This window comes from Klebsiella sp. C239, assembly GCF_048822715.1.
Taxonomy (GTDB): domain Bacteria; phylum Pseudomonadota; class Gammaproteobacteria; order Enterobacterales; family Enterobacteriaceae; genus Klebsiella; species Klebsiella quasipneumoniae.
This window is the reverse complement of record NZ_JBMEZK010000001.1, coordinates 225,660-283,330: the sequence shown is the minus strand read 5'-3', so window position 1 is coordinate 283,330 and position 57,671 is coordinate 225,660. Positions and strand designations below refer to the sequence as shown.

Genomic DNA, 57,671 nt, shown 5'->3' with positions numbered 1-57,671 from the left:
ATGCCATACAGCGGAGTACGCAGCTCATGGCTGACGGTGGCAAGGAACATCGATTTCGACTGGCTGGCCTGCTCCGCCGCCTGGGCCATCTCCTGCAGCGACTCTTCCATCTTCACGCGGGCGGAAACGTCCACCAGCACGCAAATCGCCACGTTTTCGTTGCGATAGCGCGAGTGGACAAAGCTAATCTGCAGGTTGGTATGGTTGCTGGTCAGCACATCGACAAAGTTGACCTGCTGGCCGCAGATGATCTGCGTCAGCCGCTGGCGGTCCTCATGGGTCAGCATGTTCAGATAGTTGTGCGCCAGCTCGTTACTGAGAATGTTGGTCCCGTCGAGGGTGCGCAGAATACAGATCCCCACCGGGGCGGAGGCCACGATTTTGCGGTTGAACTGCTCATGCTCTTCCAGCCGCTGAGCGTCATTTTCCGCAGGGATAAAAATGCGCCGCTCATACATCCGCGCCAGCGCAAACAGCATCGCGCCGCTGAGGATATTGAGAACGATGGCGTTGATGATCAGCATACGGATCCGCTCCAGCACCTGGTCTACCGAGACGGAATAGACGATGCTCAGGGATGACGGCGCGAGGCTTTTCTTCAGCACCAGCTCGCGGAAACCCGCGCTGTAGCCAAACCACATCCGCTCCTGCATCCATTTCGCTTCGCTCTGGATTTTGCTTTCCGCGCCGGCCAGGGAGATCAGCGGCTGGCCGTTATCGTCGAAGATAGTCACGCTCATCGGCAGGCTGCCCGGCGTAAAGAAGCTTTCCATGCGGATGGTCTGCTCAACGCCGAGCATCGCCTGCAGGCGATTGGCCATATAGATCGGCGTCAGGGCGTAAAAATAGCCCACCCCGGGGCGCATGCCCTGGCTTATCCAGAACAGGTTGTTGCCGCGCTCGTTTTGCGGCGCATTGCGGTATTGCTCAATGCGTTGATGCAGGACTTTCAGCGCCTGATCGCGCTCAATCGGCACGTCACGCAGGCCAAAGTTGGCCATACAGAGATTATCGCTGCCGATGAGAAAGATACGGTTAAGGTCGTAGGCGGCGGTAAAATTATCCCGCCAGTAGCGCATGAACCACGCCAGCGATTGGAGCGAATTACGCCAGGCGCTACTCATCGCGCTGCAGTCGGAGTCAGGATACAGGGGTTCAAAGCTGGGGATCGCAATATCGCCGCTTTGCCCTTGCGCTACCGCATCCCCTGCCGACAGCCGGTTACCGGCGACGTACTTCAGCTCTTTAATCACATCCGCTGTACGCTGAATGTAGCGCTGGGCCTGATCGGCGTTGAGATTGAGCTCCTGATGGATCTCGGCTTCCCGCTCGTGCAGCGCGTTGACGATATAAAACACAGAGACAAACGCAATCAGCAGCCACAGCAATACCGCCAGCGCTCTGAACAGATAACGGGAAACCTTCAGGGTTGTGTGAAAAGAGGCAAGATATTTCAATGTGGCGATGCTCGGCCGTCAGGGACTCAACAGAATGGGGTTAAAGTAGCGGTAAAGCGGCTTTGCCGCAATGTTAATGCAAAAAGGGCCGGGAGAATACCCGGCCCTTTCAGAACATTTACCTGGGACGATTACTCTTCGTCTTCGGCGATGTCGTCATCGGTATCCGCTTCCGGGGCGATATCGTCATCGCCTTCCGCCGCGCTACCGTCGATGGCGTCCAGTTCTTCGTCGTCTACCGGCTCAGCGACGCGCTGCAGCCCCACCACGTTTTCATCTTCCGCGGTGCGGATGAGGATCACGCCCTGGGTGTTACGGCCCACGATGCTCACTTCGGAAACGCGGGTACGCACCAGCGTCCCGGCGTCGGTGATCATCATGATCTGATCGCAATCATCCACCTGTACGGCGCCGACCACGGAACCGTTACGCTCGGTGACTTTGATCGAGATAACGCCCTGGGTGGCACGCGACTTGGTCGGATACTCAGCCGCGGCGGTACGTTTACCGTAACCGTTTTGCGTCACCGTCAGGATCGCGCCTTCGCCGCGCGGAATAATCAGCGAGACGACGCTGTCGTTTTCCGCCAGCTTAATGCCGCGTACGCCGGTGGCGGTACGGCCCATGGCGCGAACGGCATCCTCTTTGAAGCGCACGACCTTGCCGGCCGCGGAGAACAGCATCACTTCGTCCTGACCAGAGGTCAGATCGACGCCGATCAGCTCATCGCCTTCGTTCAGGTTCACCGCGATAATGCCGGCGGAACGCGGACGACTGAACTCGGTCAGCGCGGTTTTCTTCACGGTACCGCTGGCGGTGGCCATAAAGACGTTGACGCCCTCTTCATACTCGCGGACCGGCAGGATAGCGGTGATACGCTCATCGGCTTCCAGCGGCAGCAGGTTGACGATCGGACGACCGCGCGCGCCGCGGCTGGCCTCCGGCAGCTGATAGACCTTCATCCAGTACAGACGACCGCGGCTTGAGAAGCAGAGGATGGTGTCATGGGTGTTGGCCACCAGCAGGCGGTCAATAAAGTCTTCTTCTTTAATGCGCGCTGCCGATTTGCCTTTACCACCACGACGCTGTGCTTCGTAGTCGGTCAGCGGCTGATACTTCACATAGCCCTGATGCGACAGGGTGACCACCACGTCTTCCTGGTTGATCAGATCTTCGATGTTGATATCAGCGCTGTTGGCGGTGATTTCGGTACGACGTTCGTCGCCGAACTGGTCGCGGATCAGCTCCAGCTCTTCGCGAATCACTTCCATCAGACGGTCGGCGCTGCCGAGGATGTGCAGCAGTTCCGCGATCTGCTCCAGCAGCTCTTTATATTCGTCGAGCAGTTTTTCATGCTCAAGGCCGGTCAGTTTCTGCAGACGCAGATCCAGAATCGCCTGGGCCTGCTGCTCGGTCAGGTAGTATTTACCCTCGCGCACGCCGAACTCGGGCTCCAGCCATTCCGGACGCGCGGCGTCATCACCGGCACGCTCCAGCATCGCCGCGACGTTACCGAGATCCCACGCCTGGGCAACCAGCGCTGCTTTCGCTTCAGCCGGGGTCGGCGCACGACGGATCAGTTCGATAATCGGGTCGATATTGGCCAGCGCCACGGCCAGCGCTTCGAGGATATGCGCGCGGTCACGGGCTTTACGCAGCTCGAAAATGGTGCGACGGGTCACAACTTCGCGGCGGTGGCGCACGAAGGCGGCGATGATGTCTTTCAGGTTCATGATCTTCGGCTGGCCATGGTGCAGCGCAACCATGTTGATGCCGAAGGAGACCTGCAGCTGGGTCTGGGAATAGAGGTTGTTGAGCACCACTTCCCCTACCGCGTCGCGCTTCACTTCAATCACGATGCGCATCCCGTCTTTATCAGACTCGTCACGCAGCGCGCTGATGCCTTCCACGCGTTTTTCTTTTACCAGCTCGGCGATTTTCTCAATCAGGCGCGCTTTGTTCACCTGATAGGGAATTTCATGCACGATGATGGTTTCGCGGCCGGATTTCGCGTCCACTTCCACTTCCGCGCGCGCGCGGATGTAGACTTTACCGCGACCGGTGCGGTAGGCCTCTTCAATGCCGCGACGGCCGTTGATAATGGCGGCGGTCGGGAAATCAGGGCCAGGAATATGCGCCATCAGCCCTTCAATGCTGATGTCTTCATCGTCGACATAGGCCAGACAGCCGTTGATCACTTCCGTCAGGTTATGCGGCGGTATGTTGGTGGCCATCCCGACGGCGATCCCGGAGGCGCCGTTTACCAGCAGGTTAGGAATTTTGGTCGGCATGACGTCCGGAATACGCTCCGTGCCGTCATAGTTGTCAACGAAATCGACCGTCTCTTTTTCAAGATCGGCCATCAGCTCATGAGCGATTTTCGCCAGACGAATTTCGGTATAACGCATCGCCGCGGCGGAGTCGCCGTCGATGGAACCAAAGTTACCCTGGCCGTCCACCAGCATGTAACGCAGCGAGAACGGCTGCGCCATACGCACGATGGTGTCGTATACCGCGGAGTCGCCGTGCGGGTGGTATTTACCGATTACGTCACCAACGACACGGGCTGATTTTTTATAGGCTTTGTTCCAGTCATTGCCCAATACGTTCATGGCGTAAAGTACGCGACGGTGTACCGGCTTCAGGCCATCTCGGACATCCGGCAGCGCACGGCCAACAATGACCGACATCGCATAATCCAGATAAGAGTTCTTAAGCTCTTCCTCAATGTTGACCGGTGTAATTTCTCTCGCAAGGTCGCTCATCTAACCGCTATCCCTCTACTGTATCCCGGATTCAAAGGTCGCAAATTATAACACAGCCGCGCTAAGAGAGGTAAAGCAATACGGTTTATTCATGGCGCGCTGCTGATATACTCGCAGGTCTGAACAGAAAAGGAGTAAAAGCGCCCATGAATGCCGAAAAAACGTCGGTAGCCCCTAACGTCGATCATGCTGAAATCGCCAAATTCGAAGCCGTCGCCTCGCGCTGGTGGGATCTGGAGGGCGAGTTCAAACCGCTCCACCGCATTAACCCCCTGCGGCTGGGCTATATCGCCGAACGCTCTGGCGGCCTGTTCGGTAAAAAAGTCCTCGATGTCGGCTGCGGCGGCGGCATCCTCGCCGAGAGCATGGCGCGCGAAGGCGCGACGGTCACCGGGCTGGACATGGGCGCCGAGCCGCTGCAGGTGGCGAAACTGCACGCCCTGGAGAGCGGAATTCAGGTGGAGTATGTTCAGGAAACGGTTGAAGAACGTGCCGCGAAGCATCCGCAGCAGTATGACGTCGTCACCTGCATGGAGATGCTGGAGCACGTCCCTGACCCACAGTCGGTCGTCCACGCCTGCGCGCGGCTGGTGAAGCCTGGCGGCCAGGTCTTCTTCTCCACCATCAACCGTAACGGTAAAGCGTGGCTGATGGCGGTGGTCGGCGCGGAATATGTCATGAAGATGGTGCCCAAAGGCACTCATGATGTGAAAAAGTTTATCAAGCCGGCCGAACTGCTGGGCTGGGTAGATCAGACTTCTCTGAAAGAGCAGCATATCATCGGCCTGCATTACAATCCGTTGACCAACACCTTCAAGTTGGCGCCGGGGGTTGATGTTAACTATATGTTGCATACCAGCGCGAAAAAAGCGTGACGTCAGCACCTGCGCTTATGATGATTGCGCGGCATCAAGCCGCGTGATTATTTCTTCCGATGAAGAAATCAGCACTCGATCAAATTTTCATTTTTTTTTCTGTTTTATTGACTTCTTCTCCAGGCCTTATGCGACGTGGACTTGCGGATTATTACCCTTCCGCAACCTCAATTTAACGTCAAAATCAACCCTTGTACTCAAAAGATTCCTTACTAAAATACTCACCATATAGCGTTCCTTTTATCGACAACCCCCTACATATAGTATTTATCCACAGAGTTAGTCACAACGGCCTTCTGTGGATAAACGGGGGATATTTTCTTTCACGGACAGGTAAAATCCACATGAATCAGAGTCTGCTGGTGACAAAGCGCGACGGAACCACCGAGCGCATCAATCTCGACAAAATCCATCGCGTACTGGATTGGGCGGCAGAAGGACTGAATAACGTTTCGATTTCCCAGGTAGAGCTGCGCTCGCATATCCAGTTCTATGACGGCATTAAAACCGCGGACATCCACGAAACCATTATCAAAGCCGCTGCGGATCTGATCTCCCGCGATGCGCCGGATTACCAGTACCTCGCCGCGCGTCTGGCGATTTTCCATTTGCGTAAAAAAGCCTTCGGCCAGTTTGAGCCGCCGGCGCTTTACGATCACGTGGTGAAGATGGTCGAGAAGGGTAAATACGATCATCATCTGCTGGAAGACTACACGGAAGAAGAGTTCCAGCAGATGGACGGTTTCCTCGACCACTGGCGCGACATGAACTTCTCCTACGCTGCCGTTAAGCAGCTGGAAGGCAAGTATCTGGTACAAAACCGCGTCACCGGCGAAATTTATGAGAGCGCGCAGTTCCTCTATATTCTGGTGGCTGCCTGCCTGTTCTCTAACTACCCGCGCGAAACGCGTCTGGACTACATCAAGCGTTTCTACGACGCGGTGTCGACCTTTAAAATCTCGCTGCCGACGCCGATCATGTCCGGCGTGCGTACCCCAACCCGTCAGTTCAGCTCCTGCGTGCTGATCGAGTGCGGCGACAGCCTGGACTCCATCAACGCTACCTCCAGCGCGATTGTGAAATACGTTTCCCAGCGCGCCGGCATCGGCATCAACGCCGGCCGCATTCGCGCGCTGGGCAGCCCGATCCGCGGCGGCGAAGCCTTCCACACCGGCTGCATTCCGTTCTACAAACATTTCCAGACCGCGGTGAAGTCCTGCTCGCAGGGCGGCGTACGCGGCGGCGCGGCGACCCTCTTCTACCCAATGTGGCATCTGGAAGTGGAAAGCCTGCTGGTGCTGAAAAACAACCGCGGGACCGACGCCAACCGCGTTCGTCACATGGACTACGGGGTGCAGATCAACAAGCTGATGTACACCCGTCTGCTGAAGGGCGGCGACATTACCCTGTTCAGCCCTTCCGACGTCCCGGGCCTGTATGACGCTTTCTTCGCCGATCAGGACGAATTTGAGCGCCTGTACACCCAGTACGAGCAGGACGATAGCATTCGCAAGCAGCGCATTAAAGCGGTTGAGCTGTTCTCGCTGATGATGCAGGAGCGCGCCTCCACCGGCCGCATCTACATCCAGAACGTCGACCACTGCAACACCCACAGCCCGTTCGATCCGGTGGTCGCCCCGGTGCGCCAGTCTAACCTGTGCCTGGAGATCGCCCTGCCGACTAAACCGCTGGAAGACGTCAACGACGAAAACGGCGAAATCGCGCTGTGCACCCTGTCGGCCTTCAACCTCGGGGCTATCGACAGCCTCGACGAGCTGGAAGAGCTGGCGGTGCTGGCGGTGCGTGCCCTGGACGCGCTGCTCGACTATCAGGATTACCCCATCCCGGCCGCCAAACGCGGCGCGATGGGCCGCCGTACGCTGGGCATCGGCGTGATCAACTTCGCTTACTATCTGGCGAAGCATGGCAAACGCTACTCCGACGGCAGCGCCAACAACCTGACCCACAAAACGTTCGAAGCGATTCAGTACTACCTGCTGAAGGCCTCCAACGAACTGGCTATCGAACAGGGCGCTTGCCCGTGGTTCAACGAAACCACCTATGCGCAGGGTATCCTGCCGATCGATACCTATAAAAAAGACCTGGACGGCATCGTCAGTGAGTCCCTGCACTACGACTGGGAAGCGCTTCGCGCGTCCATCAAAACCCACGGCCTGCGTAACTCCACGCTCTCCGCGCTGATGCCGTCCGAGACCTCGTCGCAGATCTCCAACGCCACCAACGGCATCGAGCCGCCGCGCGGCCACGTGAGTATCAAAGCGTCGAAGGATGGGATCCTGCGCCAGGTGGTGCCGGACTACGAAAACCTGCAGAACGCCTACGAACTGCTGTGGGAAATGCCGAACAACGACGGCTACCTGCAGCTGGTGGGTATCATGCAGAAGTTTATCGACCAGTCGATCTCTGCGAATACCAACTACGATCCGACGCGCTTCCCTTCCGGAAAAGTGCCGATGCAGCAGTTGCTGAAAGACCTGCTCAACGCCTATAAATTCGGCGTCAAAACGCTGTACTATCACAACACCCGTGATGGCGCTGAAGACGCTCAGGATGACCTGGCCCCGTCCATCCAGGACGACGGCTGCGAAAGCGGCGCTTGTAAGATCTAAGGTATTTTTGCCGGGTGGCGCTACGCTTACCCGGCCTACGATTTTGTAGGCCCGGCCAACGCATCGCCGCCGGGCAATACAGTTCAACAGGACTCACTTCAATGGCATACACCACTTTTTCACAGACGAAAAACGATCAGCTGCTTGAGCCAATGTTTTTTGGCCAGCCGGTTAACGTGGCCCGCTACGATCAGCAAAAATACGATATCTTTGAAAAGCTGATTGAAAAACAGCTCTCCTTCTTCTGGCGCCCGGAAGAGGTTGACGTCTCCCGCGATCGCATTGACTACCAGGCGCTGCCGGAACATGAAAAACACATTTTCATCAGCAACCTGAAGTACCAGACGCTGCTCGACTCCATCCAGGGCCGCAGCCCGAACGTGGCGCTGCTGCCGCTGATCTCCATCCCGGAGCTGGAGACCTGGGTGGAAACCTGGGCCTTCTCCGAGACCATTCACTCGCGCTCGTACACCCATATCATCCGCAACATCGTCAACGACCCGGCGACCGTGTTCGACGATATCGTCACCAATGAGCAGATCCAGAAGCGTGCCGAGGGGATCTCCCACTATTACGATTCGTTGATCGAGATGACCAGCTACTGGCACCTGCTGGGCGAAGGCACCCACACCGTCAACGGCAAGACCGTGACCGTCAATCTGCGCGAGCTGAAAAAGAAACTCTATCTGTGCCTGATGAGCGTCAACGCCCTGGAAGCGATCCGCTTCTACGTCAGCTTCGCCTGCTCCTTCGCCTTTGCCGAGCGCAAACTGATGGAAGGCAACGCCAAAATTATCCGCCTGATCGCCCGCGATGAAGCGCTGCACCTGACCGGCACTCAGCATATGCTGAACCTGCTGCGCTCCGGCAGCGACGATCCGGAAATGGCGGAAATCGCCGAAGAGTGCAAGCAGGAGTGCTATGACCTGTTCGTGCTGGCGGCGCAGCAGGAGAAAGAGTGGGCGGACTACCTGTTCCGCGACGGCTCGATGATTGGCCTGAACAAAGATATTCTCTGCCAGTACGTCGAGTACATCACCAATATCCGCATGCAGGCGGTGGGTCTCGATCTGCCGTTCCAGACCCGTTCCAACCCGATCCCGTGGATCAACACCTGGCTGGTCTCCGACAACGTCCAGGTGGCGCCGCAGGAAGTAGAGGTCAGCTCTTACCTGGTCGGCCAGATCGACTCTGAAGTCGATGCCGACGACCTGAGCAACTTCCAGCTGTAATGAAGCGGATCTTCTTGAAAATCTCTGACACTCGCCTTGAGTGTCAGGATGAACACCCTTCCCTGTTGGCTGCTCTTGAATCGCATAATATCGACGTCGAGTATCAGTGCCGCGCAGGCTATTGCGGCTCCTGCCGCACTCGTCTGGTCTCCGGCCAGGTTGACTGGCTGACCGAGCCGCTGGCCTTTATCCAGCCGGGAGAAATTTTGCCCTGCTGCTGCCGGGCGAAGGGCGATATCGAAATTGAGATGTAAGTTTTGTCGGGCGGCGTAACGCTTATGCGCCCGACAAAACTGCCGTTCACAGGCCGGGTAAACCCGGCTTTTTACTGCTTAGCGTCCAGAAACTGCACCGCTTTATCCGGGAAATCGGTAAACAAGCCATCGACGTCCGCCTGGCGATACAGCAGGTCATAGAGCTGATTGACGTTGCTGGCGTACTCCGGCAGTTGATCCGCGCGCACGGTATACGGATGCACCTGCAGATGGCTGGCGTGCGCCTCCTTCACCATCGCCGTCAGCTTCACCGCCCCCGGCTTTGAGCCTTCCGCCACCAGCATATGATAATCCGGACCAATGCCGTCGGCGTACTGCGCAATCTGCGCCATTGCCCCCGGCTTGAACATCCAGTCATAGCTGTAGTTCACCCACTTGCCGTCAGCCTGCCGCTGCTGGGTTTCATTCCAGTCGGTATAGGCGATAAGCTGCACCAGCTTGAGATCCATGCCCATCTTCGGCTCCAGCTCATGCTTAATACGCTTGAGCTCGTTGGCGTCAAAGCACTGCAGATAGACCTTATCCTGCTTGCTGGTGTAGCCATATTCTTTCAGCACTTTCAGCGTGCTGGCGGCAATATCTTTGCCTTCCTGATGGTGGAACCACGGCGCTTTGATTTCCGGGTAAATACCGATGTTTTTGCCGGTGGAATGATTCAGCCCCTGGACAAACTCAATCTCTTCTTCAAAGGTATGAATGCGGAAATCGGATTTGCCCATCGGGAAACGCCCGGGATAGGTTTGCACATTCTTGCCGTCTTTAGGCTCAAAGCCTTCGGTAAACGTCAGCGACTTGATCTCGGCCAGGGTAAAGTCGATGGCGTAAAAACGGCCATCTTGACGCGCCCGCTGCGGGAAGCGCTGAGCGACGTCGGTCACCCGATCCAGATAGTGGTCGTGCAACACCACCAGTCGGTCGTCTTTGGTCATCACCAGATCTTGCTCAAGGTAATCCGCCCCCTGCGCGTAGGCCATCGCTTTCGCCGGCAGGGTATGTTCCGGCAGATAGCCGCTGGCGCCCCGGTGGGCGATAACCATTTTATCCGCCGCTGCCGCGCTGAAGCACAGCGCAGAACTGGCCAACATCATGCCGCTCATTAGCGCGGTGAGTTTCATGTTCATCGCCGCTCCTTAGGCTTGCTTCAGCTGTTGATGATGGCGGCGTTCACCGAGCATCACGATAACCAGCAGGACAACCGCCAGCACGCTGCCGCCGATCATCACCATAAAGCCGCCGTCCCAGCCGAAGAAATCGACGGTGTAGCCGACGATGGCGCTCGCGGCCACGGAACCGCCGAGGTAACCGAACAGGCCGGTGAAGCCTGCGGCGGTGCCGGCGGCTTTCTTCGGCGCCAGCTCCAGCGCATGCAGACCAATCAGCATCACCGGGCCGTAGATCAGGAAGCCGATAATAATCATACAGGCCATATCGACGCCCGGGTTACCCGGCGGGTTCAGCCAGTACACGACGGTGGCGATGGTCACCAGGGTCATAAAGAACACGCCGGTGGCGCCGCGGTTGCCTTTAAACACTTTATCCGACATCCAGCCGCACAGCAGGGTGCCCGGGATCCCCGCGTACTCGTACAGGAAGTAGGCCCAGGAGGATTTATCCAGCGCGAAGTGCTTCACCTCTTTCAGGTAGGTCGGCGACCAGTCGAGAATGCCGTAGCGCAGCAGATAAACGAAGACGTTGGCGACCGCGATGTACCACAGCAGCTTGTTCGGCAGAATGTACTGCATAAAGATCTGCTTCGCCGTCAGCTCTTGTTCATGCTCTTCGCTGTAATCGTCCGGGTAGTCGTTTTTATACTCTTCGATCGGCGGCAGGCCGCAGGATTGCGGCGTATCGCGCATCATCGCGAAGGCGAAAATCGCCAGCAGAATAGCGCCGAAAGCCGGCATATAGAGCGCCGCATGCCAGTCGTTAAACCAGGCCATACCCAACAGGAACAGCAGCGGCGGAATCCCCCCGCCGACGTTATGCGCGCAGTTCCACACTGAAACAATTCCGCCGCGCTCTTTCTGCGACCACCAGTGGACCATGGTACGGCCGCACGGCGGCCAGCCCATCCCCTGGAACCAGCCGCAGAGGAACAGCAGCACGAACATGATCATGATGCTCGAGGTGGCCCACGGTACGAAGCCCATCACCAGCATCACCAGCGCGGCGAGGATCAGCCCCGCCGGCAGGAAAATGCGCGGATTCGAACGGTCAGAGACCGATCCCATGATGAATTTCGAAAATCCGTAGGCAATGGAGATGCCGGAAAGGGCGAAACCGAGATCGCCGCGAGAGAAACCTTGCTCGATAAGATAGGGCATCGCCAGGGCAAAGTTCTTACGAACCAGATAGTAAGCGGCATAACCAAAGAAGATGCCGATAAAAATCTGCCAGCGTAACCGACGATAGAGCGGGTCGATCTCCGCGGCTGGCAAACGCGCTTTATGCGCGGCGGGTTTAAAAATACTTAACATATCAGCCTCCGTGGCCCTTGCTGTTTTTTACTGACGTCACGACAACAATCCCAGATTAATCACCAACTTCGAATCTGGCCGCGATGGTAGGCAATACGTAGAGCTGATACTGTGAAATATCGCACAATTTGTTACAGAAATATGACAAAAGGTTCCAATGTGAGCACAAAATCACATAATGCGCTCAAATAACGCGCGAATATGCTCGAAATCAAACAATAACCTTATTGATTGTGGCTAAATGGCGGTAAACGAAAGCAGAGGAGCTGAAGATGACGGGACGTCTTGATAGCGAGGTCATCATCATCGGCGGCGGAGCAACCGGCGCCGGCATCGCCCGCGACTGCGCCCGACGCGGATTACGCACAGTGCTCATTGAGCGCCATGATATCGCCACCGGGGCCACCGGCCGTAATCATGGGCTGTTGCACAGCGGCGCCCGCTATGCGGTGACCGACAACGAATCCGCCCGCGAATGCATCAATGAGAACCGCATCCTGCGCCGCATCGCCCGTCACTGTATCGAACCGGCCGGCGGTCTGTTCATTACCCTGCCTGAAGACGATCTGGCCTGGCAGCAGACCTTTATCGCCGCCTGCCAGCAGGCTGGCATAGAGGCCACGCCGCTTTCTGCGCAGGAGGCGCTGCGCCGCGAGCCCGCCGTCAACCCGACGCTGCTGGGGGCGGTGCAGGTCCCGGATGGCACCATTGACCCGTTTCGCCTCACCGCGGCCAATATGCTCGACGCCCGCGAACACGGCGCGCAGATCCTCACCGGCTGCGAAGTGACAGGCCTGCTGCGCCAGGGCGACCGCGTCTGTGGCGTCCAGGTATACGATCGTCAGCTTCACCAGACCCGCGCCTTGTACGCCGGGGTAGTGGTCAATGCCGCCGGGATCTGGGGGCAGCGCATTGCGGAATATGCCGACCTGCGCATCACCATGTTTCCGGCGAAGGGATCGCTGTTGATCCTTGACCACCGGATTAACAACCTGGTGATCAACCGCTGCCGTAAGCCGGCCGATGCCGATATTCTGGTGCCTGGGGATACCATCTCGCTGATCGGCACCACCTCGATGCATATTCCTTATGACGAAATTGACGACAACCGGGTAACGACCGCGGAAGTCGAAACCCTGCTGCGCGAAGGTGAAAAGCTGGCGCCGGTCATGGGCCGCACCCGGATTCTCCGCGCCTACTCCGGCGTGCGCCCGCTGGTGGCCAGCGACAACGATCCCAGCGGACGCAGCGTCAGCCGCGGCATCGTCCTGCTCGACCATGCTCAGCGCGACGGCATGGAAGGCTTCATTACCATCACCGGCGGCAAGCTGATGACCTATCGCCTGATGGCCGAGTGGGCCACCGACGCCGTCTGTCGTAAGCTGGGCAACACCACCCCCTGTTCCACGGCCGAGAGCCCGCTCCCCGGGTCGCAGGAGCCGACGGAAAGCACCCTGCGAAAAATTATCTCCCTGCCGGGCCCGCTGCGCGGCTCTGCTGTCTACCGCCATGGCGATCGCACGCCGGCCTGGCTTGGCGACAGTCGCCAGCACCGTAGTCTGGTCTGCGAATGCGAAGCCGTCACCGCTGGTGAAGTGAAATACGCGGTGGAAAATCTGGCGGTCCACACCCTGCTCGACCTGCGCCGCCGTACCCGGATTGGCATGGGGACCTGCCAGGGGGAACTCTGCGCCTGCCGCGCCGCCGGTCTGCTGCAGCGCTTTAACGTCACCACCCCCGCGCAGTCGTTGACCCAGCTGTCGGCGTTTCTCAATGAGCGCTGGAAGGGCGTGCAGCCCATCGCCTGGGGCGACGCGCTGCGCGAAAGCGAATTCACCCGCTGGGTCTACCTCGGCCTGTGCGGACTACCACAGGAGCATCAGGATGAAATTTGACTGCGCGATTATCGGCGGCGGACTGGCCGGCCTGCTGTGCGGCCTGACGCTGAATCAGTCCGGCCTGCGCAGCGTTATCATCAGCCGCGGGCAAAGCGCGCTGCATTTTTCCTCCGCGTCGTTAGATCTGCTCTCGGCGCTGCCGAACGGCGATAACGTCACTGACCTCGCGCAAGGTCTGCAGCAGCTCGCTGAACTGCTTCCTGAGCACCCTTATTCCCGGCTCGGCGCCGGGGCGGTGCTCGAATACGCAAAACAAACTGAAGCCCTGCTGGCCGCCTGCGGCGCGGTGATGCAGGGCGACGCGCACCGCCCGCACCGGCGGGTAACGCCGCTGGGGACGCTGCGCGCGGCGTGGCTATCGCCGCAGGAGGTTCCTGTCGCGCCACTCCCCCGACAGGGGGTCTGCCTGGTGGGGATCAGCGGCTTTGCCGATTTTCAGCCGCATCTCGCCGCCGCCGCGCTCGGGCAAACCGGCGTCACCGCCGTAGCGGCGGAAATCGAGTTACCGCTGCTGGATGTTTTACGTGACAACCCCACCGAGTTTCGCGCCGCCAATATCGCCCGCCTCCTCGACGATGAAAACCACTGGCCTGCCCTGCATGCGGCGCTGCTGCCGCTGGCGCAACAGCATGAGCTGCTGATCATGCCCGCCTGCTTTGGCCTCGCCGACGATCGCCTGTACCACTGGCTGCAGGCGCGCCTGCCCTGCCCGCTGCGTCTGCTGCCGACGCTGCCGCCTTCGGTTCCCGGGATGCGCCTGCACCGTTTGCTGCAGCGGCAGTTTATTCGCGGCGGCGGCACCTGGCTTGCCGGCGATGAAGTGGTGAACATCAGCCATCGACAGGGCGCCGTCGAGGCCGTCTGGACGCGAAATCACGGCGATATTGCGCTGCGTCCGCGTTTTACCGTGCTGGCCAGCGGCAGCTTTTTCAGTAACGGTCTTGTCGCCACGCGGGATAGCGTGCGCGAACCCATTCTCGGTCTCGATCTACAGCAGACCCTGCCGCGCGACGACTGGTACCAGCGCGACTTCTTTGCCTCCCAGCCGTGGCAGCGCTTCGGGGTGAAAACCGATGCCCTGCTGCGCCCCATGCTGGGCGGGCAGCCGTTCAGCAATCTTTTTGCCATCGGTTCGCTGCTCGGCGGGTTCGATGCCATTCAGCTCGGCTGCGGCGGCGGGGTCTGCGCCGTCACCGCACTGCACGCCGCCAGACAGATCCACGCCCTCGCCGGAGGCCGACCATGAACGATACCCGTTTTGAAAGCTGCATTAAGTGCACGGTCTGTACCACCACCTGTCCGGTCAGCCGGGTCAATCCGCGCTATCCCGGGCCGAAACAGGCGGGGCCGGACGGCGAACGCCTGCGCCTGAAGGATGGCGCGCTGTACGATGAGGCGCTCAAGTACTGCATTAACTGCAAGCGCTGTGAGGTCGCCTGCCCGTCGGATGTGAAAATTGGCGATATCATTCAGCGCGCCCGGGCACAGTATGGCCAGCAAAAACCGACCCTGCGCGACGCTATTCTCAGCCATACCGACCTGATGGGCACCCTTTCCACCCCCTTTGCCCCACTGGTAAACGCCACCACCGGCTTAAAACCGGTACGCCGCCTGCTCGACGCGGCGCTCAATATCGATCATCGCCGCACGCTGCCAAAATATGGCTTCGGCACCTTCCGCCGCGCTTACCGCCAGCTCGCGGCCAGACAGGCGCAGTACCCTGAGCAGGTGGCCTTCTTTCATGGTTGCTACGTCAACTATAACCACCCGCAGCTGGGCAAGGATCTGATTCGCGTCGTCAATGCGCTGGGCACCGGCGTGCAGTTGTTATCACGGGAAAAATGCTGCGGCGTGCCGCTGATCGCCAACGGCTTTTTTGACAAAGCGCGTAAGCAGGCGCAGAGCAACGTCGCCGCGATGCGGGAAAACGCGCTGCCGATCATCGCCACCTCCTCGACCTGCACCTTTACGCTGCGCGATGAATACCCGCATCTCCTTGATGTCGACAACAGCGATCTCCGCGACCGGGTGGCGCTGGCCACTCGCTGGATCTGGAAACAACTGGATAGTGGCAAAACGCTGCCGCTGCGCCCGCTGCCGCTGAAGGTGGTCTATCACACGCCGTGCCATATGGAGAAAATGGGCTGGTCGCTGTATACCCTCGAACTGCTGCGGCTGATCCCTGGCCTGCAGCTGGAGGTGCTGGATTCGCAGTGCTGCGGCATCGCCGGCACCTACGGGTTTAAGACTGAGAATTACGCGGTATCCCAGGCTATCGGCGCCCCGCTGTTCCGTCAGATTGAGGAGAGCGGCGCCGACATCGTCGTCACCGACTGCGAGACCTGTAAATGGCAGATAGAAATGTCCACCAGCAAACGCTGCGAACATCCGCTGACGGTGCTGGCGCAGGCGCTCGCCTGAGTCCGGCGCCAGCCTGCGCCGTCAATAGCTCGCTTTCTCCTGCGGCTGAGCGCTGGCGGATTTAAACATTACCAGCCGGCGGTCCAGCGCCTGGGTGTACAGCATGGTATCGACCCCGACGGCGACGAAATTGGCCCCCCAGGCGAGACATTTTTCCGCCATCGCCGGGTCGACCGCCAGAAATCCGGCCGCTTTTCCCGCCGCGCGAATGCGCCGGATGCTCTGCTCAATCACCCGCTGCACGTCAGGATGGCCAGCATCGTCCGGGTGTCCCAGCGAAGCGGAGAGATCCGCCGGCCCGATAAACACCCCGTCAATGCCCTCCACCTCGAGGATAGCGTCCAGATTTTCCAGCGCGGTTCGGCTCTCCACCTGAATCAGCAGACAGAGTTCGTCATTCGCCTCCGCCATATAATTCTCCACTCTGCCCCAGCGCGCCGCCCGGGCCACGCCGGCGCCAACGCCGCGGCTACCGACAGGAGGATAACGGGTTGCCGAGACGACTTCCCGCGCCTGCTCGGCGGTATCGACCATCGGCACCAGCAACGTTCTGGCGCCAATATCCAGCACCTGTTTTATCAGGCTGCGGCTGCCCTCCACCGGACGGATCACCGGCTGACTGGCATAAGGGGCGATGGCCTGGAGCTGATGATAAAGATCCTGAATAGTGTTCGGGGCATGCTCGCCGTCGATCAGCAGCCAGTCATAACCGGAAGTGGCGGCAATCTCCGCCAGATAGGAGGAGGTCGAGCTCAGCCACAGGCCTATTTGCGTCTCACCGCGTAATAATCCACGTTTGAAGGGGTTAGATAACAGTGCGTTCATAGCGATTCCTTTAATCAATGCTGTACGCCGCCGCGCTGAGGAACCGCGCGGGTGAGGCTTAATGAGAAGATGATGATCACCCCGATGATGGCCACGCCGGCCAGGGTTAACAGTCCAGCGGCGCTGCTGGCGAACAGCGTTTCGGCCTGCACGCGAACGATCGGCGCCAGAAAGCCGCCGATGGCGCCAAACAGGTTAACGAAGCCAATCCCGGCGGCCAGCGCCGTGCCGGAGAGCAGCTGCGTCGGCATCGTCCAGAAGACCGGCTGCACGGCAATCACCCCAACCGCCGCCACGCACAGCGCAATGATAGCCAGCACCGGCGCCACCAGCCCGGAAACCGCAATCCCGACCGCTGCCGCCAGCAGCGTCAGCGCGGCAATATTGCGCCGCTCGCCGGTGCGATCGGAGTAGCGAGGGATAAGCCAGGTGCCGAACAGCGCCGCCACCCACGGAATAGCCGTCACCACCGAGGCAATGAAGCCGACTTTGGTGCCCAACAGCGCGGCGACCTGAGTGGGCAGGAAGAAAATCAGGCCATAGACCGCCACCTGAATGGTCATGTAGATCAGCGCCAGCTGCCAGACCCGCCCGTTACGCAGCGCATCGGACAGACGCGAGGTGACCTTTTTCTCCTCCTCTCGCGCCAGCTCGCTTATCAGGGCCTGTTTCTCCGCCGCGCTCAGGAAGCGGGCATGCTGCGGCGAATCGTCCAGCCAGAAGAAGGTGAACGCTCCTGCGGCGACGGCGAGCAGGCCTTCAATCACAAACATCCAGAACCAGCCGGGATGGCCCATAAACCCATGCATCTCCAGCAGCGCGCCGGATAAAGGCGAACCGAGGGTCAGCGCCAGCGGCGCCCCCATATAAAAAAGCCCCATAATGCTGGCGCGGTTTTGCTGGGGAAACCACTGAGACGTGAGGTAGATCATTCCGGGGAAGAAGCCCGCCTCCGCCGCGCCCAGCAGGGTACGTACCAGCAGGAATTTCGCTTCCGTATCCGCCCACGCCATCGCCGCCGACAGCACGCCCCACAGTAGCGTGGTGCAGCCGATCCATTTTCTGGCGCCAAATTTGCGCATCAGCAGGTTGGCCGGCACCCCAAGAAAGGCATAGACCACAAAGAAAATCCCCGCCCCCAGCGCATAGGCTTCGTTGCTGAGGCCAGTGTCCAGCTGGTAGGTCTCTTTGGCGAAACCGATATTCGAACGGTCAAGAAACGCCAGCACGTACAGCGCCAGCATAAAGGGGATTAAGCGGGCGCGGTTTTTCTTCACCACGCTCTCCAGCAGAGTGTTGCTCATCATAATATCCTCAGGCGTGGGCCGCCGGGCGGCCCGGGGGATCAGTGTTGATAAGGACGTTTCAGGTTGCAGTCGCGATTGAGCTCGACGCCAAAGCCGGGTTTATCCAGTACCGATTTATGAATGCGCCCCCTCTCCGGCACCGGCTCGCCGAGCAGGATCGGGTCGAACTGCGGACGCAGCGTAGCGCAGTCAGGACTGGTCATCAGAAACTCGCTGAACGGGGTGTTGGTGAAAGTGATCACCGCATGATGTGAGTAAACCGACGAGCCGTGCGGCACCACCAGCTGCCCGCGCGCTTTAGCAATAGCCGCTATCTCCACCAGCGTGGTTAAGCCGCCGCACCAGCCGACGTCGGGCTGCATAATATCGATTCCGGTCTCCGACAGGGTGCGGAAGGACTGCAGGGTGCCGTGGTGCTCGCCGCTGGTCACCATCATCCCGGCCGGCGCCTGGCGCTTCAGCTCGCGATAACCTTCATACTGCTGCGGCGGCAGGCACTCCTCGATCCACTTGAGGTTGTAAGGGGCGCAGGCATGGGCAAGTTTGGTGGCATAGTTAACGTCCTGGCTCATCCAGCAGTCCAACATTAACCAGAAATCCGGGCCGCATTTTTCGCGCATGTCCGCCACCATGGCGACGTCTTTGCGGATCCCGGCGTCGCCATCGTGCGGCCCCCAGTGGGTGGGCATTTTGCCGCCGATAAAGCCCATCTCTTGCGCCAGATCCGGACGAGCGCCGGTGGCATAGAACTGGATTTCGTCACGCACCGCTCCGCCCAGCAGTTTGTAGACCGGCAGGCCAACCACTTTCCCGAACAGATCCCACAGCGCGAGGTCGACACAGGAGATAGTGTTCATCACCAGACCGCCGGATCCTGCGTAGTAAAGGGTGGCGTTGAGCATCTGGTCGTGGATCAGTTTGATATCGCTGACGCATTTGCCTTCGATAAAGCGGTTGAGATGTTTTTCCACGATAAAGCAGCCCATCTCTCCGGCCGTCGACACGGCAAAGCCGGTCTGCCCGTTGTCGGCTTCCACTTCCACAATCAGCGTGCCCAGCACGTTGATGCCAAACGACTGGCGGGACTGCTCATACTGTTTGTATTTGCTCATCGGGGTGGCGATATGATCGTCAATCCAGTGGTTAGCCCCCTGATCGTGGTAATCGCCGCCGCCGGCGCCCTGCTCTGCGGTGGCGCCGCCGGTAAACCAGGCGCGGACGTGTTTAATTTTCGGTAGGGTCATGGTGTTCTCCTTATGATGAGGCGAGTTGTTCAAAGGGGCTTTTCCACCCCAGCAGTCGTGAAATATCTTTCGCGCAGGCAATCGCCTTACCGGCAAGGTAATCGCGATTGTCTTCATTGATTTGCAGACGGGTGCCCACCACCGAGATGGCGGCGGTCAGGTCGTTATTGGCGTTAAAAACCGGGGCGGCCACGCAGCGCACGTCCGGGTAGTCCTCGCCATTATCAAAGCTCCAGCCCCGGGCGCGGATCCGCCCCAGCTCCTCCCGCAGCTGTTGAGCATTGCTGATGGTCGTTGGCGTAGCCCGCTCCCACTGCAGTTCATCGATAATCGATGCCTGAACCCCGGCGGGCTGCCAGGCCAGCAAACATTTGCCGATCCCGGAGCGGTAAAGCGACAGGCTCTTTCCTTCGTGCGAACGCACGCTAATGGTGGCGGGTGATTCAATTTTCAGAATGTAGTAGGCGTTACCGTGATCGATAATGCCCAGATGGCAGAGCAGGCCGCACTCATCCATCAGCCGGGTCAGGCGCGGCCGCGCCAGCTCGCGCAGGTCCATTTTGCTTAGCGCCTGCCCGGCCAGCTCCACCAGTTTGGTCCACAGGCAGTAGTTATCCTGATTATCCATACTGATGAAGCGCTGCTTTTTCAGCTCGCCCAGCAGCAGATAAACCGTGCTTTTCGGGATCCCCAGCTCCGCTATTATCGTCGCCGCGCTGCAGGGTCCGATGCGGCCAATTAAATTGAGGATCTCAATCGCGCGGGTCAGCGCCGGGACTTTCGTTGATTCCAACATACTGGACTCCAATCCTGAATACTGGAATCAGTGTTGCGGTTGTCCGGGCGGTAAAGTGTGAGCGACATCGCGGGGCAATCGCTTTCCCGTATGCTGGACCGTTCGCAGCGGAAAATTGCGACTTAACGCACAGAATTTTTTCGGGAGAGTACAACAGGCTGGACAACCGGCGCCCGGGAGAAGCCCGCGCGCCGGGAAACGACTTACAGCGAGAGGGAATCCACCACGTTAATCCAGCCATGTTCACTGGCCAGCGGTTGGCCATTCAGCCAGCGACGCAGCAGGTTTAATGCCATCATGGCGCAGACTTCCTGGCGTACCGCCAGGCTGTGGCGGGTGACGCTAAACTTCACCCGCAGCGCGAAGGTGCCGTCGGGGGTGGCCAGGGCCACGTTAAGATGATCGTTTTCCTGGCCGCTCACCGCCAGGGCCAGGCCGGCAAAATGGTTAATGCGCCGCTCGGCCGCCCAGCGGGCCGCCTGCGCCAGCGTCTCCTCCTGCGCCGGGACCACTTCGCTGGCCAGCAGCGGCGCGCCGGCGCGGGACAGCTGGAGCGCCAGCAGACCGCCGGTAAACTGCTCGCTGAGCGTCAGGCTCAGCTGCCGCTCCTGCAGGCAGCGTGCAATCTGCGCCGGTAACCCTTCAGTGCCTTCGAAAATCAGGCTGTCGCCAGCCACTTTACGCACTTCCGGCCACAGGGCCAGCATGGCGTCACGCTGCTCAGCCGGTCCGGTCAGCTTCAGCTCAATGATCGGCATCGACGAGCGGTAGCCCATTACTACGCCAGGCGGTAACGTCAGCGGATTGAGGTTTTGCGCCAGCTCGCTTTCCGAGCGGCCAAAAGTGGTCAGCCGCAGGCATACCGGCGGTTCCGGCAGCGTAAAGCGCTGGCGCAGGCGCGGTAAAATCTCCTGCTCGACCATCACTTTGAATTCAGAGGGAACGCCGGGGGTGAAAAACATCAGGCAGCGATTGAGCTGGATGGCAAAGCCGCAGGCCGTGCCCACCGGGTTATTGATCATCTCGGCGCTGGCGGGGATTTCCGCCTGCTTACGGTTGCTTTCCGCCATCGGCCGCCCGCGTTCAGCAAAGAAGCGGGTCATGGTTTCCAGCCACTCCGGATGCAAAATAAGTCCTTCGCCTTTCGCGGTGGCCGCGGCCAGCGCGCTCAGGTCGTCGCTGGTTGGGCCGAGGCCGCCATTGACGATCAGCACATCCGCCTGTTCGCTGCGTTCGCGAAGAATCGCCACCAGCGCATCGAGATCGTCGCCGACGGTATTACGGCGCGTTAATGGTAAACCCTGATTAAAAAAGAAATCCGCCAGCCATGCTGCATTGGTGTCAACGATTTGACCATGCAACACTTCATCGCCAGTGGACAGCATTTCCACATTCAACATTGCTCACTCCTTGCCTGCCAGGTGGCAAATACTATAACGCAAAGCGGGAGGCTGACGAGGAGGAAAATCTGGCGCGGCAAGAAGAGACCGCGCCGGAGGAGATTAGAAGCTGGCGCTGGCGCCGATGTACGGGCCGTCGGCGATGGTGTTATCGCGGTTGCCATCTTTGCCCGCCAGGTTCAGATAGCGATAGCCTGCCTGGATGCTGAGCGGACGCATAATGGTCCAGCTGGCGCCGACGTTGGCTTCCTGATAGCTGTCAATGCCGCTGGAGAGGGAATCTGGAGAGTAGTAGTAGTCGCCATACAGACGGAAGCTGTCGCCGATTTTCCACTGCAGGCCGCCGCCGACCGCGGCCGCATAACCTTCATCACCCTGTTTCGGGTTGGTGTATACCCCTTTACCGCCCACGGTCGCCAGGAACGGCCCCAGCGGAATATTCAGGCCCAGGCCTAAACCCGCGGCGTCGCCGTCGTTATCGCTGTGCAGCCAGTTACCCGAAACAGCCAGACCGGTGGACTCAGTGCCGAAGCCGACCCCAAGGTTGGTGTAATGCTCGCCTGCTTCGCCGGTAACGCTGATCGCATGGGCCGCCGAAGAGACCAGCATGACGCCAGCCAGCGCCATAAAAATGCTTTTTTTCATTATTTACTCTATCCAGAAAATTAAAATCAAAGAAGTCCCGAAAAAACCTGAAAATTCTACTGCGCACTCGTCAGGAATCAATGACCTGGCGAAATGATTTTTCACAAGAGTGTAACCAGTTGCGTCTTTTTACAGCAATACCGCCGCGCATTTGCGAAAGAATGTAAATTTCACCGCATTCATATTCAGTAGAATTATATTTAATTAGGTTGTATTGATTGAATAAATCTATATTTACCTGCGCAATCGCCATTGCGCAGGCTGTTTGAAGGAAGCAGAAAAATTAATGGGCGAGCAAGGCCAGGCGCTCCGGCGCAAGCCCCGTCAGCTTCGCCACCAGCGCCAGATCAAGCCCGTTTTCCAGCATCGCCTGGGCAATACGTTGCGCAGCCAATTGTTCTCCCTGTTCAAGACCTTGCTGCAGGCCCTGCTCAAGGCCCTGCTGATGGCCGCGTTGTTCCAGAAACTGGGCAATGTTCATTAGCGTCTCCTTATGCAGCCGTCTGGGGACATTTTGCGCAAGATTACGTAAAAAGGCGACCGGATCGGCGGCATTTCCTGCCTGCAATAAATAGTGAAGCAGCGTCCTGAGCTGTCTGCGGCTAGTGTATCCCAGCGCCAACAGGCTGGCTAGTTGCTCCTGCAGTTCCATCATATCGCGTTGCCGGATATGCTTTTGCAGCAACTCAAGCATCGCGACCCGTCGGTGCTGCATTATTGTATCGTCAGGAAGCACCGTGATATCGATTAAGTGAAAATCCTGATTGTATACTTGCCGCGCGGTTTGCGGATGAGCAAATCCTTCCAGCCAGCACATGGGATACGGCCAGGGCGAGACTTGCCCATGATAAAAAAGCAGCGGGATCACCAATGGCAGTTGCGTATGTCCTTTATCCAGATGGCGCTGCATCGCTGCTATCGCATAACGCATCAGGCGAAATGCCATATGACGGTCCGCAGAGCTTTGATGTTCGATAAGCAGATAGATATATCCGTCCCCCGCCTGGGTTTGCAGCGAGTAAAGAATATCGGAATGGCTGGCGCGCAGGTCTTCATCGATAAAACTTCCGGACTCCAACTGCAACGTTTGCAGATTGCATAATTCTCGCAAATGTTCAGGAAGGTGAATGTCCAGAAAATCCCGCGCCGTCGCCCGATGCGACAGTAGGTGTTTAAACACGGCGTCATGTGGGGAATGGGTGGTCCTTTCCATGGTGGCTCTCCATACGATAATTTTCGCTTAACTTATCACTCTGTAAAGCCAGCGCCGTATTTCCCTTGCGGTTTGCCGAGGCGCCTCGCAAACTGTTTCCTCGATACCCGGCCCGACTTACTGCGAAGGAGAAAAATCATGCGTCAAAGGACGATTGTTTGCCCGCTAATCCAAAATGATGGCCATTACCTGTTGTGCAAGATGGCTGCTGACCGCGGCGTTTTTCCCGGACAATGGGCCTTGTCCGGCGGCGGCGTGGAGCCGGGGGAAAGTATTGAAGAGGCGCTGCGACGCGAAGTCCGCGAGGAGCTTGGCGAAAAATTGCAGTTGACCCGTATCACGCCATGGAGCTTCCGCGACGATACCCGCGTGAAAACCTATCCCGACGGGCGCCAGGAAACGATCTATATGATCTATCTAATCTTCGACTGCGTTAGCGCCAATCGCGACGTAACGATCAACGAGGAGTTTGACGATTACGCCTGGGTGAAAGCGGATGAGCTTAAAAACTACGATCTCAATGCCGCCACCCGCCTCACCCTGAGCATGAAGGGGCTACTCTGACGCCACGGTCAGCAGGCGCAGCGTCGCCTTCAGTCCGCCCAGGCTTTCGCTGCGCGAAAGCTGCAGGTTGCTACGATGCAAACGTGCAATATCGTTAACCAGCGCCAGGCCCAGCCCGGCGCCGGGAATCGCGCCCGCGTTATCGAGGCGGCGAAACGGCATCAGCGCCTGATTAATCAGGTTTTCCTCGATGCCCGGACCGCTATCTTCCACACTTAGCGTGACGACTTCGCCATCGCGATGCAGGCTAAGCGTGACCGTTCCATATTCCGGGGTATAGCGAATGGCATTGTCGAGCAGGTTAGCGCACAGCTCCCCCAGCAGAACGCTATCGCCTGCCACATGTACCGCCGACTGCTCGCCCTCGTAGCCAAGATCGATATGTTTGCTCCGCGCTTGCGCGATACGTGAAAAGCAGCTGTTGCGCACAATCTCCGGCAAGTTAATCACCGCAAACGCCTGCTCCCGCTGTTTTACCGTCGCCAGCTGCAACAACCGCTCCGTTAACAAGACCGTATCGTCCAGCGTGGCGCGCATCGCCTGCAGACTTTCGCGCCACAGTTGCGGATCGTCGCTGGCCAGGGCTACCGAAGCCTGCGTTTTCAGCACCGCCAGCGGTGTTTTCAGCTGATGGGACGCATCGGCGCTGAAGCGCTCCTGGCGGGAGATCATCACCCGCAGGCGGTCGATATAGCGGTTGAACGCGACAATCAGCAGCCGCGTTTCCGACCAGGGCAGCAGCTCCGGCAGCGGCGTCAGCAGACCGGGTTCACGGCGCACCATCAGCGCGGAGAGCTGACGCATGGGCCGCAGCACGCGGCGCAGCAGCCAGGCTGCCAGCACCAGCGTCAACAGGACCAGTAACCCCTGCGACACCCAGGATGAGAAGAGTAATTGTCCGGCCAGCCAGCGGCGGGACTGCAGCGTTTCGGCAATATATATCTCCGCCATGCCAACGATGCCGCCTTCGTTGATGGGCTGCAGCAGGCGCGCCACGCGGATTGCCTGACCGCGATATTCGGTATGATAAAACCACGCCAGCGCCGGATAGAGCTGAGTTCGCGAGGTGGAGGGCGGCATCGCGGGCAGATCGTCATAGCCGGAAATGACCTTCCCCTGCGGGTCGAGCACCTTGTAATAGAGACGATCGTTCATATTGAGCTCGAAGCTGTCCAGCACCACCCAGGGCACATTCACCTCCAGTTGCCCTCCGCGAACCACCAGCTGCTCGGCCACCGTCCGCGCCGACGACAGCAGGGTACGATCGTAGGCTTGCGTCGCCGCCTGCAGCGCGCTGACGTAGCTGTTAAACGCGGAGAGTCCCCACAGCAGGACCAGCGGCAGGCCGAGAAACAGCAACAGTTGGGCATAGAGCGATTGCGGCTTACTCCATCTCATGGCGCTCGCACTCAAGCAGATAGCCTAAACCGCGCAGGGTGGTTATACGCACATTGCTCGCCTGAAGTTTCTTGCGCAGACGATGAATGTAGAGTTCGATGCTTTCCGGACTGACGTCATCGCTGAGGCTGAACACCTGTTCGAACAGCTGCTGACGGGAAACCGGGCGAGTGCGGCGAAACATCAGCACCTTCAATAGCGCCAGCTCGCGCGGCGTCAGAGACAACATCTGGCCGCGGAGTAAAAAATAGCCTTCGTCACAATACGCCAGCTCGCCAAGCTGCTGCACCTCATGCACCTGCCCTTCGCTGCGCCGGAGCAGCGCCCGCAGGCGGGCGTCGAGCTCTTCCAGCTCAAAGGGCTTGGGTAAATAGTCATCCGCGCCGGCATTTAAGCCCTTCACCCGGTCCGCTACCGCGCTGCGGGCGGTCAGCAGCAGCACCGGCAGGGTCTGCCTGCGCTTGCGCAGCCGCTGCACCACTTCAAGGCCATCGAACCCCGGCATACCGATATCCAGCACCGCCAGCGCATATTGCTCGCTTTGCAGCAGATGGTCGGCCGCACGCCCGTCAGCGACGCAATCTACGGCAAAACCGCCCTGCACCAGCGCTTTTTCCAGCCAGTGAGCCAGCTCACGATTATCCTCGGCTAATAAGAGACGCATATCACATCCTGTAACGTTGCTGCTGCATTGAAAGGGAAATGAAAGGTAACTGTTTTAACAATCATGCAACCGAATCGCCATATGTCGGTTCACATAATCAAAAAAACCTGCCCTGTACCTGCTGAGGAAGCCTATGAAAACGCCATTTTTCCGCCATCTGAGCGCCATCGCGCTGTGCCTTTGCACCACATCCGCCTTCGCCGCAGAGGCCCCGTCCCGCACCGAATGTATCGCGCCCGCTAAACCCGGCGGCGGCTTTGACCTGACCTGTAAGCTGATTCAGGTGAGCCTGATGGAAACCGACGCTATCGAGAAACCGATGCGCGTCACCTATATGCCCGGCGGCGTGGGCGCGGTAGCCTACAACGCCATTGTCGCCCAGCGCCCGGCAGAGCCGGGGACCGTCGTCGCCTTCTCCGGCGGCTCGCTGCTGAACCTGTCGCAGGGTAAATTCGGCCGTTACAGCGTCGATGACGTGCGCTGGCTGGCGAGCGTCGGCACCGACTACGGCATGATCGCCGTGCGCGCCGATTCGCCATGGAAAGATCTGAAGTCATTTATGACCGCGATGGAGAAAAATCCCTCCAGCATCGTGATTGGCGCCGGGGCCTCCATCGGTAGCCAGGACTGGATGAAAGCGGCGCTGCTGGCGCAAAAAGCCAACGTCGACCCGCATAAAATGCGCTATGTCGCCTTTGAGGGCGGCGGCGAGCCGGTGACCGCGCTGCTCGGTAACCATGTGCAGGCGGTCTCCGGCGATCTCAGCGAGATGGTGCCCTATCTGCAGGGCAATAAAATCCGCGTGCTGGCGGTCTTCTCCAGTGAACGACTGCCGGGCGCGCTCGCCGATGTCCCCACCGCTAAAGAACAGGGCTACGACCTGGTCTGGCCGATTATTCGCGGCTTCTTTATGGGCCCGAAAGTCAGCGACGCCGAGTACCAGTGGTGGGTCGATGAATTCACTAAACTGCAGCAAACCGAAGCGTTCAAAAAGCAACGTGAACTGCGCGGCCTGTTTGAATTCAACATGAACGGCAAGGAGCTCGATACCTACGTTAAGCAGCAGGTCAACGACTATCGCGAACAGGCGAAAGCCTTTGGCCTGGCAAAATAATCCGCGGAGGCGCTAATGAGCGATCGTATTTTTGCCGGAGTGTGGCTGTTGTTATGTATTGGCGGTCTGTTTATCGCCTGGCAGATCCACAGCGAATACGCCTATGAACCCGTCGGCCCGCGTCCCTTCCCGCTCGGGATCATCGGCCTGATGCTGCTGTGCTCGGCGTTAATGTTGCTACGTCGCCCGGACGCCGTCGAGTGGCCGGGACGGCATGTGCTGCAGCGTCTGCTGACCATGGTCGTGGTGCTGGTGGTCTACGCCTGGGGGTTTGAATGGCTCGGTTTTCCGCTGGCCACCGCGCTGCTGACGGCGATCATTGGTCTGCTGTTCGGCGCGACGCTGCCGGCGGCGGGCATTGCCGGCGTCGCGATGGGCGTGTCGTTATGGTACGCCTTCGACACCCTGCTCGATGTTACCCTGCCCCTTGGCATCTGGTTTAATTAACGGAGGCGTTTATGGATACCTGGATCTATCTCTCGCAGGGCTTCGCCGTCGCCATGACGCCGGAGAACCTGCTGATCGCCCTGATCGGCTGCTTTGTCGGGACTATCGTCGGCCTCCTGCCGGGGCTGGGGCCTATCAACGGCGTGGCGATTCTGCTGCCGCTGGCTTTCGCCCTGCATTTACCCGCGGAATCGGCGCTGATCCTGCTGGCGACAGTCTATATCGGTTGCGAATACGGCGGGCGTATTTCATCAATTCTGTTGAACGTGCCCGGCGATGCCGCCGCCATTATGACCGCCCTCGACGGCTATCCGATGGCCCAGCAGGGTCGCGGCGGCGTTGCGTTGTCGATTTCCGCCGTCAGTTCCTTCTTTGGCTCAATGATCGCCATCGGCGGTATTATTTTGTTCGCGCCGCTGCTCGCCCAGTGGTCGCTGGCGTTCGGTCCGGCGGAATACTTCGCGCTGATGGTCTTCGCCATCGCCTGTCTTGGCAGCATGATGGCGCAGAACCCGCTGAAGTCGTTCCTCGCGGCGTTAATCGGCCTGGGTCTGGCGACGGTAGGGGTGGACGCCAATACCGGGGTTTACCGCTTCACCTTCGACAGCGTCCATCTCTCGGACGGCGTACAGTTTATTGTGGTGGTGATCGGCCTGTTCTCGGTTTCAGAGATCCTGTTGATGCTGGAGAGCACCAGCGGCGGACAAACGCTGGTGCGGAAAACCGGACGGATGCTGTTTAACACCAAAGAGGCCGCGCAGTGCGTCGGCGCGACCCTGCGCTCTTCGGTGGTGGGTTTCTTCGTCGGCATTCTGCCCGGCGCCGGGGCGACCATCGCCAGCGCCATTACCTACATGACGGAGAAAAAACTCAGCGGTAACAGCGATAACTTCGGCAAGGGCGATATTCGCGGCGTGGCGGCGCCGGAAGCGGCCAATAACGCCTCCGCCTGCGGTTCCTTTATTCCCATGCTGACGCTCGGCGTGCCGGGGTCCGGCACCACCGCGGTGATGATGGGCGCGCTGACGCTGTATAACATCACCCCCGGCCCGGCAATGTTCACCGAGCAGCCGGATATCGTCTGGGGGCTGATTGCCGCCCTGCTGATCGCCAACGTGATGCTGCTTATCATGAACATTCCGCTGATCGGCCTGTTCACCCGTATGCTGACCATTCCGCTGTGGTTTCTGGTCCCGGCCATCGCCGCGGTCTCCGCCGTCGGCGTCTACGCGGTACACAGCACCACTTTTGACCTGCTGCTGATGGTGGGGCTCGGGGTGCTCGGCTACATCATGCGCAAAATGCACTTCCCGATGTCGCCGCTGATCCTTGGCTTCGTGCTGGGGGAGATGCTGGAGCAGAACCTGCGTCGCGCGCTGTCGATCAGCAACGGCAATCTGGCGATCCTGTGGCAAAGCGGGGTGACCAAAACGCTGCTGGTGCTGGCTATCGCCGTGCTGGTGGTGCCGCCGCTGCTGCGTCTGCGGCGTAAACAGCGCCAGCGTCGCGCCGAAGCCAATATCGGCTAAGCCGGCGAATTGACCCATTCGCGCAGCGCCCGGCGCGAGATCTTAATCCCACCGTTCTTTAACGTTTCCGGCAGCCGCAGCCAACGCACCGGCTGCTGGAAACGCGCCAGCCGTTCCGCGCTCCATGCCGCCAGCACGCTCATTTCGCAGCCGTCATCGCATTCCACCACCGCTACCGGACGCTGGCCATATTCCGCATCGTCCAGCGGCACGACAAACGCCTGCTGTATCTGCGGATGCGCCCCGATGATCCGTTCCACCTCCTCCGGCTGGATCCCTTCCCCACCGCTGAAAAAGAGATTATCCAGGCGCCCGAGGAGAGTAAGCCGTCCATCGATGATCTCGCCGCGATCGCGGGTGGCAAACCACCCTTCGTCGTTGGTCAATGGCAACAATTGACCGTCGCGCCAGTAGCCCGCGGCCATGCTCGCCGCCCGCAGCCAGACCTCGCCGGCAACGATTTTCATCTCCCGCCCCGGCAACGCCGCGCCCACATCCGCCGCGCCGTCGGCCTCTTTAGCGCAGACGGTGGAAGCGAATTCGGTCAGGCCATAGCCGCAGTAGGTGCGTACCCCCTGCCCCCGCGCCCGCTCGGTCAATTCGACCGGGATCGCCGCGCCGCCGAGCAGCACCGCCTTGAGGGAAAGCGCAGCATCGTCATTCAGCAGGCGCCACAGCTGAGTCGGCACCAGCGAAGCATGGGTACAGCCCTGCAGCATCTGCGCCAGCGGTTGTTTATCGCGCACCGTCAGCCGCGCGCCGGCCAGCAGCCAGCGCCACATAATCCCCTGGCCGGAGACATGAAACAGCGGCAGCGACAGCAGCCAGTCATCTTCTGCGGCAAACGGCATCAGCGCCAGCACGCCGGCGGCGCTGGCCAGATGGGCGCTGGCATGATGCACTGCCGCCTTCGGCAAACCGGTCGACCCCGAGGTCAGCGTCATTGAGGCGAAACGATCCCCACGCCACGGCACAGCATGGGTTCCCGTTGTCGCCTGCAGGGTTAACGCCGGTAAATCCCCCGGCAGCGTATCGCCGTTAAGCACCAGCTGATGCTGGACGGTCAACGCTGGCAGCAGTTCCTGCAGCAACGCCGTCGGCAGCTGCGGATTCAGCGGCAGCACCCGCGCGCCGCACTGCAGCAGCGCCAGCCAGGCCAGCAGCGTCGACGGCTGGTTAAAAGCCTGCAGCGCCACCCCGTGACCTTCGGTTACGCCCTGCGCGGCAAACCCGGCCGCCAGCGCGTCAACGCGGGCGCACAGGTCGCGCCAGGTCAGCGGCTGGTCATTCAGGCGCAGCGCCTGCGCCTCTCCGCGCCGCTGGCGCCAGTGGCGCCAGGGCCAGTCGCGAAAGGTCACAGCAGCGGCTCCAGCGTATCGATGCTGAGCATCGGCAGGGTGCTTTCCGGCCACGACCGCACCAGCTGGGCGCCCATCAGCGACAGGGTGTCCAGTCCGGGGATGGTCTGCGGCGTCAGCCAGGCGGCAACCCGCGCCAGCTGGGTTAACCCGAGGCTGGACTCGATCGACGAGCTGATCACTGCGCTCAGCCCCAGCGCATGGGCCGCGGCGACCTGCTGCTGAACCCGGTGTAAACTGCCGGTTAGCGTCGGCTTGATCACCACCGCGCGCACGCCCGGCTCGGCGACGAAGCGAAAATCCGCCTCGCGCAGGCTTTCATCCCAGGCGATAGCGATCCCGGTTTCGCGACTAAAGGCCCGCGAGTCCTCCCGCGTTTTACAAGGTTCCTCAAGAAAGGCAATGCGCTGGCGATACGCCGGATCGACATATTTCGCAAACTGCTGCGCTTTCAGCGGCGTCCAGGCCCGGTTGGCATCCAGACGCAACTGCAGGTCGGGGATGGCTTCCAGCAGCAGATTAACCACCATGCCGTCGCGGACCGCCTCCCAGAGCCCCACTTTCACCTTAGCGACTTTCTCGCCGGGCATCGCCGCCAGTCTGGCGAACAGCTCATCCGGATCGCCTGAGCAGAGCGGCGCCGCGCGATAATCCGCGGCCTGCGGCAGCTCGCCGCTGAGCTCCGCCTGCGCGCAGCTGATGCCAAAGGCGACAGAGGGCAGCGCAGGAAGCGCCGGCTCCGCGCCGTCGCGCCAGGCCTGAGCCCAGAGCAGTAGCGCCGCCTGCGCCTCCGCCAGGGTCTCTGCGCTGAATCCCGGCAGGGGAGAAATTTCCCCCCAGCCCTCCCGCTCACCCTCCCGCAGGTGGATGAACAGCCCGTCGCGGGTTTTTAACCGCCGTTCTCGCAGCACCACGCCCGCGTCCATCGGTATCTGCCAGCGGTAAACCTGCGAAACGCGCATTAGGGATTCCGTTTAAATTTGCTGAAGTCCGGCTGACGTTTCTGGTTGAAGGCATTGCGGCCTTCCTGTCCCTCTTCCGTCATGTAGAACAGCATGGTGGCGTTGCCCGCCAGCTCCTGCAGACCGGCCTGGCCGTCGCAGTCGGCGTTCAGCGCCGCTTTCAGGCAGCGCAGCGCCATTGGGCTGTTCTGCAGCATTTCACGACACCAGCGCACCGTCTCTTTTTCCAGATCCGCCAGCGGCACCACGGTGTTCACCAGCCCCATGTCCAGCGCCTGCTGCGCGTCATACTGACGGCAGAGGAACCAGATTTCGCGCGCTTTTTTCTGCCCGACGATGCGCGCCATATAGGAGGCGCCCCAGCCGCCGTCGAAGGAGCCGACTTTCGGCCCGGTCTGACCGAAGATGGCGTTTTCCGCCGCGATGGTCAGATCGCACATCATGTGCAGCACGTGGCCGCCGCCGATAGAGTAGCCGGCCACCATCGCCACCACCGGTTTCGGGCAGGTGCGGATCTGGCGCTGAAAGTCGAGTACGTTGAGATGATGCACGCCGGAGTCGTCCTGATAGCCGCCGTAATCGCCGCGGACTTTCTGATCGCCGCCGGCGCAAAAGGCTTTCTCACCTTCCCCGGTCAGGACAATCACCCCGATATTGTCGTCATAACGAGCATCCGCCAGCGCCTGGATCATCTCTTTGACGGTCAGCGGGCGGAAGGCGTTGCGCACCTGCGGGCGATTGATTGTGATTTTGGCAATGCCGTCGGCCGATTTGTGATAGCGAATATCGGTATAGCCTTCGGAACAATCGTGCCATTCAACAGGGGCATAGAGCATTGCTTCATCAAGAGAGATCATAGAATGTCCTTCAGTTAACTTGCCAGAATCTGCGCCAGACAGGCAATCACCGCCGCCGGGTTGTCCCGGTGCGCGTTGTGTCCGGCATGGTGAATAAGATGGAGATCCGCCGCGAGCGCCTGCGCGATGGCACGAAACTTCGCGTCGCGCTCGCCGCACAGGTAATGAAAGGGGAAATCGCGCGCCTGCAGGGACGCGCGCAGATCGGCCTGCCCGGCAAGGGAGGTCGCCTGCAGCATCTCGGCCAGCGTCGCGCCGTTGTTCCGGCTGCGTAAGGCGACCAGCGCCGCGCGCTGCCCGGCATCCAGTGAAGCGAAGACCGGCTGCTGATACCAGTCGGCAAAGACCTGCGCCAACGGCTCATGGCGAAAACGTTCCGCCCAGGCGCTGTCGTTGCTGCGCCGCGCCTGCCGCGCTTCGGCATCCTGCAGCCCCGGATGGCCGCCCTCAACGATCAGGCCGCACAGGCCCGCGCGCGGCTGGCAGGCGAAGTTCATCGCCACCCGGCCCCCCAGCGAGTAACCGATCAGCCAGTAGTTAAGTATGTTGTAACTATTAAGCGTAGCCTGCAGCAGAATATTGACCCCGGCAAAGTCCTGCACCGCGATATCCGCCGAGCCGCCGTGGCCCGGCAGATCGAGATACAGCCGCGGCCAGGCGCGAAACGCGTCGCCTACTTCCCGCCACTCATGGCGGTCGCCGGAAAAACCGTGCAGAAAGACCAGCCAGGGATAACCCGGCTGGCCATGTTCGACTGCAGCGCTGAGGGTCACAGGCGACTTACCTGCGCCAGCAGCTGCTGGAGGGTCTGCGTGCCGTCGGTCTCATTGACCGCCAGCTCAATCACCGTCGCCCCTGCCCTGCGCCAGGCGCCGGCCAGCGCCTCATCCAGCGCCTGCCAGTCAGCCGGGCGATGATAGACCAGGCCGAACATCGCCGCCGCGTGGCTGAAATCAACGTCCTGCGGCATTAAGTAGAACTGGCGCCGCTCGTCCTGCGGCGTCGGCAGCATGGAGAAAATCTGCCCGCCGTTGTTGTTCACCACGATCAGCACCAACGGCGCCGACGCCTGGCGCAGCAGGGCCAGCGAGTTGAGATCGTACAGCGCCGAAAGATCGCCGACGATAGCCAGGGTTGGCCGGGCGCTGGCGCGCTGGACGCCGGCGGCGGTGGCGATCAAGCCATCAATGCCGCTGGCGCCGCGGTTGCTGTAAACCGGGTAGCCAGCCGGCAGCTGCGCCAGGGCGTCGATCAGGCGCACCACCAGGCTGTTGCCGACAAACAATTGCCCCTGTTCCGGCAGATAGCGCCGAATTCGCTGCGCCAGCTGCGCTTCGCCAAAGGGTTCGTTGCTGGCGACCGCCGCCTCCCACGCCTGTCGGGCCAGTTCAGGAATAGCCGTCGCCCACGGCTGGCGTTTCTCCGCCGGGTGAAGCTCAAGCCAGCGGTCAATGCTGGCGAGCAGACGACGGCCGCGGTGCTGCGCCGGATCGAGACGGCCGGGCAGATTGTCCACCAGCCAGTATTCATCAGGCTCGCAGGTGGCCTGCCACTGCAGGACCCGCTTGCCGGTCAGGCTGCTGCCGAGCTGAACCACGATCTGCGCCTGCGCCAGCTCGCTCACCGCTTTGCCGTTGCCCAGCCACAGGTCAGCGCACGGCAGCGGCTGCCCGGTCTGTGACAGGATATCGCCGATCAGCGGCCAGCCGAGGGTTTGCGCCCACTCGGCCACTTTTTTCCCTTCGGCGGCGCTCATTCTGCCCGCCACGACCACGCCGCGCTTTTGCCGCCAGAAGAACCAGTCGCGCTGTTTCTCACTTTCCATCTGCAGCGCCTGACGTAACCAGGGTTTATCGCTCTGCCACCAGTTGCCGAGCTGCTGCTGCCACTCCACGCCGGTATCATCCATATCGCCATACAGCGGTTCGGCGAACGGGCAGTTGATATGCACCCCGCCGGCGTGCAGCTCGCCCAAGGCCTGGTCGAGGGTCGAGACCAGCCAGCGGGCGGAAATATCCTGCGAGGGACGCGGCAGAGAAATCGTCTGCGACGGATGGGAGGCGAACATCCCCGGCTGACGAATCGCCTGATTGGCGCCGCAGTCGATCAGCTCCGGCGGACGGTCGGCGGTCAGGAGAATCAGCTTTTCCCCGGTAAGCCCCGCCTCAATCAGCGCCGGATATAGGTTCGCGGTGGCGGTCCCGGAGGTCACAATAACCGCCACCGGCTGGCGACTGGCTTTCGCCAGACCGAGCGCCAGGTGGCCAAGGCCGCGTTCGTCAAAATGGGTATGATGGATAAAGGCGCGGTTTTCCGCCGCCGCCAGGGTTAAGGGTGTCGAGCGCGAGCCCGGCGCAATGCAGATATGCTGCACGCCGTGGCGCGTTAAAGCTTCCAGGATCACCGCCGCCCAGCGTCGGTTAAATGCGCTTACTGACATGAAATTGTCCGGTATCAAATATTGATGCTAAGTATAGATAAGGCAAAGTGACAGCGTTTTGATATGCATCGTCATTCCCGTCTTATGGACACAGCAGCGAGCGCAGCCCGGCCGCTTTGTTGTCAATCTCCTGCCACTCCTGCTGCGCATCGGAGCCGCTGACGATCCCCGCCCCGGCATACAGTCGCAGAGTGTCGTTGTCCACTTTCGCCGAACGCAGCGCCACGCAAAACTCGCTTTGCGCCAGCGACAGATACCCGGCGGAGCCGGCGTACCATTCACGGGAAAAAGGTTCATGGCGCTGAATGAATGCCAGCGCCGCCTGCCGCGGCAGGCCGGCCACCGCGGCGGTGGGCTGGAGCTGCAGCAGACAGCGGCTGTCGTCAGGCTCCGCCAGCTCGGTCCAGATGCAGCGTCGGAGATGCTGCACCTTGCGCAGCCTCACCACCTGCGGCGGCAGAACGTCCAGCGTCGAGGCCTCACTCTGCAGGCGCTGGCAGATATCCTCCACCACCAGCATGTTTTCCCGCTGATTTTTGTCGTCTTTCATCAACCAGTCGGCCAGCTGCTGCGCCTTCGCGTCATCCTGATGATTAGCGACGGTGCCCGCCAGCGCTTCGGTGCGCAGCAGCGCGCCGCGCCGGCGCCACAGCCGCTCCGGCGTGGAGCCGAAAAACGCCTGCCGGGCATTGAACGCCATCAGGAAATGAAAACAGTTAAGATTGCGGCTGCGGCTGGCGGCCATGATGCTCACGGCATCCAGCGGGGCGGCAAACTGCAGGTCGGTTGCCCGCGCCAGCACCACTTTATCCATGTCGCCGGCGGCGATGGCCTGCGTCGCCTGGTCTATCATTGCCTGCCACTGGGGATAATCGGAGGAGTGGCGCTCGCTCAGCAGCGGCGGCACGCCGCCAGGGGTCGCCTGGGCGGTGGTCAGACTGGCGAGAAAATCACGCGCCGTCACGGCATCGTCGCGCAGGGAGAGGTCGCTGTGCAGCACCAGCCGCATCACGGCCCTGCCGCCGCACCGACGCCACTCCAGACGCGGCAGCACCAGCCGGCCCTGCTGCGGGGCAAACGCATTCAGGCCGCAGATGCGCAGATCCTGCCGCCCGGCCAGGTGTAAAAAGCGGTTTGCGGCGTCGAGCGAGGGAAAGCTTTTTACCGCCCCCAGCGCCGCCAGCTCCTCGTCGCCATTGCGCTGCTGCCAGTAGAACTGCGGCCACTGCGGCTGCTGGCCGCACCATAGCAGCGGATCGAAGGCATCATTCAGCGGAAAGGCAATATCGATAATTCGCGTGCCGGGTGAGTCAGGAAAGGGCTCACTCAGGCCGTCACGTAAACGGGCCAGCGCAGTGGAAACAGACAGCACGCAAACCTCCACGGTAGTAAAACCCCACATTATAAGGGGTTCAACGGCGGAATAGCAGTACCCATGACGAGGGAGCGGGTTTTAACTCACCTGCTCGCCGGCCCGGAACAAGGTTGGGACGCGAGTGTTGAGGGGGTCAGAGAGCGCGGCTTTCCCGCGCCATGCCGATGTGCGGAATGCCATCCTCATCATAGACCTCAGTCACTGGCGTAAAACCGAAGTGGGCGTAAAAGGCTTGCAGATGCGCCTGCGCCCCGAGGTAAATCGCCTTTTGCGGCCAGTGCCGCTGACAGCTGGCCAGCGCCAGCGCCATCAGCTGATGGCCGAGCTTTTCGCCGCGCGCGGCGGGGCTGACGATAACCCGGCCAATCACCACCGGATCGTACGTCTCTTCGCTTTTAAGGATCCGCGCATAGGCCACCAGTTCGCCATCGCGCCAGCCGAGCAGATGGCGATTTTCCCCGACCAAATCATCGCCGTCGACATCCTGATAGGCGCACTGCTGCTCCACGACAAAGACTTCGCTGCGCAGCTTCAGCAGCGCATACAGCTGGGCAACGGTCAGTTCACTATGATGGAGATCCTGCCAGGTCATCATCTGCTGCTCCTTATTGATATACTGATACTTTGCGACTCGCCCTGAGGACACTGGACGATGGAATTAACTTTTTTGGGGACATCCGCCGGGGTGCCGACCCGCACGCGTAATATGACGTCGATAATACTCAATTTGCAACAGCCAACCCGCGCCGAAATGTGGTTGTTTGACTGCGGCGAAGGGACCCAGCATCAATTTCTGCATACGCCCCATCATCCAGGCAAACTGAATAAGATCTTTATTACCCATCTGCACGGCGACCATCTGTTCGGCCTGCCCGGCCTGCTGTGCAGCCGCTCGATGCAGGGGAATTCGCTGCCGCTGACGGTCTACGGACCAAAAGGAATAAAGGAATTCATTGACACCGCGCTGCGCCTCAGCGGTTCGTGGACCGATTATCCCCTGACCATCGTCGAAGTCGGCCCCGGTCTGGTGTTCGACGAAGAGGGCTATCGGGTCACCGCGTTCCCGCTCAGCCATCCGGTGGAGTGCTACGGGTATCGCATTGAGCAGCATGACAAGCCCGGCGCCCTCGACGCCGCCCAGCTGATTGCCGACGGCGTGCCCCCCGGACCGCTGTTTCACCGGCTTAAGCGCGGTGAACAGGTCACGCTGGCGGATGGCCGGACGATCGACGGCAGCCGCTACCTGGGGCCCGCTACGCCGGGTAAAACGCTGGCCATCTTCGGCGATACCGCCCCCTGCCCGCAGGCGCTGGAAATGGCGCGCGGGGCGGATGTGATGGTGCACGAAACCACGCTGGAGCAGACGATGGCGGAGAAAGCCAATAGCCGCGGCCACTCTTCCAGTCAGCAGACCGCAGCGCTTGCCAAAGAAGCGGGGGTCGGCACGCTAATCGCCACCCACTTTAGCTCTCGCTACGATGCCGAAGGCTGCCTGCGGATGCTGGCGGAATGCCGGGAGATTTTCCCGGACACCCTGCTGGCGGAAGACTTTATGGTCTACAGGGTGGCGTAACATTCCGGGCATAAAAAAAACCGCCATTCCGGCGGTTTTTTTATTGAGGCAATCAACTTACATCAGCGGCGTCGCCAGCTGCACGATGCTAATCAGCGGCTGCGGCCAGATACCGAGCACCAGCACCAGCAGGGCAGAGATCAGCACCACGATACCGCCCGCGCTGTACTGCCAGTTCGACGGCGCATCACGGTTCAGCTGCTCCGGCGCGCTCAGGTACAAACTCACCGCCACGCGCAGGTAGTAGTAGAGACCGATCGCCGAGCCGACAACCACCGCGGCAACCAGCCACCACAGATGGGCGTGAACACCGACGGCCAGCACGTAGAACTTACCGATAAAGCCGAGCGTCATTGGGATACCGGCCAGGGAGAGCATCATCACCGTCATCACCGCCGACAGGATCGGACGGTGCCAGAACAGACCGCGGTAGGAGAACAGCGAGTCCGCGTCCGGGCCACGGTATGGGCTGGACATCAGGCTGACCACGCCGAACGCGCCGAGGCTGCTGAACAGGTAGCCGGCCAGGTAGACGCCAACGGCTTCCATCGACATTTCGCCGCTTTGCAGGGCGATCAGCGCCACCAGCAGATAGCCGAGGTGGGAGATAGAAGAGTAACCGAGCAGACGTTTGATATTGGTCTGGCTCAGCGCCATCAGGTTACCGAAGATGATAGAGGCGAAGGCGATCAGCCCCAGCACCACGCGCACCGCTTCGCTGTTGCCCACCGGCATGTACAGGAACAGACGCATCACCACGCCGAAGATAGCAATCTTGCTGGCGGTCGCCAGGAAGGTGGAGACCGGCGCAGGCGCCCCCTGGTAAACGTCCGGCGTCCACAGGTGGAACGGCACCAGCGACAGCTTAAAGCCAAGACCGACGATCATCAGGCCGAGCCCCGCCAGCAGCAGCGGCTCGTGCAGGGTGTTGTCCGCCAGGCTCTTGCCCAGCGCAAGGAAGGACAGGTTGCCGGAGTTCGCATACACCAGCGCCATACCGAACAGCAGGAAAGAGGAGGCTGCCGCGGAGAGGATGGTGTATTTGATGCTCGCTTCCAGCGAACGCTTCTGGCGGAAGGCGTAGCCGACCAGGCCGAACAGCGGCAAGGAGATCAACTCGATGCCGAGGAACAGCGCCGCCAGATGATTCGCACCGGCCAGCAGAATGCCGCCCAGGGCGGCAATCAACACCAGCAGGTAGAACTCTTCTTTGTTGTCCTTGTAACCCTCAAGCCACGGGTAGGCGAAAGTACAGGTCGCGAGGCTCGCCAGCAGCACCAGCCCGGTATAGAGCATGGCGTAGCCGTCAACGCGGATCAGCGGCGTGACGTCCATCGCCCCGTTCTGGCCGACGAACCAGAGCGAGACCAGCGCGGCGTTAAGCCCGAGAACCGACAGCGTGGCATTGAGAAAATGATTGCGTCGCCACGCAATGGAGAGCATCACAACCACCACCGTCAAGCCGACGATCAGCAGCGGTAGCAGTGCGATCAGTTGTTGTGGAGTTATTGTCATGGCGAATTACGGCCTTGTAGTAGAAACAGAATTAACAAACCACTGCTGAATGTTGCTCATTGCAGCATGCGAGGTGTCGAGGATCGGCTGCGGGAAGAAGCCCAACAGCACCAGCAGCACCACCAGCAGCAGGATGATAGACAGTTCACGCAGGGACATCCCCGGCAGCGCTTTCGCCGCGATTTCGCTTTTCGCTTTACCGAAATAAGCGCGATGCAGCATCGACAGCGAGTAAACGGACGCGAATACCAGACCAAAGGTCGAGATCACGGTGATCACCGGCACCACTTTATAGCTGCCGAACAGGATCATAAATTCGCCGACGAAGTTACCCGTGCCCGGCATCCCCAGGGTGGCGACGGCGAAGAACATCGACATCGCCGGCAGCCATTTGATTTTGCTCCACAGACCGCCCATCTGACGCATGTCACGGGTATGCAGACGTTCGTACAGCTGGCCGCAGAGAATAAACAGACCCGCCGCGGAGAGACCGTGAGCAATCATCTGGATCACCGCCCCCTGATACGCCAGCTGGCTGCCGGTGTAGATAGCAATCAGCACGAAGCCCATGTGGGACACGGAGGTGTAGGCGATAAGACGTTTGATATCCGTCTGCGCAAAGGCCATCCACGCGCCGTAGAAGATCCCGATCACGCCCAGCCACATCGCGATGGGCGCAAACTCGGCGGAGGCGTTCGGGAACAGCGGCAGCGCAAAGCGCAGCAGACCGTAGGCCGCGGTTTTCAGCAGGATCCCCGCGAGGTCGACGGAACCGGCGGTCGGCGCCTGGGAGTGGGCGTCCGGCAGCCAGCCGTGCAGCGGCACCACCGGCATTTTCACCGCGAAGGCGATGAAGAAGCCGAGCATCAGCAGGTATTCCACGCCGTGGGACATCGGGGTTTTCAACAGCTCTTCATAGTTGAAAGTCCACACGCCGGTGGCGTTGAAGTGGACGAATGCCAGCGCCAGAATGGCGATCAGCATCACCAGGCCGCTCGCCTGGGTGTAGATGAAGAACTTGGTGGCCGCCGTGATACGCGTTTTACCGTCAGAGGCTTTGTGGCCCCACAGCGCGATCAGGAAGTACATCGGCACCAACATCATTTCCCAGAAGAAGAAGAACAGGAACATGTCGATGGCGAGGAACACGCCGATGACGCCGCCCAGGATCCACATCAGGTTGAGGTGGAAGAATCCCTGGTATTTTTCGATTTCGCGCCAGGAACAGAGCACCGCCAGCACGCCGAGCAGGCCGGTCAGCACCACCATCAGCAGCGACAGGCCGTCGATCGCCAGATGAATGCTAATGCCGAAGCGTGGGATCCACGGCAGCACGAACTCAGACTGCCACTGCGGAATACCCGCGGATTGCGTCAGAGAATAGCCGCCCTGCATCCACAGCTGCAGGCCAAGCGCCAGCGTCAGTCCCATAGTAATCAGCGCGATCCAGCGCGGCACTTTCACGCCAAAGCGTTCGGTCTGCCAGCACAGGAAGCCGCCGATAAAGGGGATTAATATCAACCAAGGCAATAACATGGTGATTTTTATTCCTTATTTAAGTCCGGTTCAGGCTATCTTACTCGTCATAGCGAACTCCGGCTGTGCTCACAATCCTCACGTACTTTAATACGCTCCGGTTGCTCCGCGCAGGCGGCGTCCACGTTGACTTCGCCGATAATGCCTGTCCTTAACGACCTGATTTTCAACGAATTCTCACAGAAAATTCACTTCGGTTTGAGGCTTGTTTTGTCGGGTGGCGCTAACGCTTACCCGACCTACGGTCTCGTAGGCCCGGCAAGCAGCGCGCCGCCGGGCAACACAATGGTTCTCAAACTCAACGCAATACCATCAGCAGCGCCAGCACCACCACCGCGCCGATGCTCATTGACGCCACATACCAGCGCAGATAGCCGTTCTCGCTCACCAGCAGGCCTTTACCTGCGAAGCGGGAGAGGATCGCCGGGATGTTCATCAATGCGTTCAGCGGATCGCTCTTCAGCAGCCAGGCAATGCCGAGGAATGGCTTAACGAAGACTTTGTCGTATAACCAGTCGAAGCCCCAGGCATGGAACCACCAGGTACCGAAGAAGCGGCCAGGCGCGCTGTTGGCGATAGAGGTCACCAGGGTGCGTTTGCCCAGCCACAGCCATGCGGCGATCAGGATGCCGGCAATGGCGATGATCCCGGAGGCAATCTCCAGCGTCATCACGTTGCCGTGCGCCAGTTCAGTGGTCTGCGGCAGGACGCCTTCCAGCGGCGGCACGATCAGCGCGCCAACGAAGGTGGACAGCACCAGCAGCACAATCAGCGGCAGATGATGGGTGATCCCCTTCCCTGCGTGCGCGTGAATTTGCTCTTTACCGTGGAACACGATGAAAATCATGCGGAAGGTGTACAGCGAGGTCATAAAGGCGCCGACCAGGCCCGCCACCATCAGGTTGATATGGCCGTTGGCCATCGCCCCCGCCAGAATCTCATCCTTACTGAAGAAGCCTGCGGTAATGAGCGGCAGAGCGGACAGCGCCGCGCCCCCCACCAGGAAGCAGACGTACACCAGCGGAATAGATTTGCGCAGGCCGCCCATCTTGAAGATGTTCTGTTCGTGATGGCAGGCGAGAATCACCGAACCCGACGACAGGAACAGCAGCGCTTTAAAGAACGCGTGGGTCATCAGATGGAAAATCGCCGCATCCCATGCCTGCACGCCCAGCGCGAGGAACATGTAGCCAATCTGGCTCATGGTGGAGTAAGCGAGAACGCGTTTGATGTCGGTCTGCACCAGCGCGGCGAAGCCCGCCAGCACCAGCGTTACCGCCCCGACGATCCCGACCAGATGCAGCACTTCCGGCGTCATCAGGAACAGACCGTGGGTACGGGCGATCAGGTAGACGCCCGCGGTAACCATGGTGGCGGCGTGGATCAGCGCGGAGACTGGCGTCGGACCCGCCATCGCATCGGCAAGCCACGTTTGCAGCGGCAGCTGGGCGGATTTACCGACCGCGCCGCCGAGCAGCATCAGCGTCGCCCACTGCAGCGTGGTGCTGCCGTTAGCGAAGTGCTGCGGCGCCAGCTCAACCATTTCGCGGAAGTTGAGGGTACCCAGTTCGTTATAAAGAATGAACAGCGCGAAGGCGAGGAACACGTCGCCGACGCGGGTCACCACAAACGCTTTCATCGCTGCGGCGCCGTTCTTCGGATCGGTGTAGTAGAAACCGATCAGCAGGTAAGAGCAGAGACCCACCCCTTCCCAACCCAGGTACATCAGCAGCAGGTTATCGGCCAGTACCAGGACCACCATGCTGGCGATAAACAGGTTGGTGTAGGCGAAGAAGCGGGAATAGCCCTCTTCACCGCGCATATACCAGGAGGCGAACATATGGATCAGGAAGCCGACGCCGGTCACCACGGAGAGCATGGTCAGCGACAGGCCGTCCAGCACCAGGTTGAAGCCGATGTTGAAATCCCCAACCGACATCCAGGTCCACAGCGGCACGCTGACCGCCTGTTTGCCGTTAGCGAAAAAGTCAACGCCGACGTAGGCGGTGACCAGCGCCGCCAGGCCTACCGAGCCCATGCCAACGGTGGCGGAAAGGTTTTCCGACCAGCGCCCGCGGGAGAAGGCCAGCAGCACAAAGCCAATCAATGGCAAAAGAATGGTTAAGGCAAGCATGTTCATCCACGCAACTCACTTACTGAATCGATGTTCAGGTTCTGGCGGCGACGATGGAGCTGCAGCAGCAGCGCCAGACCGATACTCGCTTCCGCAGCCGCAAGGCTGATGGCGAGGATATACATAATCTGACCATCTGCCTGGCCCCAGTAGCTGCCCGCCACCACAAAGGCCAGCGCGGCGGCGTTAATCATGATTTCCAGGCTGATCAACATAAACAGCAGATTGCGGCGGATCACCAGCCCCGTCAGACCAAGCACAAACAGGATGGCCGCGAGGATCAGTCCATGTGTTAAGGGGATCATGCGTGTTCCTCCGTTTTTCTTTTGTCGCTGTCGTTCACGCGGTTGCTCAGCACCTCGCCGGCGCGCTCTTCGCGACCGATGTGGAAGGCGACCACCAGGCCCGCCAGCAGCAGCATGGAGGCCAGCTCCACCGCCAGGACGTACGGCCCAAACAGCGCAATACCCACTTCTTTAGCGTTGATTGCCGCGCCGTCGATACCCTGGTCGTTAATCCCCAGAATGGCGTAAACGATAACCACCAGCAGCACTGCGGAGAGGATGGCCGGGCCAATCCAGATCCCCGGCTGCAGCCATTTGCGTTCCTGTTCGATTTCGCTGCCGCCCAGGTTGAGCATCATCACCACGAAGACGAACAGCACCATAATGGCCCCAGCGTAGACGATAATCTCCAGCGCCCCGGCGAAGTACGCGCCCAGCGAGAAGAACACCCCGGCAATCGCTAACAGCGAAATGATCAGGTACAGCAGCGCATGCACCGGATTGGTGTGGGTGACGACCCGCAAGGTTGCGAGGATGGCGATCAGGCCACAGATATAAAAAGCGAATTCCATTGCCCTCTCCTTACGGTAACAGGCTCTTGACGTCGATCGGCTTAGCTTCGTTTTCCGCTTCGCCCTTATCTTTGCCGTCGATTGCCATACCCGCCATCCGGTAGAAGTTATATTCCGGGTATTTGCCCGGACCGGAAATCAGCAGATCCTCTTTTTCGTACACCAGATCCTGACGTTTGTATTCACCCAGCTCGAAGTCAGGGGTCAACTGGATCGCCGTGGTCGGGCACGCTTCTTCGCACAGACCGCAGAAGATGCAGCGTGAGAAGTTGATGCGGAAGAACTCAGGGTACCAGCGGCCGTCTACCGTCTCTGCTTTCTGCAGCGAAATACAGCCCACCGGGCAGGCTACCGCACACAGGTTACAGGCGACGCAGCGCTCTGCACCGTCCGGATCGCGCGTCAGCACAATCCTGCCGCGATAGCGCGGCGGCAGATAGACCGGCTCTTCCGGGTACATCCGGGTTTCACGTTTGGCGAAGGCATGCAGGCCAATCATCCAGATACTGCGGACCTGGGTGCCGAACCCCACCAATAATTCTTTTAAGGTCATGTTCAATTCACCCCTTATTGCGCCTGCCAGAGAATGACAGCCGCCGTTACCAACAAGTTGACCAGCGTTAACGGCAGGCATACCTTCCAGCCAAAGGACATTACCTGGTCATAGCGCGGACGCGGTAATGATGCGCGGATCAAAATGAACATCATCATGAAGAACGCGGTTTTCAGCGCGAACCAGATGAAAGGTGGTAACCACGGGCCATTCCAGCCGCCGAAGAACAGCGTGACGATCAGCGCTGAAACGGTGACGATACCGATGTATTCACCGACGAAGAACAGACCGAACTTCATGCCGGAATATTCAATGTGGTAACCATCGGCCAGCTCCTGCTCCGCTTCCGGCTGGTCGAACGGGTGACGGTGACACACCGCCACGCCGGCGATGGCGAACGTCACGAAGCCGAAGAACTGCGGGATGACATTCCACAGATGCGCCTGGTTGTTGACGATATCGGTCATATTGAATGACCCCGCCTGCGCCACCACGCCCATCAGGGAGAGGCCGAGGAACACTTCGTAGCTCAGGGTCTGCGCGGAAGCACGCATCGCCCCCAGCAGGGAGTATTTGTTGTTGCTCGACCAACCGGCGAACAGCACCGCATAGACCGCCAGGCCTGCCATCATCAGGAAGAACAGGATCCCGATGTTCAGATCGGCCACCACCCACGTCGGGCTGACCGGCACAATGGCGAAGGCCAGCAGCAGCGAAGTAAAGGCGATCACCGGCGCCAGAGTAAAGATCACGCGATCCGAGAAGCGCGGAACCCAGTCCTCTTTAAAGAACATTTTGATCATGTCGGCGACCAGCTGCAGCGAACCGCCCCAGCCCACCCGGTTTGGCCCGTAGCGGTTCTGGAACAGACCGAGCAGACGACGCTCGCCGAAGCTCATGAACGCGCCGCAGGTGACCACCACCAGCAGAATGACCACGGCCTTCAGGATGCTTAACAGAATGTCGATAAGATCCGGCGTTAACCAGCTCATGCTTTCGCCTCCTGCAGTGAATCAATACGCGATCCGGTCAGTACCGGCGCAATGCCCGGCATGCCCATCGGTAAGCCAACCTGTCCTGCGGTCAGACCTTCAGAGATAACCAGCGGCAGACGCAGGGTCTGGCCTTCCACGCTAAAGGAGAGCATCGCCCCGGCGTTGACGCCAAGCTTCGCGGCATCCGCCGGGTTCAGCTTGATGTACGGCTCAGGCATCCGGCTCTGGAACACCGGCGCGCGCTGTGACAGCTCATCGCTGCCAAACAGGTGGTAGTACGGCGCGATACGCCATTTCCCGTCTTCCGCCTGGAAGCTGGCCGGCACCGCCGTGAAGTATTCCAGCCCGCTGGCGGACGCTTCAAACAGACGGACGCCCGGATCGCCGTGGCGCAGTTTCCCGCCCACTTCATCCTGGAACTTGTTCCATGCCTGCGGGGAGTTCCAGCCCGGCGCCCAGGCGAACGGGATCTGCGAACGCGGGGCGGACGGCTGGTTGTTCCCTTCCATGGAGAAGGCGAACATGGTGTCTTTATCCTGCGGCTGACGCGGTTCGTGGACGCTGATGTTGGCGCGCATCGCCGTGCGGCCGCTGTAGCGGTGCGGTTCACGCGCCAGCTTCTGACCGCGAATGCGGAAGGTCGCATCCGGCGCGGCGTCTTTAATGCCCGCCAGCTGCGGCAGGGCGGCAATCGCGGCATCGATGACGTGGTCCAGCTGCGTCCAGTCAACCTGACGGTTGTTAACGGTGCTGTGCAGGGAATGCAGCCAGCGCCAGCTTTCCAGCATGACGGTTTTCGCGTCGTAGTAGGCCGGGTCGTAGACCTGGAAGAAGCGCTGAGCGCGGCCTTCGTTGTTGACCACGGTACCGTCGCTTTCCGCAAAGCTTGCCGCGGAGAGCACCAGGTGCGCTTTGTCCATAATCGCCGTGCGCTGATGGTCAACCACCATCACCAGCGGCGCTTTGGAGAGCGCTGCGTCGACGCGGGCGGCGGAAGCATGACGGTGAAGGTCGTTTTCCAGCACGATGACCGCGTCTGCGGCGCCGCTTTCCAGTTCGTCCAGCGCCTCTTCAAGAGAACCGCCGCCGATCATACCCAGACCGACGCTATTCACCGCGCGGGCAACCATCGTCACGCCGACGTCGGCGCCGCGGCCTTTCAGGGCTTTCGCCACGTTAGCGGCGGCCTGGATGATCTCCATGCTGCCGGCGTTGGTCCCGGAAATAATCAGTGGTTTTTTCGCCCCGGCCAGCGCCTGGACGATGACATCGACTTTACCCTGCAGTTCGCGGCTCAGGCCGTCAACCGCCGGCGCGCTGTCGTCCAGCGCATGGGCGATGGCGAAGCCGAGACGCGCCTGATCTTCCACCGGCGCGCGGTAGGTCCACGCGGCGATGTCATCCAGGCGGGTGTCATCGATGTTGGTGACGAATAGCGGGTGTTTGGCGCGCTGGCCGATGTTGAGGATCGCGGCAATCTGCCAGTCGGCCACTTTCTGTGCCGCCGCCATTTCGCGTGCTTTCCCTTTCACCGCCTGACGCACCGCCAGCGCGACGCGCGCGCCGGTCTGGGTAATGTCTTCGCCCAGCACCAGTACCGCGTCGTAGGATTCGATATCGCGCAGGCTTGGGGTGTGGATCCCACCTTCGCGCAGCACTTTCAGCATCATCTGCAGGCGCGCTTGTTCGCCTTTGGCGATGCCGGTATAGAAGTTGTCGGCGCCCACCAGTTCGCGCAGCGCGAAGTTGCTTTCAATGCTGGCGCGCGGGGAGCCGATGCCGATCACTTTCTTCGACTGGCGCAGAATATCCGCCGCGCCCTGCATCGCCTGCTCGGCGTTGAGGGTAATCAGATCGTCGCCGCGGCGCTGAACCGGCTGACGCGGACGGTCTTTCAGGTTCACGTAGCCATAGCCGAAACGACCGCGGTCGCAGAGGAAGTAGCGGTTAACGGTCCCGTTATAACGGTTTTCGATACGACGCAGTTCGCCATAGCGTTCGCCCGGACTGATGTTACAGCCGATGGAACACTGCTGGCAGATGCTCGGCGCAAACTGCATGTCCCATTTACGGTTATAGCGCTCGGAGTGGGTTTTATCGGTGAAGACGCCGGTCGGGCAGACTTCCACCAGGTTGCCGGAGAATTCACTCTCCAGGGTGCCATCTTCCGGGCGGCCGAAGTAGACGTTGTCGTGGGCACCATAGACGCCCAGATCGGTGCCGTCGGCATAATCTTTGTAGTAGCGCACGCAGCGGTAGCAGGCGATGCAGCGGTTCATTTCATGAGAAATAAACGGCCCCAGATCCTGATTGCGGTGGGTACGCTTGGTAAAACGATAGCGGCGGAAGCTATGGCCGGTCATCACCGTCATATCCTGCAGGTGGCAGTTGCCGCCCTCTTCGCAGACCGGGCAGTCGTGCGGGTGGTTGGTCATCAGCCACTCCACCACGCTTTCGCGGAACTGCTTCGCTTCGCCATCGTCGATAGAAATAAAGGTGCCGTCGGATGCCGGAGTCATACAGGACATCACCAGGCGACCACGCGTGTCTTCCGCGTTCTGATATTGCTTCACCGCACACTGGCGGCAAGCACCGACGCTCCCTAGCGCCGGGTGCCAGCAAAAGTAGGGAATATCAAGCCCAAGAGAGAGACAAGCCTCCAGCAGGTTGTCCGCTCCGTTGACCTCGTATTCTTTGCCGTCTACATGAATCGTAGCCATTAGCGTGCTTCCAAAAATAAAAAAACCTTTAGATTACCAGCGCGTCTTAAGCAGGTTCGGCTGAATCCCGTTGATTGCATGGGTATTGCTGAACTGCTGCTTAATGCCAGCCTCGAATTCTTCGCGGAAATATTTAATCGCGCTCTGCAGCGGCTCAACCGCGCCCGGCGCGTGCGCGCAGAAGGTTTTACCCGGGCCCAGGAATCGACACAGTTGCTCAAGGGTTTCGATATCGCCAGGCTGGCCTTCGCCGCGCTCCAGGGCGCGCAGGATCTTCACGCTCCACGGCAGCCCATCACGGCACGGCGTACACCAGCCGCAGGACTCGCGGGCGAAGAACTCTTCGAGGTTGCGCACCAGCGAGACCATGTTGATCTCGTGGTCAACGGCCATCGCCAGCGAGGTGCCCAGACGGCTGCCCGCTTTACCAATGCTTTCGAACTCCATCGGCAGATCGAGGTGCGCTTCGGTGAGGAAGTCGGTCCCTGCCCCACCCGGCTGCCAGGCTTTAAACTTCAGGCCATCGCGCATGCCGCCGGCGTAATCCTCCAGGATCTCGCGGGCAGTGGTGCCGAACGGCAGCTCCCAGACGCCCGGGTTCTTCACGCGGCCGGAGAAGCCCATCAGCTTGGTGCCGGCATCTTTACTGGTGGAGATGTTCTGGTACCACTCAACGCCGTTGGCCAAAATCGCCGGCACGTTGCACAGGGTTTCCACGTTGTTGACGCAGGTCGGCTTACCCCACACGCCGGAGCTCGCCGGGAACGGCGGCTTGGAGCGCGGGTTAGCGCGGCGACCTTCCAGGGAGTTAATCAGCGCCGTCTCTTCGCCGCAGATATAGCGCCCTGCCCCGGTGTGGACAAACAGCTCGAAGTCAAAACCGGTGCCGAGGATGTTTTTCCCCAGCAGGCCCGCCTCGGTGGCTTCGGCAATCGCGCGGCGCAGATGCTGGGCCGCTTCGATATACTCTCCGCGCAGGAAGATGTAGCCGCGGTAGGCCTTCAGCGCAAACGCGGAGATCAGCATGCCTTCCACCAGCAGGTGCGGCAGTTGCTCCATCAGCAGGCGGTCTTTATAGGTGCCCGGCTCCATTTCATCGGCGTTACACAGCAGGTAACGGATGTTCATGGACTCGTCTTTCGGCATCAGGCTCCACTTCAGACCGGTGGAGAAGCCCGCGCCGCCGCGCCCTTTCAGGCCAGCGTCTTTTACCGCCGTGACGATCTCGTCCGGCGCCATGCCGGTCAGCGCTTTTCGCGCCCCTTCATAGCCATTTTTGCTGCGATACTCGTCCAGCCAGACCGGCTGCTTGTCGTCGCGCAGACGCCAGGTGAGCGGATGCGTTTCCGCAGTACGAATTACGGTTTTCATTTGTACTGCTCCAGAAGGTCAGGAATTGCCTCCGGCGTCAGATGGCTGTGAGTGTCCTCATCAATCATCATGGTCGGTCCCTTGTCGCAGTTGCCCAGGCAGCAGGTCGGCAGCAGGGTAAAGCGGCCATCAAAGGTGGTCTGCCCTGGCTTGATGTTCAGCTTCTTCTCGATGGCGGCCTGAATTCCCTGATAGCCGGTAATGTGGCACACCACGCTATCGCAGTAGCGGATCACGTGACGGCCAACCGGCTGGCGGAAAATCTGGCTGTAGAACGTCGCCACGCCTTCGACGTCGCTGGCCGGGATGCCCAGCACATCGGCAATGGCGTAGATCGCGCCATCCGGCACCCAGCCGCGCTGTTTCTGAACGATTTTCAGCGCTTCGATGGACGCCGCACGCGGGTCTTCGTAGTGGTGCTTCTCGTGCTCAATAGCCTCACGCTCTGCCGCACTCAGCTCAAAAGCCTCGGTTTGTGGTTGTTGATTCTCGTGCATAATTAGCGGTCCACGTCTGACATAACAAAATCGATACTACCCAGATAGACGATCAGGTCGGATACCAGGCTGCCGCGGATCGCCGACGGGATCTGCTGCAGGTGCGCAAAGCTCGGCGTGCGGACGCGGGTACGGTAGCTCATGGTGCTGCCGTCGCTGGTCAGGTAGTAACTGTTAATCCCCTTGGTCGCCTCAATCATCTGGAAGGATTCGTTGGCCGGCATGACCGGGCCCCACGATACCTGCAGGAAGTGGGTGATCAGGGTTTCGATATGCTGCAGCGTGCGCTCTTTCGGCGGCGGCGTGGTCAGCGGGTGATCCGCTTTGAACGGCCCTTCCGGCATATTGTCGAGGCACTGCTGAAGAATGCGCAGGCTCTGGCGCAGCTCTTCGACTTTCAGCATCACGCGGGTGTAGCAGTCAGAGACGCCGCCCCCGGTCGGGACTTCGAAGTCGAAGTTTTCATAGCCAGAATAAGGACGCCATTTACGCACGTCGAAGCCGATACCGGTGGCGCGCAGGCCTGCGCCGGTGGTGCCCCACTCCAGCGCCTCTTTAGCGGTATAGGCTGCCACGCCGACGGAACGGCCCTTCAGAATGGTGTTGCGCAGGGCGGCTTTTTCATAGGAGTCCAGACGCTTCGGCATCCACTCGAGGAACTCACGCAGCAGACGATCCCAGCCGCGCGGCAGATCGTGCGCGACGCCGCCGATGCGGAACCACGCCGGGTGCATACGGAAACCGGTGATCGCTTCCACCAGATCGTAGATTTTCTGCCGATCGGTAAAGGCGAAGAAGACCGGGGTCATCGCGCCGACGTCCTGAATAAAGGTAGAGATATACAGCAGGTGGCTGTTGATGCGGAACAGTTCGGAGAGCATTACGCGGATCACGTTGACGCGATCCGGCACGGTGATCCCGGCCAGTTTTTCCACGGCCAGCACGTACGGCATCTCGTTGACGCAACCGCCAAGGTATTCGATACGGTCGGTGTACGGGATGTAGCTGTGCCAGGACTGGCGCTCGCCCATCTTCTCGGCGCCGCGGTGGTGGTAACCGATGTCGGGCACGCAGTCGACGATCTCTTCGCCATCCAGCTGCAGAATAATGCGGAACGCACCGTGCGCGGAGGGGTGGTTCGGACCGAGGTTGAGGAACATGAAGTCCTCGTTGTCGGTGCCGCGCTTCATGCCCCACTCTTCCGGTTTGAAAGTCAGCGCTTCCATCTCCAGATCCTGCTTGGCTTTGGTCAGCTCAAACGGATCGAATTCGGTGGCGCGCGCCGGGTAGTCTTTACGCAGCGGGTGGCCTTCCCAGGTCGGCGGCATCATGATGCGACGCAGGTTCGGGTGGCCATCGAAGGTAATACCAAACATTTCCCAGGTTTCACGCTCATACCAGTTGGCGTTGGGGAACAGTTTGGTGAAGGTCGGCAGATGCAGATCGTTTTCAGACAGCGCCACCTTGAGCATGATGTCGCGGTTGCGGTCGATGGAAATCAGGTGATAGAAAACGGAAAAATCCGCGGCGGGCAGGCCATCGCGGTGCGTGCGCAGACGTTCGTCCATGCCGTGCAGGTCAAACAGCATCACGTAAGGCTTCGGCAATTTCTTCAGGAAATCACCCACCTCAAGCAGCTGCTCGCGCTTGACCCATACCACCGGTACGCCGGTACGGGTTGGCTGAACGGTAAAGGCATCCGGCCCAAAGCGGTTGCGCAGTTCGCCGATCACCGGGTCATCAAGGTGATCGCGGGTTTGCCAGGCTGGTGCGGCGTCATGCGCGGTTAAATCGGTCATATTGTTCACCATTGCAAAAGGTCCGTGGTGACTGCCGGGCGAGACTTCGCGCTGTTGTAGATTGATTTGCGAAGTGCTTCTCCCGCCCGCAGGCGCAAATTAAATCTCGTCCGGCGTCCGCAGATTGGTCACTGCAATACGTTCGCCGCGTTTACGCTCGCGTTCCGACTGCATATTGGCGCGATAGACGCCCTGATCGCCAACCACCCATGAGAGCGGACGACGTTCTTTACCAATGGACTCCTGCAGCAGCATCAGCGCCTGCATATAGGCCTCCGGACGCGGCGGGCAGCCCGGGATGTACACATCGACCGGAATAAACTTATCCACGCCCTGGACGACGGAATAGATGTCGTACATGCCGCCGGAGTTCGCGCAGGCGCCCATGGAGATCACCCACTTCGGCTCCAGCATCTGATCATAGAGACGCTGAATAACCGGCGCCATTTTGGTGAAGCAGGTTCCGGCGACCACCATCAGGTCCGCCTGACGCGGAGAGGCGCGCAGAACTTCGGCCCCAAAGCGCGCAACGTCATGCACCGCAGTGAATGACGTCACCATTTCCACATAACAGCAAGAAAGGCCGAAGTTATACGGCCAAATTGAGTTCTTACGGCCCCAGTTCACCATGTCATGCAGCGCGTGTTCGAGTTTCCCCATATACACGCTTTTGTTGACTTCCTGCTCCAGGGGGTCGGTAACGATCTCCTGTTTCTGCAGGGGGTAACGGTCGTTCTCACCGTTAGGATCTATGCGGGTGAGCGTATAATCCATCTTATTGCCTCGCTTTTACTGCATATGACGGTTAGTGGGACTGTCTGTTTCCGGGTTAACCAGCGTGCGACGGGAACGCGCGGGCGTCCAGTCCAGTGCGCCGATGCGAACGAGATAAACCAGACCAGCCAGTAGCACTAAAATGAAAATTGCGGCTTCCACAAAGCCGACCCAGCCGCTCTCGCGGATGGAGGTCGACCATGCGTAGAGATACAGGGCTTCCACGTCGAAGATCACGAAGAACATGGCAACCAGATAAAACTTCGCAGAAAGACGTAAGCGGGCCGAACCAACGGAGTCGATCCCCGATTCAAACGGCGTGTTTTTGCTACGCGCGCGCGCGCGACCGCCAAGGTACCAGCCGCCGACGAGCATCAGGCAGCACAGACCGATAGCGATGATGAGAAATATAGCGAATGCCCAGTGATGAGCGATGACTTCAGTGGATGTTGACATACGCATTGCTTAACCAAAAAAGTGTAGCGCCAAAACCCTCTGCTCTTACTGGCAGATGAACGCCACAGCGTTTCACGGGAGGAATAAAAAATAACCGTGCAAAAAAGCGTCCCTGGAAGATGTGAGAAGCCCAGATGCCGTGGCTTTTTACCCCTTTCTTTAACCTTTTGTCAACTTTAACAAAAGTTTTCATAACATTAATTTACATTGGAATCTTTTCATTAACATTAAATGCCCTTTTATGCGAAATAACCTTGCATACTGTTCGGTTTTAGTGTTGTTGAATCGTGTCCGTTTCCGTCGTAAATCAAAAATCCCTGCTATTTTGACAGGATTTAGCCTCGATTCCTCCCCCCAAAGAGGGGTATTTTCTTGATCTGCGACACGGTTTTGTTAATTACCCCAGGAAATCGGCAACAATCCATCCGGTTTTTTAACATTAGCAGGAAGTGTTGAAAGTGCAGGAAAAAGTCGACAAGGTGAGCGCCCGGTCACGCCAATATGCTGATTTTTCTGCAAAGAAATAAAAAAAAGATTCAAAACATCAATAAGAGTGCAAAAAAAAGAGCCACCAGACGAGAAACCCACCCCTGAGGCTCTTTTTGGACACTTACATTCTGTTACCAGTTTTTGTGATCTTTGTTAGCAAAATAACCTCACAAAATGAAGGTGCTTCCTCCCTCTTCCGGAGTAAGGGCCGGCCCCGCGCGCCAGGGATCGCTCTCCTGGCTCAGGGACTGAAAAATCGCCTGCGGTAGTTCGCTCACCGTCTGCGGATTGCAGCTGACCACGTACCGGGTATCCGGCAGTACCGGCAGGCCATCGCTAATGCCGGCCACGCGCAAATCCGGGCTCATCATTTCGACCGGACGCGCGGTGACCCCCAGCCCGGCTTTCACTGCCGCTTTCACCCCGGAGAGCGACGAGGCGCCGTGGGCCAGATGCCAGGAGACGCGGGCAGCCTCCAGCGCGGCGATGATGTCCTCACGGAACGGGCCAGGCTCTTCGAGCAGGATCAGGGGGATCGATTCCCCTTTCGCCAGCACGTAGTCCGCCGCACAGTACCAGAGGGTAGGCGACGTTCTCAGCGTGAAAGCGGTAAAACCGGGAAGCTGATGGGTGGTTAATGCCAGATCGACCTCTCCCCCGCTCAGCATCGCCATGATGACGGCGTGGGGATGGACTTTAATCTCCAGCGTCATTCTGGGATAGAAGCAGCCGATGCGGTTTAACAGAAACGGCAGGATAGTATCAGCGGTTTCTTCCGACGCGCCGATGGTCAGTCCCCCCTGCAGACTGCCATACATCAGCGACATGCAGGCTTCATCGTTAAAGCGCAGGATTTTGCGGGCATAGCCCAGCAGCTGGATGCCCTGCTCGGTCAGCAGTTTATTGCGTCCGTGACGAGCGAAAAGCTCCTTGCCAACCAGCTGCTCCAGGCGTTGCATTTGCTGGCTGACCGCGGACTGGGTACGGCACACTGCGGCGGCGGCGGCGGCGAAGGTGTTCAAATCAGCGACGGCTACAAAGGTGCGCAGCAGATCGAGATCGAGGTTGAGTATCGGACGTGTTGTATTAATCATCTTTCTTCACTTACAGGTGGCTAACGCTGACCTGCCTTGTTGATGCTTTACGCCAGGTTTCCGGCTATTCCCTGAGCCTTGTGCTCACCGTCAGATGGCGGATAAACAACTGGACGAACGTTATTACATGCCAAAGTACTCATCTGAGCAAATGCGCAGAACACCGGAGTAATATATTGTTCGTATTCCTCATTATTATTAATTACCACGGCCAGCAAGGCGTCATACGTCGCCCCGGGAAATCGCACAGTGGTGGTGAGAAAGCCTCTTTTTCGCCGGACGTCTTTTTTGGCGAAAAACGAACAATAAAATTCTGTAATAACAATATATTAGATACCAATTCAGCCGTAAATCATACCGACTACCACTGATATTAACGGCGATATTCTAACCGATTCCCATCCTTTTTATAAGCCTTAATAAGGATTAACTGAGTTAATTTTAAATTTTTTTCAACATTTTATATAAATTAACAAACCTCAGATTATTACCTGTCAAAAATAATAATAATGCGCTTGCGCACAGTTTTTTATTAAAATTACTTAACATCAAGATTACAAATCAACCGCTATTACATTAAGGATAGCGTTTTTTTGCGGCCATCCATTCTTCAGCCCCTCCGTTTACCAGACAAACAAACCAGATAAATGATGGTAAAAAAGGCACTACCTCAACATAGACGACCGAAAAAATGCCATGAAAAGGCATAAACCACAGGAAAAATCAGCAAGCAGCAGATAAATCAATTACGCTTAAAATCCTGCGTTAGCAAAATCTTCTCCTGCAAAGCCTTCAAAACAGCGGGGAGGCGGAGTACATTGTTCCGTGCTGACTTCCACGGCAGGGAGTGGCGATAACAGCTAAAAGGTCAAGATTCATGTCCCCCATCGAAAAATCCAGCAAGTTAGAGAACGTCTGTTATGACATCCGCGGCCCGGTTCTGAAAGAAGCGAAACGTCTTGAAGAAGAAGGCAATAAGGTTCTGAAACTGAACATCGGCAACCCGGCGCCCTTCGGCTTCGAAGCCCCTGACGAGATCCTCGTCGACGTCATCCGCAATCTGCCTACCGCCCAGGGTTACTGCGATTCGAAAGGATTGTACTCGGCGCGTAAAGCCATCATGCAGCATTACCAGGCGCGGGGAATGCGCGATGTCACCGTGGAAGATATTTACATCGGCAACGGCGTGTCCGAACTGATTGTCCAGGCGATGCAGGCGCTGTTAAACAGCGGCGATGAGATGCTGGTTCCCGCCCCGGACTACCCGCTGTGGACGGCGGCGGTGTCCCTTTCCAGCGGTAAAGCGGTGCACTATCTGTGTGACGAATCCTCTGACTGGTTCCCGGATCTTGACGATATCCGCGCTAAAATTACGCCTCGCACCCGCGGGATCGTGATCATCAACCCTAACAACCCCACCGGCGCGGTCTATTCCAAAGAGCTGCTGCAGGAGATCGTGGAGATCGCCCGCCAGCACAACCTGATTATTTTCGCCGATGAGATCTACGACAAGATCCTCTACGACGAAGCCCAGCATCACTCCATTGCCGCTCTGGCGCCCGATCTGCTGACGGTGACCTTCAACGGACTGTCGAAAACTTACCGCGTCGCCGGCTTCCGTCAGGGCTGGATGGTGCTGAATGGCCCGAAAAAACATGCGAAAGGCTATATCGAAGGACTGGAAATGCTGGCGTCGATGCGTCTGTGCGCCAACGTGCCGGCCCAGCATGCTATCCAGACGGCGCTGGGCGGCTACCAGAGTATCAGCGAATTCATCATTCCCGGCGGGCGTCTGTATGAACAACGCAACCGCGCCTGGGAGTTGATCAACGATATTCCGGGCGTCTCCTGCATGAAGCCAAAAGGCGCGCTGTACATGTTCCCGAAAATCGACGCCAAACGCTTCAATATTCACGATGACCAGAAAATGGTGCTCGATTTCCTGCTGCAGGAGAAAGTGCTGCTGGTGCAGGGTACTGCCTTTAACTGGCCGTGGCCGGATCACGTACGCATTGTGACCCTGCCTCGCGAAGACGACCTGGAGATGGCGATCTCCCGCTTCGGCCGCTTCCTCTCCGGCTACCATCAGCTGTAATCGTGCCGCCGCCGGCATTTGCATCCGGCGGCGATCCCTGCGCACAATGGAACCCGATGTTGTCACTGATTAAGGGTTCCTATGAGTCAGAGTCATTTCTTTGCCCACCTCTCCCGTCTGAAACTGATCAACCGCTGGCCGCTGATGCGCAACGTGCGCACTGAAAATGTCTCCGAGCACAGCCTGCAGGTGGCGATGGTCGCCCACGCGCTGGCGGCGATCAAAAACCGCAAATTCGGCGGCCAGGTCAACGCCGAGCGTATCGCCTTGTTAGCGATGTACCATGACGCCTCGGAAGTCTTAACTGGCGATCTCCCTACTCCGGTGAAATATTTCAATTCGCAGATTGCCCAGGAATATAAGGCGATTGAGAAAATCGCCCAGCAGAAGCTGGTGGATATGGTGCCTGACGAGCTGCGCGATATTTTCGAACCGCTGATTGACGAGCATCACTACAGTGAGGAAGAGCAGTCGATCGTCAAACAGGCTGACGCCCTCTGCGCCTACCTGAAATGCCTCGAAGAGCTGTCGGCGGGCAACAACGAATTTCTGCTGGCCAAAGGCCGTCTGGAAAAAACGCTGGCGTCGCGGCGCAGCGCGGAGATGGATTACTTTATGCAGGTGTTTGTCCCGAGCTTCCAGCTGTCGCTGGATGAAATCAGCCAGGATTCGCCGCTGTAATTTTTCAGGCCGGGCCGTGGTCGCCCCCTACCCGGCCTGCATACCTTAAAACGGGAAGAGCACCGGGATCAGCAGGACGCAGACCACCATTACCAGCACGGTAAAGGGCACGCCAATCTTTACAAAGTCGCTGAAGGAATACTTACCCGGGCCAAGCACCAGGGTGTTGACCGGCGAGGAGACCGGGGTCATAAACGCCGCCGAAGCCGCCATCGCCACCACCATGGCAAAGGGATAGGGCGACACGCCCATCGACTTCGCCGCCGCTAAGGCAATAGGCGCCATCAGCACTGCGGTGGCCGTGTTAGAGATAAACAGGCCTATCGCCGCGCACATCACAAACAGGCAGCCGAGCATCAGATAAG

Annotated in this window: 49 protein-coding genes (2 of these 49 cut by a window edge); 14 read left to right on the top strand and 35 right to left on the bottom strand. The window is 59.4% G+C overall.

The window, feature by feature from the left end; translation table 11 throughout:
- Both rcsC and gyrA read right to left on the bottom strand, forming a co-directional pair.
- Positions 1-1,457, bottom strand: partial view of a two-component system sensor histidine kinase RcsC gene (gene rcsC, locus ACOI6Z_RS01360; RefSeq protein WP_023290484.1) — the 5' portion only. Its footprint begins 1,384 nt before the window's first position; 1,457 of the gene's 2,841 nt are visible here — the first part of the coding sequence; it begins with the start codon at positions 1,455-1,457; its stop codon lies beyond the left edge, outside the window.
- A gap of 131 nt (positions 1,458-1,588) precedes the next feature.
- Positions 1,589-4,222 carry a DNA topoisomerase (ATP-hydrolyzing) subunit A gene (gene gyrA / locus ACOI6Z_RS01355; RefSeq protein ID WP_004201688.1) on the bottom strand — a complete coding sequence of 878 codons (2,634 nt, stop codon included), beginning with the start codon at positions 4,220-4,222 and terminating at the stop codon, positions 1,589-1,591.
- A gap of 146 nt (positions 4,223-4,368) precedes the next feature.
- On the opposite strand from gyrA, the gene ubiG reads away from it, so the two are divergent.
- The 4 genes from ubiG to yfaE all read left to right on the top strand — a co-directional run bounded on the left by ubiG (position 4,369) and on the right by yfaE (position 9,213).
- Positions 4,369-5,097, top strand: coding sequence for a bifunctional 2-polyprenyl-6-hydroxyphenol methylase/3-demethylubiquinol 3-O-methyltransferase UbiG (ubiG, locus tag ACOI6Z_RS01350; RefSeq protein ID WP_420686805.1), 729 nt, complete (start codon positions 4,369-4,371; stop codon positions 5,095-5,097).
- A gap of 344 nt (positions 5,098-5,441) precedes the next feature.
- Positions 5,442-7,727, top strand: a complete 2,286-nt coding sequence (gene nrdA / locus ACOI6Z_RS01345; protein ID WP_065812275.1) for a class 1a ribonucleoside-diphosphate reductase subunit alpha — start codon at positions 5,442-5,444, stop codon at positions 7,725-7,727.
- A 101-nt stretch (positions 7,728-7,828) separates the two neighbouring features.
- On the top strand, positions 7,829-8,959 hold the full coding sequence (nrdB, locus tag ACOI6Z_RS01340; RefSeq protein WP_004140835.1) for a class Ia ribonucleoside-diphosphate reductase subunit beta: 1,131 nt from the start codon (positions 7,829-7,831) through the stop codon (positions 8,957-8,959).
- Positions 8,959-9,213, top strand: a complete 255-nt coding sequence (gene yfaE, locus ACOI6Z_RS01335; protein WP_004201692.1) for a class I ribonucleotide reductase maintenance protein YfaE — start codon at positions 8,959-8,961, stop codon at positions 9,211-9,213. Before nrdB ends, yfaE begins: the two co-directional genes overlap by 1 nt.
- A gap of 71 nt (positions 9,214-9,284) precedes the next feature.
- Here the strand turns inward: yfaE and glpQ are convergent, their stop codons facing one another.
- Positions 9,285-10,355, bottom strand: coding sequence for a glycerophosphodiester phosphodiesterase (gene glpQ / locus ACOI6Z_RS01330; protein WP_065812274.1), 1,071 nt, complete (start codon positions 10,353-10,355; stop codon positions 9,285-9,287).
- Between the two features lie 9 nt (positions 10,356-10,364).
- Positions 10,365-11,711 carry a glycerol-3-phosphate transporter gene (gene glpT / locus ACOI6Z_RS01325; protein ID WP_023290488.1) on the bottom strand — a complete coding sequence of 449 codons (1,347 nt, stop codon included), beginning with the start codon at positions 11,709-11,711 and terminating at the stop codon, positions 10,365-10,367.
- Positions 11,712-11,983: 272 nt separating this feature from the next.
- Here glpT and glpA point away from each other — a divergent pair, with 272 nt between their 5' ends.
- From glpA to glpC, 3 genes are read left to right on the top strand one after another with little or no spacing between them, the layout of a single operon-like run.
- Positions 11,984-13,606, top strand: a complete 1,623-nt coding sequence (gene glpA / locus ACOI6Z_RS01320) for an anaerobic glycerol-3-phosphate dehydrogenase subunit A (protein WP_044524248.1) — start codon at positions 11,984-11,986, stop codon at positions 13,604-13,606.
- Positions 13,596-14,855, top strand: a complete 1,260-nt coding sequence (glpB, locus tag ACOI6Z_RS01315; RefSeq protein ID WP_049013192.1) for a glycerol-3-phosphate dehydrogenase subunit GlpB — start codon at positions 13,596-13,598, stop codon at positions 14,853-14,855. The genes glpA and glpB overlap by 11 nt, the downstream gene beginning before the upstream one ends.
- Positions 14,852-16,030, top strand: coding sequence for an anaerobic glycerol-3-phosphate dehydrogenase subunit GlpC (gene glpC, locus ACOI6Z_RS01310; protein WP_065812272.1), 1,179 nt, complete (start codon positions 14,852-14,854; stop codon positions 16,028-16,030). The genes glpB and glpC overlap by 4 nt, the downstream gene beginning before the upstream one ends.
- 21 nt (positions 16,031-16,051) lie before the next feature.
- Here the strand turns inward: glpC and yfaU are convergent, their stop codons facing one another.
- The 7 genes from yfaU to ACOI6Z_RS01275 form a co-directional block, all read right to left on the bottom strand.
- Positions 16,052-16,855 carry a 2-keto-3-deoxy-L-rhamnonate aldolase gene (gene yfaU, locus ACOI6Z_RS01305; protein ID WP_065812271.1) on the bottom strand — a complete coding sequence of 268 codons (804 nt, stop codon included), beginning with the start codon at positions 16,853-16,855 and terminating at the stop codon, positions 16,052-16,054.
- Positions 16,856-16,869: 14 nt separating this feature from the next.
- On the bottom strand, positions 16,870-18,159 hold the full coding sequence (locus ACOI6Z_RS01300; protein WP_032453561.1) for an MFS transporter: 1,290 nt from the start codon (positions 18,157-18,159) through the stop codon (positions 16,870-16,872).
- Positions 18,160-18,200: 41 nt separating this feature from the next.
- Positions 18,201-19,406 (bottom strand): L-rhamnonate dehydratase, encoded by a 1,206-nt coding sequence (gene rhmD, locus ACOI6Z_RS01295; protein WP_017899291.1) that lies wholly within the window; start codon positions 19,404-19,406, stop codon positions 18,201-18,203.
- Positions 19,407-19,416: 10 nt separating this feature from the next.
- Positions 19,417-20,202, bottom strand: coding sequence for an IclR family transcriptional regulator (locus tag ACOI6Z_RS01290; protein ID WP_023290494.1), 786 nt, complete (start codon positions 20,200-20,202; stop codon positions 19,417-19,419).
- 203 nt (positions 20,203-20,405) lie between these two features.
- Entirely contained in the window at positions 20,406-21,602 is a 1,197-nt protein-coding gene (locus ACOI6Z_RS01285) for a nicotinamide mononucleotide deamidase-related protein YfaY (RefSeq protein WP_049013195.1), read from the bottom strand.
- A gap of 102 nt (positions 21,603-21,704) precedes the next feature.
- Positions 21,705-22,247, bottom strand: coding sequence for a YfaZ family outer membrane protein (locus tag ACOI6Z_RS01280; RefSeq protein WP_004201712.1), 543 nt, complete (start codon positions 22,245-22,247; stop codon positions 21,705-21,707).
- A gap of 283 nt (positions 22,248-22,530) precedes the next feature.
- The gene (locus ACOI6Z_RS01275; RefSeq protein ID WP_032453563.1) at positions 22,531-23,460 is read right to left on the bottom strand and encodes an Rpn family recombination-promoting nuclease/putative transposase; all 930 of its coding nucleotides are present in this window, start codon (positions 23,458-23,460) and stop codon (positions 22,531-22,533) included.
- Between the two features lie 138 nt (positions 23,461-23,598).
- Here ACOI6Z_RS01275 and nudI point away from each other — a divergent pair, with 138 nt between their 5' ends.
- A complete protein-coding gene (nudI, locus tag ACOI6Z_RS01270; protein ID WP_044524255.1) occupies positions 23,599-24,024 on the top strand; it encodes a nucleoside triphosphatase NudI in 426 nt (141 codons plus the stop codon).
- Here nudI and ACOI6Z_RS01265 read toward each other — a convergent pair.
- Both ACOI6Z_RS01265 and tctD read right to left on the bottom strand, forming a co-directional pair.
- Positions 24,016-25,422: a sensor histidine kinase gene (locus ACOI6Z_RS01265; RefSeq protein ID WP_065812270.1), complete on the bottom strand. Its 1,407-nt coding sequence runs from the start codon at positions 25,420-25,422 to the stop codon at positions 24,016-24,018. The genes nudI and ACOI6Z_RS01265 overlap by 9 nt on opposite strands.
- Positions 25,409-26,086: a transcriptional regulator TctD gene (gene tctD / locus ACOI6Z_RS01260; protein ID WP_065812269.1), complete on the bottom strand. Its 678-nt coding sequence runs from the start codon at positions 26,084-26,086 to the stop codon at positions 25,409-25,411. The genes ACOI6Z_RS01265 and tctD overlap by 14 nt, the downstream gene beginning before the upstream one ends.
- A 133-nt stretch (positions 26,087-26,219) precedes the next feature.
- Between tctD and ACOI6Z_RS01255 the strand changes: the two genes are divergently transcribed.
- The 3 genes from ACOI6Z_RS01255 to ACOI6Z_RS01245 are packed head-to-tail and all read left to right on the top strand — an operon-like array spanning position 26,220 to position 29,176.
- The gene (locus ACOI6Z_RS01255; RefSeq protein ID WP_065812268.1) at positions 26,220-27,200 is read left to right on the top strand and encodes a Bug family tripartite tricarboxylate transporter substrate binding protein; all 981 of its coding nucleotides are present in this window, start codon (positions 26,220-26,222) and stop codon (positions 27,198-27,200) included.
- Between the two features lie 15 nt (positions 27,201-27,215).
- On the top strand, positions 27,216-27,647 hold the full coding sequence (locus ACOI6Z_RS01250; protein ID WP_023290501.1) for a tripartite tricarboxylate transporter TctB family protein: 432 nt from the start codon (positions 27,216-27,218) through the stop codon (positions 27,645-27,647).
- A gap of 11 nt (positions 27,648-27,658) precedes the next feature.
- On the top strand, positions 27,659-29,176 hold the full coding sequence (locus ACOI6Z_RS01245) for a tripartite tricarboxylate transporter permease (RefSeq protein WP_023290502.1): 1,518 nt from the start codon (positions 27,659-27,661) through the stop codon (positions 29,174-29,176).
- Here the strand turns inward: ACOI6Z_RS01245 and menE are convergent.
- From menE to ACOI6Z_RS01210, 7 genes are all read right to left on the bottom strand, one after another.
- Entirely contained in the window at positions 29,173-30,534 is a 1,362-nt protein-coding gene (gene menE / locus ACOI6Z_RS01240) for an o-succinylbenzoate--CoA ligase (protein WP_065812267.1), read from the bottom strand. The two genes, ACOI6Z_RS01245 and menE, sit on opposite strands and share 4 nt — an antisense overlap.
- The gene (menC, locus tag ACOI6Z_RS01235; RefSeq protein ID WP_048336237.1) at positions 30,531-31,496 is read right to left on the bottom strand and encodes an o-succinylbenzoate synthase; all 966 of its coding nucleotides are present in this window, start codon (positions 31,494-31,496) and stop codon (positions 30,531-30,533) included. The genes menE and menC overlap by 4 nt, the downstream gene beginning before the upstream one ends.
- The gene (gene menB, locus ACOI6Z_RS01230) at positions 31,496-32,353 is read right to left on the bottom strand and encodes a 1,4-dihydroxy-2-naphthoyl-CoA synthase (protein ID WP_004201730.1); all 858 of its coding nucleotides are present in this window, start codon (positions 32,351-32,353) and stop codon (positions 31,496-31,498) included. The genes menC and menB overlap by 1 nt, the downstream gene beginning before the upstream one ends.
- A 14-nt stretch (positions 32,354-32,367) precedes the next feature.
- Complete coding sequence (menH, locus tag ACOI6Z_RS01225) at positions 32,368-33,126, bottom strand: 2-succinyl-6-hydroxy-2,4-cyclohexadiene-1-carboxylate synthase (RefSeq protein WP_065812266.1); 759 nt, start codon at positions 33,124-33,126, stop codon at positions 32,368-32,370.
- Positions 33,123-34,793, bottom strand: coding sequence for a 2-succinyl-5-enolpyruvyl-6-hydroxy-3-cyclohexene-1-carboxylic-acid synthase (menD, locus tag ACOI6Z_RS01220; protein ID WP_023290506.1), 1,671 nt, complete (start codon positions 34,791-34,793; stop codon positions 33,123-33,125). Before menD ends, menH begins: the two co-directional genes overlap by 4 nt.
- Positions 34,794-34,875: 82 nt before the next feature.
- Positions 34,876-36,165, bottom strand: a complete 1,290-nt coding sequence (gene menF / locus ACOI6Z_RS01215) for an isochorismate synthase MenF (RefSeq protein WP_065812265.1) — start codon at positions 36,163-36,165, stop codon at positions 34,876-34,878.
- A 136-nt stretch (positions 36,166-36,301) separates the two neighbouring features.
- Complete coding sequence (locus ACOI6Z_RS01210; protein ID WP_065812264.1) at positions 36,302-36,763, bottom strand: GNAT family N-acetyltransferase; 462 nt, start codon at positions 36,761-36,763, stop codon at positions 36,302-36,304.
- Between the two features lie 57 nt (positions 36,764-36,820).
- On the opposite strand from ACOI6Z_RS01210, the gene rnz reads away from it, so the two are divergent.
- Positions 36,821-37,741, top strand: coding sequence for a ribonuclease Z (rnz, locus tag ACOI6Z_RS01205; protein WP_065812263.1), 921 nt, complete (start codon positions 36,821-36,823; stop codon positions 37,739-37,741).
- A gap of 57 nt (positions 37,742-37,798) precedes the next feature.
- Here rnz and nuoN read toward each other — a convergent pair whose 3' ends face one another.
- From nuoN to ACOI6Z_RS01135, 14 genes are all read right to left on the bottom strand, one after another.
- Complete coding sequence (gene nuoN, locus ACOI6Z_RS01200; protein ID WP_004201737.1) at positions 37,799-39,256, bottom strand: NADH-quinone oxidoreductase subunit NuoN; 1,458 nt, start codon at positions 39,254-39,256, stop codon at positions 37,799-37,801.
- A 6-nt stretch (positions 39,257-39,262) separates the two neighbouring features.
- Positions 39,263-40,792, bottom strand: coding sequence for an NADH-quinone oxidoreductase subunit M (gene nuoM / locus ACOI6Z_RS01195; protein ID WP_048297929.1), 1,530 nt, complete (start codon positions 40,790-40,792; stop codon positions 39,263-39,265).
- A 298-nt stretch (positions 40,793-41,090) separates the two neighbouring features.
- Positions 41,091-42,932, bottom strand: a complete 1,842-nt coding sequence (gene nuoL / locus ACOI6Z_RS01190) for an NADH-quinone oxidoreductase subunit L (protein WP_032453592.1) — start codon at positions 42,930-42,932, stop codon at positions 41,091-41,093.
- Entirely contained in the window at positions 42,929-43,231 is a 303-nt protein-coding gene (gene nuoK / locus ACOI6Z_RS01185; protein ID WP_002913148.1) for an NADH-quinone oxidoreductase subunit NuoK, read from the bottom strand. The genes nuoL and nuoK overlap by 4 nt, the downstream gene beginning before the upstream one ends.
- Positions 43,228-43,782 (bottom strand): NADH-quinone oxidoreductase subunit J, encoded by a 555-nt coding sequence (nuoJ, locus tag ACOI6Z_RS01180; RefSeq protein WP_004201743.1) that lies wholly within the window; start codon positions 43,780-43,782, stop codon positions 43,228-43,230. Before nuoJ ends, nuoK begins: the two co-directional genes overlap by 4 nt.
- 10 nt (positions 43,783-43,792) lie before the next feature.
- Complete coding sequence (nuoI, locus tag ACOI6Z_RS01175) at positions 43,793-44,335, bottom strand: NADH-quinone oxidoreductase subunit NuoI (RefSeq protein WP_002913152.1); 543 nt, start codon at positions 44,333-44,335, stop codon at positions 43,793-43,795.
- A gap of 14 nt (positions 44,336-44,349) precedes the next feature.
- Complete coding sequence (gene nuoH / locus ACOI6Z_RS01170) at positions 44,350-45,327, bottom strand: NADH-quinone oxidoreductase subunit NuoH (protein WP_023290510.1); 978 nt, start codon at positions 45,325-45,327, stop codon at positions 44,350-44,352.
- The gene (nuoG, locus tag ACOI6Z_RS01165) at positions 45,324-48,050 is read right to left on the bottom strand and encodes an NADH-quinone oxidoreductase subunit NuoG (RefSeq protein ID WP_044524268.1); all 2,727 of its coding nucleotides are present in this window, start codon (positions 48,048-48,050) and stop codon (positions 45,324-45,326) included. Before nuoG ends, nuoH begins: the two co-directional genes overlap by 4 nt.
- Before the next feature lie 33 nt (positions 48,051-48,083).
- Entirely contained in the window at positions 48,084-49,421 is a 1,338-nt protein-coding gene (gene nuoF / locus ACOI6Z_RS01160; RefSeq protein ID WP_002913158.1) for an NADH-quinone oxidoreductase subunit NuoF, read from the bottom strand.
- A complete protein-coding gene (nuoE, locus tag ACOI6Z_RS01155) occupies positions 49,418-49,918 on the bottom strand; it encodes an NADH-quinone oxidoreductase subunit NuoE (RefSeq protein ID WP_002913160.1) in 501 nt (166 codons plus the stop codon). Before nuoE ends, nuoF begins: the two co-directional genes overlap by 4 nt.
- 2 nt (positions 49,919-49,920) lie before the next feature.
- Entirely contained in the window at positions 49,921-51,729 is a 1,809-nt protein-coding gene (gene nuoC, locus ACOI6Z_RS01150) for an NADH-quinone oxidoreductase subunit C/D (protein WP_004201746.1), read from the bottom strand.
- Positions 51,730-51,816: 87 nt separating this feature from the next.
- Positions 51,817-52,491: an NADH-quinone oxidoreductase subunit NuoB gene (gene nuoB, locus ACOI6Z_RS01145; protein WP_002913178.1), complete on the bottom strand. Its 675-nt coding sequence runs from the start codon at positions 52,489-52,491 to the stop codon at positions 51,817-51,819.
- A gap of 15 nt (positions 52,492-52,506) precedes the next feature.
- A complete protein-coding gene (nuoA, locus tag ACOI6Z_RS01140; protein WP_002913181.1) occupies positions 52,507-52,953 on the bottom strand; it encodes an NADH-quinone oxidoreductase subunit NuoA in 447 nt (148 codons plus the stop codon).
- A gap of 650 nt (positions 52,954-53,603) precedes the next feature.
- Positions 53,604-54,530, bottom strand: a complete 927-nt coding sequence (locus ACOI6Z_RS01135; protein WP_032453594.1) for a LysR family transcriptional regulator — start codon at positions 54,528-54,530, stop codon at positions 53,604-53,606.
- A gap of 877 nt (positions 54,531-55,407) precedes the next feature.
- Between ACOI6Z_RS01135 and alaA the strand changes: the two genes are divergently transcribed.
- Both alaA and yfbR read left to right on the top strand, forming a co-directional pair.
- Complete coding sequence (alaA, locus tag ACOI6Z_RS01130) at positions 55,408-56,625, top strand: alanine transaminase AlaA (protein ID WP_004201748.1); 1,218 nt, start codon at positions 55,408-55,410, stop codon at positions 56,623-56,625.
- 81 nt (positions 56,626-56,706) lie between these two features.
- A complete protein-coding gene (gene yfbR / locus ACOI6Z_RS01125; protein WP_002913188.1) occupies positions 56,707-57,306 on the top strand; it encodes a 5'-deoxynucleotidase in 600 nt (199 codons plus the stop codon).
- 45 nt (positions 57,307-57,351) lie between these two features.
- Here the strand turns inward: yfbR and ACOI6Z_RS01120 are convergent, their stop codons facing one another.
- Positions 57,352-57,671, bottom strand: partial view of an SLC13 family permease gene (locus ACOI6Z_RS01120; protein ID WP_044524269.1) — the final stretch only. Its footprint extends 1,513 nt past the window's final position; only the last 320 of its 1,833 coding nucleotides appear in the window; its start codon lies beyond the right edge, outside the window; the stop codon is at positions 57,352-57,354.

Coding starts and splice junctions, on each gene's coding strand:
- glpQ (WP_065812274.1), bottom strand. CDS start 10,355: ATGAACATGAAACTCACCGCGCTAATGAGCGGCATGATGTTGGCCAGT.
- ACOI6Z_RS01265 (WP_065812270.1), bottom strand. CDS start 25,422: ATGAGATGGAGTAAGCCGCAATCGCTCTATGCCCAACTGTTGCTGTTT.
- ACOI6Z_RS01250 (WP_023290501.1), top strand. CDS start 27,216: ATGAGCGATCGTATTTTTGCCGGAGTGTGGCTGTTGTTATGTATTGGC.
- rnz (WP_065812263.1), top strand. CDS start 36,821: ATGGAATTAACTTTTTTGGGGACATCCGCCGGGGTGCCGACCCGCACG.
- nuoN (WP_004201737.1), bottom strand. CDS start 39,256: ATGACAATAACTCCACAACAACTGATCGCACTGCTACCGCTGCTGATC.
- glpC (WP_065812272.1), top strand. CDS start 14,852: ATGAACGATACCCGTTTTGAAAGCTGCATTAAGTGCACGGTCTGTACC.
- nuoB (WP_002913178.1), bottom strand. CDS start 52,491: ATGGATTATACGCTCACCCGCATAGATCCTAACGGTGAGAACGACCGT.
- nuoG (WP_044524268.1), bottom strand. CDS start 48,050: ATGGCTACGATTCATGTAGACGGCAAAGAATACGAGGTCAACGGAGCG.
- yfaE (WP_004201692.1), top strand. CDS start 8,959: ATGAAGCGGATCTTCTTGAAAATCTCTGACACTCGCCTTGAGTGTCAG.
- alaA (WP_004201748.1), top strand. CDS start 55,408: ATGTCCCCCATCGAAAAATCCAGCAAGTTAGAGAACGTCTGTTATGAC.
- nuoA (WP_002913181.1), bottom strand. CDS start 52,953: ATGCGTATGTCAACATCCACTGAAGTCATCGCTCATCACTGGGCATTC.
- menB (WP_004201730.1), bottom strand. CDS start 32,353: ATGATCTCTCTTGATGAAGCAATGCTCTATGCCCCTGTTGAATGGCAC.
- nuoI (WP_002913152.1), bottom strand. CDS start 44,335: ATGACCTTAAAAGAATTATTGGTGGGGTTCGGCACCCAGGTCCGCAGT.
- ACOI6Z_RS01135 (WP_032453594.1), bottom strand. CDS start 54,530: ATGATTAATACAACACGTCCGATACTCAACCTCGATCTCGATCTGCTG.
- ACOI6Z_RS01300 (WP_032453561.1), bottom strand. CDS start 18,159: ATGAGCAACACTCTGCTGGAGAGCGTGGTGAAGAAAAACCGCGCCCGC.
- yfbR (WP_002913188.1), top strand. CDS start 56,707: ATGAGTCAGAGTCATTTCTTTGCCCACCTCTCCCGTCTGAAACTGATC.
- ACOI6Z_RS01285 (WP_049013195.1), bottom strand. CDS start 21,602: ATGTTGAATGTGGAAATGCTGTCCACTGGCGATGAAGTGTTGCATGGT.
- nuoC (WP_004201746.1), bottom strand. CDS start 51,729: ATGGTGAACAATATGACCGATTTAACCGCGCATGACGCCGCACCAGCC.
- ubiG (WP_420686805.1), top strand. CDS start 4,369: ATGAATGCCGAAAAAACGTCGGTAGCCCCTAACGTCGATCATGCTGAA.
- rhmD (WP_017899291.1), bottom strand. CDS start 19,406: ATGACCCTACCGAAAATTAAACACGTCCGCGCCTGGTTTACCGGCGGC.
- nuoH (WP_023290510.1), bottom strand. CDS start 45,327: ATGAGCTGGTTAACGCCGGATCTTATCGACATTCTGTTAAGCATCCTG.
- gyrA (WP_004201688.1), bottom strand. CDS start 4,222: ATGAGCGACCTTGCGAGAGAAATTACACCGGTCAACATTGAGGAAGAG.
- glpB (WP_049013192.1), top strand. CDS start 13,596: ATGAAATTTGACTGCGCGATTATCGGCGGCGGACTGGCCGGCCTGCTG.
- menD (WP_023290506.1), bottom strand. CDS start 34,793: ATGTCAGTAAGCGCATTTAACCGACGCTGGGCGGCGGTGATCCTGGAA.
- nuoM (WP_048297929.1), bottom strand. CDS start 40,792: ATGTTATTGCCTTGGTTGATATTAATCCCCTTTATCGGCGGCTTCCTG.
- yfaU (WP_065812271.1), bottom strand. CDS start 16,855: ATGAACGCACTGTTATCTAACCCCTTCAAACGTGGATTATTACGCGGT.
- nudI (WP_044524255.1), top strand. CDS start 23,599: ATGCGTCAAAGGACGATTGTTTGCCCGCTAATCCAAAATGATGGCCAT.
- nuoJ (WP_004201743.1), bottom strand. CDS start 43,782: ATGGAATTCGCTTTTTATATCTGTGGCCTGATCGCCATCCTCGCAACC.
- ACOI6Z_RS01255 (WP_065812268.1), top strand. CDS start 26,220: ATGAAAACGCCATTTTTCCGCCATCTGAGCGCCATCGCGCTGTGCCTT.
- ACOI6Z_RS01290 (WP_023290494.1), bottom strand. CDS start 20,202: ATGTTGGAATCAACGAAAGTCCCGGCGCTGACCCGCGCGATTGAGATC.
- nuoK (WP_002913148.1), bottom strand. CDS start 43,231: ATGATCCCCTTAACACATGGACTGATCCTCGCGGCCATCCTGTTTGTG.
- glpT (WP_023290488.1), bottom strand. CDS start 11,711: ATGTTAAGTATTTTTAAACCCGCCGCGCATAAAGCGCGTTTGCCAGCC.
- nrdA (WP_065812275.1), top strand. CDS start 5,442: ATGAATCAGAGTCTGCTGGTGACAAAGCGCGACGGAACCACCGAGCGC.
- nuoL (WP_032453592.1), bottom strand. CDS start 42,932: ATGAACATGCTTGCCTTAACCATTCTTTTGCCATTGATTGGCTTTGTG.
- nrdB (WP_004140835.1), top strand. CDS start 7,829: ATGGCATACACCACTTTTTCACAGACGAAAAACGATCAGCTGCTTGAG.
- glpA (WP_044524248.1), top strand. CDS start 11,984: ATGACGGGACGTCTTGATAGCGAGGTCATCATCATCGGCGGCGGAGCA.
- ACOI6Z_RS01280 (WP_004201712.1), bottom strand. CDS start 22,247: ATGAAAAAAAGCATTTTTATGGCGCTGGCTGGCGTCATGCTGGTCTCT.
- nuoE (WP_002913160.1), bottom strand. CDS start 49,918: ATGCACGAGAATCAACAACCACAAACCGAGGCTTTTGAGCTGAGTGCG.
- nuoF (WP_002913158.1), bottom strand. CDS start 49,421: ATGAAAACCGTAATTCGTACTGCGGAAACGCATCCGCTCACCTGGCGT.
- ACOI6Z_RS01245 (WP_023290502.1), top strand. CDS start 27,659: ATGGATACCTGGATCTATCTCTCGCAGGGCTTCGCCGTCGCCATGACG.
- ACOI6Z_RS01275 (WP_032453563.1), bottom strand. CDS start 23,460: ATGGAAAGGACCACCCATTCCCCACATGACGCCGTGTTTAAACACCTA.
- tctD (WP_065812269.1), bottom strand. CDS start 26,086: ATGCGTCTCTTATTAGCCGAGGATAATCGTGAGCTGGCTCACTGGCTG.
- menC (WP_048336237.1), bottom strand. CDS start 31,496: ATGCGCGTTTCGCAGGTTTACCGCTGGCAGATACCGATGGACGCGGGC.
- ACOI6Z_RS01210 (WP_065812264.1), bottom strand. CDS start 36,763: ATGATGACCTGGCAGGATCTCCATCATAGTGAACTGACCGTTGCCCAG.